The following is a 56,507-nucleotide window of genomic DNA, read 5'->3' as shown; positions in this document are numbered from 1 at the left end:
GGCAGCGTGAGCTGTGCATCGATACCGGAGACAGCGACGACACCGTGGTCTGGCACCCGGGCAACCGGCCATTGATGGGCGTGAGCGGGCGCGAGTGCCAGGGGTTCGTCTGCGTCGAGGTCGCCAGTGGCAGCGATGAGGGCCTCAGCCTGGCCCCGGGCGAGCGGGCACACCTGCGCTTGCAGGCGCACCGGCTCAGCTGAGGTCGTCGTCGGCGACCGGATAGCGGCTGGCGTTGAGGCTTTCCTTGATCTTGCGCAGGTGCGGCTGGAAGTCCACGCCGCGGCGCAGGGTCATGCCGGTGGCCAGCACATCGAGCACGGTGAGCTGGATGATCCGCGAGGTCATCGGCATGTAGATGTCGGTGTCTTCGGGCAGCGGCAGGAACAGGCTCAAGCTGCAGGCCTGGGCCAGCGGCGAGCCGGCGGCGGTGATGCCGAGTACCGAGGCGCCGTTCTCCCGTGCCAGGCGCGCCACCTCGACCAGCTCGCGGGTGCGCCCGGTGTAGGAGATGATCACGAACAGATCACCGGTATGCGCCACCGAGGCCAGCATGCGCTGCATCAGCACATCGGCATGGGCCGTCACCGCCAGGTTGAAGCGGAAGAACTTGTGCTGGGCGTCCAGGGCCACCGGGGCCGAGGCGCCGAGGCCGAAAAAGTGGATCTGCCGGGCCTGGATCATCATGTCCACGGCGCGGCTGACCTGTTGCGGGTCGAGCGCCTGGCAGGCGCTGTCCAGCGAGGCGATGGCGCTGCCGAAGATCTTCTGGGTATAGGCCGCCGGGTCGTCGTCGGCCTCCACCGCGCGGCTGACGTAGGCGGCGCCGCTGGCCAGGCTTTGCGCCAGTTGCAGCTTGAGCTCGGGGTAGCCGCTGACGCCGAACGAGCGGCAGAAGCGGTTGACGGTCGGTTCGCTGACCTTGGCGGCCTGGGCCAGGGCGGCGATGCTGAAGCGGGTGGCCTGTTGCGGGTTGAGCAGGATGACTTCGGCGACTTTGCGCTCGGCCTTGTTCAGCTCGTCGAGGCGGCCCTGGATCTGTTCCAGGAGGTTGCGCACGCGGTCCATGGTGGGTCCTTGGGTCGGGAAGCAAGCTTTTTGCGATGCTGTGTATCCTACTGTCGGTAAGATTGTCACACCACTTGTCTGTAATGGTTGTTACTAATGTTGTGGTTTTTACTACATTGACCCTTGAAAAGCAGGATTGAAAGCGGTATTCCTAGCTCAACTTTATAAAAGAACCAACATCATGGCAGCGATCAGTGTCGAACCTTGCACCTTTGCCCTTTTTGGCGCCCTCGGCGACCTGGCATTGCGCAAGCTGTTTCCTGCGCTCTACCAGCTCGACCGTGCCGACCTGCTGCACCCGGACACTCGTCTGTTGGCCTTGGCCCGCGAAGCCGGTAGCGCACAGGCGCACCTGGACAACATCGAGGCCCATTTGCGCCTGCATGTGCCGGAGGCGGAAATCGACGCTGCCTCCCTGGGCCGCTTCCTCGGGCGCCTGAGCTATCTGCACCTGGACTTCGTCGAGCCCGAGGGCTACCAGGCCCTGGCCGCACAGGCGCCGAGCGATCAGCCACTGATTGCCTATTTCGCCACGGCGGCGGCAGTCTATGGCGCCATATGCGAAAACCTCGACCGTGCAGGCCTGGCGCCGCGCACCCGGGTAGTGCTGGAGAAACCCATCGGCCACGACCTGGAATCTTCGCGCCGGGTCAACGATGCCGTGGCGCGCTTCTTCCCCGAGAACCGCGTGTACCGCATCGACCACTACCTGGGCAAGGAGACGGTGCAGAACCTGATCGCCCTGCGCTTCGCCAACAGCCTGTTCGAAACCCAGTGGAACCAGAACTCCATCTCCCACGTGGAGATCACCGTCGCCGAGAAGGTCGGCATCGAGGGCCGCTGGGGCTACTTCGACAAGGCCGGCCAGTTGCGCGACATGATCCAGAACCACCTGTTGCAGCTGCTGTGCCTGATCGCCATGGACCCGCCCAGCGATCTCTCGGCCGACAGTATCCGCGATGAGAAGGTCAAGGTGCTCAAGGCACTGGCGCCGATCACCGGCGAGGGTCTGAGCACCCATGTGGTGCGCGGCCAGTACATCGCCGGTTTCAGCGACGGCAAGCCGGTGCCGGGATACCTCGAAGAGGACAACGCCAACGCCCAGAGCGACACCGAGACCTTCGTCGCCCTGCGTGCCGATATCCGCAACTGGCGCTGGTCGGGCGTGCCGTTCTACCTGCGTACCGGCAAGCGCATGCCGCAGAAGCTGTCGCAGATCGTCATCCACTTCAAGGAAACCCCGCACTACATCTTCGCCCCGGAACAGCGTTTGCAGATCGGCAACAAGCTGATCATCCGCCTGCAACCGGACGAAGGCATCTCGCTGCGGGTGATGACCAAGGAGCAGGGCCTGGACAAGGGCATGCAACTGCGTAGCGGCCCGCTGCAGCTGAATTTTTCCGACACCTGGCGCAGCGCGCGGATTCCGGATGCCTACGAACGCTTGCTGCTGGAAGTGATGCGCGGCAACCAGAATCTGTTCGTGCGCAAGGACGAGATCGAGTACGCCTGGAAGTGGTGCGACCAGCTGATCGCTGGCTGGAAGCACACCGGCGACGCCCCCAAGCCCTATGCGGCCGGTTCCTGGGGGCCGATGAGCTCGATTGCACTGATTACCCGCGATGGGAGGGCCTGGTATGGCGATATCTGAACTGCAACTGCCTGCGACCGTGAAGGTCCATCAGCTTGCCGATCCGAAAACCTTGGCGGCGACCCAGGCCCATGATGTGGCCGAGCGCTTGCGCCAGGCGATCGCCAGCAAGGGGCAGGCCTGCCTGGTGCTGTCTGGCGGGCGTAGCCCGGTGCCGTTTCTCGAGAAGCTGGCCGGCGAGGTGCTGGACTGGGCCCGGGTCACCGTGAGCCTGGCCGACGAGCGTTGGGTGCCGGTGGCGCACGACGACAGCAACGCCGGCCTGCTGGCCCGCCACCTGTTCAAGGGGCCGGCGGCCAAGGCCCGTTTTATTGGGCTCTACCAATCCGCTGCCACCCTCGAAGCCGCTGCCGAGCAAGCTGAACAGGTTTTGGCCGACCTGCCGCCGATCGACGTGCTGGTGCTGGGCATGGGCGACGATGGCCATACCGCCTCGCTGTTCCCGGCCAGCCCCAACCTGCGCCAGGGCCTGGCCAAGGTCGGCGAACGCCGCTGCCTGCCGATGCTGGCGCCCAGCGTGCCGCACCAGCGCCTGAGCATGACCCGCGCACTGCTGGCCACTGCCGGCCTGACCCTGTTGTCGGTGCAGGGCGCGGGCAAGCTCGCCACCCTGCGCACCGCGCTGGCGGCAGAAGACCCAACCGAAATGCCGATTCGCGCCTTTCTTCACGACCCCCTGGACATCTACTGGTGCCCATGAGCCAAGGACCCATTGTCATGACCACCCTCGAACGCCCCCAGCCTTTGCTCTCGATGGCCGAGAAAGCCGAACGCATCGACGCGATCTGCAACAAGGCGCGCATCCTGCCGGTGATCACCATCGCCCGTGAGGAAGACATCCTGCCCCTGGCCGACGCGTTGGCCGCTGGCGGCATCCGCACCCTGGAAGTGACCCTGCGCTCGCAGCACGGCCTGAAGGCCATCCAGGTGCTGCGTGAACAGCGACCGGAGCTGTGCGTCGGTGCCGGTACCGTGCTCGACCGCGGCATGTTCGCGGCCGTCGAGGCGGCGGGCGCGCAGTTCGTCGTTACCCCGGGCATCACTCCGGACGTTCTCCAGGCGGGTGTGGAAAGCGACATTCCACTGCTGCCCGGTATCAGCACGCCATCGGAAATCATGCTGGGGTATGCCCTGGGCTACCGCCGCTTCAAATTGTTCCCAGCGGAAATCAGCGGCGGCGTGGCGGCTATCAAGGCGTTCGGCGGCCCGTTCGGCGACATTCGCTTTTGCCCCACCGGTGGGGTCAACCCGGCCAACGTGCGCAACTACATGGCCCTGCCCAATGTGATGTGCGTGGGCGGCACCTGGATGCTCGACAGCAGCTGGATCAAGAACGGCGACTGGGCGCGGATCGAGGCGTGCAGCGCCGAGGCGATGGCGTTGCTGGACTGACAGATTTCGTTGTGTGCTACACGGTTATGGGGCGCTTGGTCGGCGCCCCTTTTTTTCGCCTGTAGGAGCGGCCTTGTGTCGCGAAAGGGCCGCCAAGCGGCCCCAGCGATCTTTGCATGAACGCTGATATCCTGGGGGCCGCGTTGCGGCCCTTTCGCGACACAAGGCCGCTCCTACACGGGTATGCAGTGCCCTGCCACAGGCAAAAAAGCCCGCATCAAGGATGCGGGCTTTGCTTTTCTGCGATGGCTTACGCCGCCTTGGCCTGCTGCTGGCTCAGCGAGCGGTTCAGCGCGCTGAACAGTGCCTTGAAGCTGGCAGTGGTGATGTTCTCGTCGATACCCACGCCGTGCACCGGACGACCACCGGCCACGCGCAGCTCGATATAGGCCGCGGCCTTGGCGTTGGTGCCGGCACCGATGGCGTGTTCGTTATAGTCCATGATCTCGACGTTGACCGGCAAGCCGGCGACCAGCGCCTCCAGGGCGCCGTTGCCCTTGCCGTGCCAGTGCAGGGTGGTTTCGCCTTCACCGGAGACTTCCACTTGCACGTGGCTGCTGCCGTTCTCTTCCTGCAGGCGGTGGCTGACCAGTGCGTACGGCGCGTTGGCTTGCAGGTATTCCTTCTGCAACAGCTTGTAGATCTGCTCGGCGGTCATTTCCAGTCCGAGACGGTCGGTCTCACCCTGGACCACCTGGCTGAACTCGATCTGCATGCGGCGCGGCAGGCTGATGCCGTACTCCTGCTCGAGCAGGTAGGTGATGCCGCCCTTGCCCGACTGGCTGTTGACGCGGATCACCGCCTCGTAGCTGCGGCCGATGTCGGCCGGGTCGATCGGCAGGTATGGTACTTCCCACAGTTCGCCGTCCTGCTGCTTGGCGAAGCCCTTGCGAATGGCGTCCTGGTGCGAGCCGGAGAAGGCGGTGTGGACCAGGTCGCCGACGTACGGGTGACGTGGGTGCACCGGCAGCTGGTTGCACTCCTCGACGACCTTGCGCACGCCGTCGATATCGGAGAAGTCCAGTTGCGGGTCGATGCCCTGGGTGTAGAGGTTCAGCGCCAGGGTCACCAGGTCGACGTTGCCGGTACGCTCGCCATTGCCGAACAGGCAGCCTTCGGCACGGTCGGCGCCGGCCATCAGGCCCAGCTCGGTGGCGGCGACGCCGGTGCCACGGTCGTTGTGGGTGTGCAGGCTGATGATCACGCTGTCACGGCGGTTGATGTTGCGGCAGAACCACTCGATCTGGTCGGCGTAGACGTTCGGCGTGGCGACTTCGACGGTGGCCGGCAGGTTGAGGATGATCTTGTGCTCGGGGGTTGGATTCCACACCTCGATCACCGCGTCGCACACCTCCTTGGCGAATTCCAGTTCGGTGGCGCTGAAGGTTTCAGGCGAGTACTGGAACGTCCACTGGGTTTGCGGCTGCTGCGCGGCGTACTTGACGAACAATTTGGCGGCGTTGACCGCGATGTCCTTGACGCCCTGCTTGTCCTGGTTGAAGACGATGCGGCGGAACGACGGGCAGGTGGCGTTGTACAGGTGGACGATGGCCTTCTTGGCGCCGCGCAGGGATTCGAAGGTGCGGGCGATCAGGTCTTCACGGGCCTGGGTGAGCACCTGGATGGTGGTGTCGTCCGGAATGTGGCCGTCTTCGATCAGGGTGCGCACGAAGTCGAAGTCGGTCTGCGATGCGGACGGGAACGACGCTTCGATTTCCTTCACGCCTACTTGCACCAGGGTCTTCCAGAAACGCAGCTTCTTCTCGGCATCCATCGGCTCGATCAGCGACTGGTTGCCATCACGCAGGTCGGAACTGCACCAGATCGGCGCCTGGGTGATGGTCTTCGACGGCCAGGTACGGTCGGGCAGGTCGATGGTCGGGAAGGCGCGGTACTTCTTCGAGGGATCTTTGAGCATGGTCATGCAAGCATTCCTTTTATGTGCGGCCGTGATCGGGCCTGCCGAACGTGTACGAGATGAAAAGGCGAGGCGACGCGATTCACCCTGGTAGTCGGGCGCTGACCAGGCAGAGGCTGCGGTGTTGTTGGAGGAGGGTGCTGAAGATGTTCATGTGCTCAACCCTAACCAGTGGGTTGGGGGATGGCAAGCAGTGCGGAAAAATTGATAGAAATGCTTAAAAAAACGAGTTTACTGATTTTTTATGTCCATTGATTTTGGTTTGTTGATATTTTCTTGCTTTAAGTTTTTTCATTGCGCAAATCGCGGGGCCACCGTTGGCTGCGTGGGAGCGGGCCCCCGCGATTGCGATTTCAGGGCTGGAACGCGCCAATGAAGATCGCCGGGTCCACCCGCGCATCGTTGAGGCTGACGTTCCAGTGCATGTGCGGCCCGGTGGCCCGACCGGTCGAACCTACACGGCCCACCACCTCGCCACGGCGCAGCGCCTGGCCCGGCTTCACGTCGATCTTGGACATGTGGCAGAACATGCTGATGAAGCCTTGCCCATGGTCGACGAACACCGTGCGGCCATTGAAGAAGTAGTCGCCCACCAGGATCACCTTGCCATTGGCCGGGGTCTTGATCGGCGTGCCGGCGGGCACGGCGAAGTCCAGGCCGGCATGCGGGTTGCGCTCCTCGCCATTGAAGAAGCGGCGCACGCCGAACTTGCTCGACAGCGGGCCGTTGACCGGCTTGTCGAGGATCAGGTTGCTCGGAAGCACAGGGCTGAAACTGCGGTAGGCCTTGATCTGCTCGGCCAGTTCGCGGTCGATGCGCTTGAGGTCCTGCGGTTCAGGGTTGACCTGGCGTTTGTTCTTCAAGGTGATGTGCTGCTCGGGGTACTTCTTGCTGGCGACACTGAAGGCAATGCTGCGTCCGCCTTGGGTCAGCACGGCATTGCCGGGCTTTTGCGTCAGCGGGATGCCGACGATCGCCAGCCAGTTGCCCTGCTCGTTGACCACCAGCACCGGCTTGCCGTCGAAGCGCGCCGATGGAGCGCTGGCGGCCGGCCCCAGGTCGACCACCGCAACGCCGCCGGGCACCGGTTTGTTCAGGGTGCGGGTGATGTAGCTGGCCTGGGCAGCGGTGACTGGCAGCAGCAGGGCGAGGGCAAGCAAGGGCGCGAACAGGCGGGGCATGTGTCAGTCCAGTAGCGAGAGGGTGACCGGGGTCTGGTGGTTGTCCTCGACCCGCACCTTGAGCTCGCCTTCGTTGAGGCGAGCGGTCAGGCGTTGGCCGTTGTGGGTCTGCGCGGCGCTGCGGATGGCCTGGCCGCGTTCATCCAGGAGGATGCTGTAGCCGCGGGCGAGGGTGGCCAGGGGGCTGACCACCTGCAGCGTCTGCAGCTGCGCCTGGAAGCGTTGGCGGCGGTCCTTGAGCAGGTCTCGCATGGCCCGCGGCAGGCGCTCGGCAAGGCTGTCCAGGCGCTGCTTGAGCAGCTTCAGGTTACGCCCCGGATGCTGCGCGGCCAGGCGCATGTCGAGGCGGCCAAGGCGTTGCTGGCGGTGGTTCATGTCGAGCATGAAGGCGCGGCGCAGGCGCATGTCCAGGTCGTCCAGGCGCTGGGCCTGCTGGCGCAGGCGCTCGCCCGGGTGGCGCAGACGCCGGGCCAGGCCATCCACGCGCAGACGGTCGTGGGCCAGGCGGTTCTGCATGCGCAGCAGCAGGCGCCGTTGCAGGCCGTCAAGGCGCTGTTGCAGGCCGCTGCTGTCGGGGGCGAGCAGCTCGGCGGCGGCGGACGGCGTGGGTGCGCGCACATCGGCGACGAAATCGCTGATCGACACGTCGGTCTCATGGCCCACGGCGCTGACGATGGGCGTGACGCAGGCGGCCACGGCGCGGGCCACGGCCTCTTCGTTGAAGCACCAGAGGTCTTCCAGCGAACCGCCACCACGGGCCAGGATCAGCGCGTCGAAGCCTTGTCGGTCGGCCATCTGCAGGGCGCGGACGATTTGGTTGATCGCTTCGCGGCCCTGTACCGCGGTGGGAATCAGGTTCAACTCGACCTGCGGCGCACGGCGGCCGAACACGCTGATGATGTCGCGGATCACCGCGCCGGTGGGCGAGGTGATGATGCCGATGCGTTGCGGGTGCGCCGGTAGCGGCTTCTTGCGTTCGGTGCTGAACAGCCCCTCGGCGCCGAGCTTTTCCTTCAGCGCCTCGAACGCCAGGCGCAGGGCACCGTCGCCGGCCGGCTCGACCGTATCGAGGATCAGTTGGTAGTCGCCACGCCCTTCGAACAGCGAGACCTTGCCGCGCACCCGTACCGCCAGGCCGTCACGCAGGGCCTGGCGTACCCGGGCGGCGTTCTGCCGGAACAGCGCGCAACGGATCTGCGCGCCGCTGTCCTTGAGGGTGAAGTACATGTGGCCGGAGGCCGGGCGGGCGAGGTTGGAAATCTCGCCTTCCACCCAGACGCTGCGGAACACGTCCTCGAGCAGCACGCGGGCGCGGCCGTTGAGCTGGCTGACGGTGAGGACCTCGCGGTCCAGGCCGAGTCGTTCGAAAGGGTCTCTGATCATGGCGGGCATCATAAAGGAGCGAAGGCCTGGTTGTCTGTGCCGGCCTCTATCGCGGGCTTGACCCGCGATAAGGCCTTCAGCCTTGCATGATCGCCACGAACTGGCGCACCAGCTCGCCGGCATCGCGCCGGCAAGCCAGCGCCACGGTACTTTGGCACGCCTCGTCCAGCGGCACGAAACGCAGCGTCGGTGGGGCGATCTCGCGCATGCTCGCCGGCAACAACGCCACCCCGAACCCGGCCTGGATCAATTGCAGTTGCGTGGTCTTGCGCGATACCACCTGAGCTGCCTGCGGAAAAAAACCCGCATTCATGCACAGCGACGCCGACAGGTAGCTCAGGCCGCCGCGCTGGCGATGGGGGATGGAAATGAAGCGTTCCTCGCGCAGTTGGCCCAGCCGCACACTACTTGCCGTGGCCAGTGGGTGGCCCGCCGCTACTGCCAGCAGCAGGGGTTCGTCGAACAGCGCATGCAACTCCACGCCCTCATGCTGGCGTAGCACCGGCAGGCGCAGCAGGCCGATCTCCAGGCGGCCTTCGGCGATGTCCTCCAGTTGCGCCTCCGACGATTGCTGGGCGATCTCCAGGGAAACGCCGGGATTGTCCTCGAGGTAGCCGCCGAGGCGCTGCAGCAAATGGCCGGTCAGCGGCACGGTGCTGGAGTGGTTCAGGCGCAGGCTGCCGCGCAGGCCCTGGCCGATTTCCCGGGCCAGGCGCTCGGCCTTGTCCAGGTCGGCCAGCAGATGGCGGGCGCGCTCGAGAAAGGCCTGCCCAGCGACGGTCAGCCGTGGCAGGCGGGCAGTGCGTTCGAACAGGACGGTGCCCAGGTGAAGCTCAAGCTCCTTGATCTGCCGGCTGAGGGCCGACTGGGCAATGTACAGCCGCTCGGCGGCGGCGCTGAAACTACCGGTCTCGGCGATTTCGACGAAGTAGCGCAGCTGGCGGATCGAAGTCATGTCATGCCTTTTCAAGATGGCTCATGGCGAAAAGGCATATTAGTCGGCATGGCTCGTCACTGGCTAACCTTCAGTTGTCTTCAAGGGAACTGCCGCGATGCTTGCTCAACTGTCGTTATCCACGTTCGACTGGCTGCCCATCCTGCTGGGAGTGGGGGTGGCCTATATAGTCTTCGGCATTGCCGGCTTCGGCACCGCGCTGGTCGCCGGCCCCGTGCTGATCCACTTCATGCCGTTGTCACGGATCATTCCGCTGCTGGTACTGCTGGATTTCGTCGCTGCCTTCGGCAACCTGCTGCCGTCGCGACGCGATGTGGTGCGCGGCGAGTTGCTGCGCCTGCTGCCGTTCATGGCCGTGGGTTGCACCCTGGGCGTGGTGTTCCTGCTGCGGCTCAAGTCCGATGTGTTGCTGTTGCTGATGGGCATCTTCGTGACCGCCTATGCGGTCTATGGCCTGGCGGTCAAGGTCCGCCCGGCTAGTCTGTCGGGCGCCTGGGCGGTGCCCATGGGCACGGTGGGCGGATTGTTCGGCGCCTTGTTCGGCAGTGGTGGATTCCTCTACGCGATCTACCTCAGTGCCCGCCTGGAGGCCAAGGAACAGGTGCGCGCGACCCAGGTCGCGCTGATCAGCTGCAGCACGGTGGTACGCCTGTCGCTGTTCCTGATCGCCGGGGTGTATGCCGATACCAGCCTGCTGCTGCTTGCCGCCTGCCTGCTGCCGGTGATGTTCGTCGGCACCTGGCTGGGGCGACGGCTGACCTTGAAACTGTCCCGCGAGGCCTTCATCCGCCTGGTCACCTGGTTGGTGCTGGCTAGCGGCCTGGCGCTTATCGGTCGCTACCTGAGCGCCTGAGCAGGCGCTAGAATTGCGCCATTACCGCAGTTCGCAGGCCCGCCTCAAGCATGAATACCCAGAGCATCATCGTCCCCAAGCTGTCCACCGTGCCGGTGCACGAAGCCCGCGCCCGCGCCATTTTGCGTTGGCTGGTGCGTGAGAAGATCGTCGAGGAACAACTGAGCACCTGTGGCCGTACCGGCAACCGCATGGGCCATGCCCTGGCCGCAGGGGCGCGCAAGATCGCGCTGCACCCCGAGAAGCTGCCGCTTGGCGAGCAGGTCAACGGCCTGGAAGTGATGCTCAAGCGCTGCATCTACACCCCCACCGACGGTTTTCTCGAAGAAGCCGGTTGCCCGGAGTGCCGGCGCGAGGTCGGCGAGCCGCTGTTCGAGAGCCTGGAAGAGTGGATGCCTGGGGTGAGCGACAACTTCACTTGCCCGCTGTGCGGCTTCGAAGACGACATCAATGGTTTTCTGTACCTGCAGCCGTGTGCCTTTTCCAACCTGGGGTTCATCTTCAATAACTGGGGCGAGGCCGGGTTTACCCAGGCCTTCCTCGACAGCTTCGCCGACTGGCTGGATCAGCCAGTGGCGGTGGTGCAGGTAAAACTGCCGCAAGGCTGACCGAAGGCCCCTTTTTTGCATTGAGCGGCGCGCCATGGATGGGTATAATGGCGCGCTTCCATTTTTCCCTCCCGGGAGCCCCCGCGATGCTGCGTATCAGCCAAGAAGCCCTGACCTTCGACGATATCCTCCTTGTACCTGGCTACTCCGAGGTACTGCCCAATGAAGTCAGTCTCAAGACCCGTTTGACTCGTGGCATCGAGCTGAACATTCCCCTGGTTTCCGCCGCCATGGATACCGTGACCGAAGCGCGCCTGGCCATCGCCATGGCCCAGGAAGGCGGCATCGGCATCATCCACAAGAACATGACCATCGAGCAGCAGGCCGGCGAAGTACGCAAGGTCAAGAAGTTCGAGGCTGGCGTGGTCAAGGACCCGATCACCATCGAGGCCGACGCCACCGTGCGCGACCTGTTCGACCTGACCCGCCTGAACAACATCTCCGGTGTTCCTGTACTGGAGAACGGCGACCTGGTCGGCATCGTCACCTCCCGTGACGTGCGCTTCGAAACCCGCCTGGACGCCAAGGTCCGCGACGTGATGACCCCCAAAGAGCGTCTGGTCACCGTCCGCGAAGGCGCCGACAAGAACGAAGTCCGCGAGCTGCTGCACAAGCACCGCCTGGAAAAAGTCCTGATCGTCGACGACAAGTTCGCCCTCAAGGGCATGATGACCGTCAAGGACATCGAGAAGGCCAAGGCCTACCCGCTGGCCAGCAAGGACGACCAGGGTCGCCTGCGCGTCGGCGCCGCGGTCGGCACCGGCAAGGACACCGGCGAGCGCGTTGCCGCCCTGGTTGCCGCCGGCGTTGACGTGGTGGTGGTCGACACCGCCCACGGTCACTCCAAAGGCGTGATCGATCGCGTTCGCTGGGTGAAAGAGACCTACCCGCAAGTGCAGGTGATCGGCGGCAACATCGCCACCGGTGCCGCCGCCAAGGCCCTGGCCGAAGCGGGCGCCGACGCGGTCAAGGTCGGTATCGGCCCAGGCTCGATCTGCACCACCCGTATCGTCGCCGGTGTCGGCGTGCCGCAGATCAGCGCCATCGCCAACGTCGCCGCGGCATTGGAAGGCACTGGCGTGCCGCTGATCGCCGACGGCGGTATCCGTTTCTCCGGTGACCTGTCCAAGGCCATCGTCGCCGGTGCTTCCTGCGTGATGATGGGTTCGATGTTCGCCGGTACCGAAGAAGCGCCGGGCGAAGTCGAACTGTTCCAGGGCCGTTCCTACAAGGCCTACCGCGGCATGGGCTCGCTGGGCGCCATGGCGCAGGCGCAAGGCTCGTCCGACCGTTACTTCCAGGACTCCTCGGCCGGCGCCGAGAAGCTTGTTCCTGAGGGTATCGAAGGCCGCGTGCCGTACAAAGGCGCTCTGGCCGCGATCATCCACCAACTGATGGGCGGCCTGCGTTCGTCCATGGGCTACACCGGCAGCGCGACCATCGAAGAGATGCGTACCAAGCCGGAGTTCGTGCGTATCACCGGCGCTGGCATGGCCGAGTCCCATGTGCATGATGTACAGATCACCAAAGAAGCCCCTAACTACCGCGTAGGCTGAGGCTTCCAGCAATTACCGAACGGGGCTGTCATACACAGCCCCGCGTCGTTTCCGATTTCCACTGACGAGATTGAGTCATGGCCCTCGACATTCACGCTCACCGCATCCTGATCCTCGATTTCGGTTCCCAATACACCCAGCTGATCGCCCGCCGCGTGCGCGAGATCGGCGTGTACTGCGAACTGCACCCGTTCGACATGGACGATGAAGCGATCCGCGAATTCAACCCGCGCGGCATCATCCTGGCTGGCGGCCCCGAGTCGGTCCACGAAGCCAACAGCCCGCGCGCGCCGCAGGCGGTGTTCGACCTGAAGGTGCCCGTGCTGGGCATCTGCTACGGCATGCAGACCATGGCCGAACAGATGGGCGGCAAGGTCGAAGGTTCCGACCTGCGCGAGTTCGGTTACGCTCGTGTTGACGTGGTTGGCAAGAGCCGCCTGCTCGACGGCATCGAAGACCATGTCGACGACGACGGCGTGCTGGGCCTGGACGTGTGGATGAGCCACGGCGACAAGGTCACCCAGATGCCAGGCAACTTCCACGTGCTGGCCAGCACCCCGAGCTGCCCGATCGCCGGCATGTTCGACGACGCCCTGGGCTACTACGGCGTGCAGTTCCACCCGGAAGTGACCCACACCAAGCAGGGCGGTCGCATCCTGTCGCGTTTCGTCCAGGACATCTGCGGCTGTGAAGCCCTGTGGACCGCCTCGAACATCGTCGAGGACGCCATTGCCCAGGTACGCGCCCAGGTGGGTTCGGCCAACGTCCTGCTGGGTCTGTCCGGCGGTGTCGACAGCTCGGTGGTTGCCGCGCTGCTGCATCGCGCCATCGGCGACCAGCTGACCTGCGTGTTCGTCGACAACGGCCTGCTGCGCCTGCACGAAGGCGACCAGGTGATGGCCATGTTCAAGGAGAACATGGGCGTCAAGGTGATTCGCGCCGATGCCGAGAAGCAGTTCCTCGACAACCTGGCCGGCGAAGCGGACCCTGAGAAGAAGCGCAAGATCATCGGCCGCACCTTCATCGACGTGTTCGATGCCGAGGCCAGCAAGCTGGAAAACATCCAGTTCCTCGCCCAGGGCACCATCTACCCCGACGTGATCGAGTCGGCCGGCGCCAAGAGCGGCAAGGCCCACGTGATCAAGTCGCACCACAACGTCGGTGGCCTGCCGGAGGAAATGAACCTCAAGCTGGTCGAGCCACTGCGTGAGCTGTTCAAGGACGAAGTGCGCAAGATCGGCCTGGAGCTGGGTCTGCCGTACGACATGGTCTACCGCCACCCGTTCCCGGGCCCAGGCCTGGGCGTGCGCATCCTCGGTGAAGTGAAGAAGGAATACGCCGACATCCTGCGTCGCGCCGACCATATCTTCATCGAGGAGCTGCGCAAGGCCGACTGGTACCACAAGACCAGCCAGGCGTTCGTGGTGTTCCAGCCGGTCAAGTCGGTCGGCGTCGTCGGCGACGGCCGTCGCTACGCCTGGGTCGTGGCCCTGCGTGCCGTCGAGACAGTGGACTTCATGACCGCTCGTTGGGCGCACCTGCCGTACGAGCTGCTGGAAACCGTCAGCGGCCGCATCATCAACGAAATCGACGGTATTTCCCGCGTCACCTACGACGTGTCGAGCAAACCGCCGGCCACTATCGAGTGGGAATGATCGAGCGCTTGACCTCGGTCGCTGTTCGCTAAACGCAAAAGCCCGCCTTCAGGCGGGCTTTTGCGTTTTCATGAGCAATAGTCGCTGACCCTGCCGTCCCGGCGTGCACCAAGGGCCAGGGCCAGCAGCAGCGCCATGGCGAACACCGTCACGCTCAGCCACAACAGCGGCTGCAGCGCGAAGTTGTCCACGACTTGACCGCCAGCCCACGACCCCAGGGCAATGCCGACGTTGAACACGGCAATGAACAGGGCGCTGGCTACTTCCACCGCGTCTGGCGCCGACTGGATCATCCAGGTCATCAAGCCGACCGACACCCCGCCATAGGCCAGGCCCCAGGCCAGCAAGGCAATGCCGCCGCCGCCCGGCGCCTGGCCAATACCCAGGAACAGCAGCGGCACCAACAGCAGCCCCAGGGCGATGAGCGCCAAGGTCATGCCCGGGCGTGTGGGCGCCAGCAGGCCGGCCAGGAAGTTGCCGGCCATGCCGGCGATGCCATAGCCGAACAGCAAGGCGCCGATCCAGCGCACATCGAAGCCGGACATGGACAACAGCAGCGGGCGCACGAAGGTGAACGCCATGAAATGCCCGCTCACCAGCAACAGTGTCAGCAACAGCCCCGCTTGCAGGGCGCGGTTGCCGGATTGCGCGATGAAGTGGCGGGGGGTGATGGCACTGGCGACCGGCAAGGCTGGCAGTACCGCGGCCAACAGTGCCAGCGCCAATGCACTGAGCACCGCCATGCCAGCGAACGCCCAGCGCCAGCCGGCCAGCTCGCCAAGCAGCGCTCCAAGTGGTACGCCCAGCACCGAGGCGGCGGCGACGCCGCCAAAGATGATGGCCGTGGCCAGGCCCACCGCATGCCTGGGTGCCAGGCGGCTGGCCAGGCCGCCGGCGATCGCCCACACACCGCCGATGCAGAACCCGACCAGTACCCGCGCCGCCAGCAGCCAGCCAATGCCTGGCGCCAGGGCTGTGGCCAGGTTGGCGCTGACAAGCAGGCCAAGCAGGCCGAGCAGGATCCTGCGCCGATCCACATTGCCGGCGGCAATCACCACTACAGGGGCGAACAGCGCGGCTAGCAGCGACGGCAGGGTCAAGCTCAGGGCAACGGTGCCGGCGCTGGCGCCGAAGGTCTCGGAGATCGGGGTCAACAACCCCACCGGTAGCATTTCGGTGGTCACGACGGCGAAGGTCGCCAGGCCTACGGCGCCGATGGCGAGCCAGGCATGTCGGGTAGTGGGCGTCGGGTCGGCCAGGGTGGTGCTCATGATTCAGTCCCTTGTCACGGTAGCTGGAGTTGGGGAGAATACGTACAGCGCGTATGAATGGATCATATACATACGCTCTGAATGTAAGCAATCGGATAATTCGTAGGTAAAGGAGACGCTGGATGGTTCGACGCACGCGTGCCGAGATGGAAGCCACCCGTGCCACGTTGCTGGTCACGGCGCGCCGGGTGTTCAGCGAACACGGCTATGCCGCCACCTCGATGGATGACTTGACCGCACGGGCAGGCTTGACCCGTGGCGCGCTGTACCACCACTTTGGCGACAAGCAAGGCTTGCTCGAGGCGGTGGTGGCGCAGATCGACGACGAGGTGGACCAGCGCCTGAACAGCATCACCGACAGCGCCGACGATGCCTGGGATGGTTTTCGCCGGCGTTGCCGCGCTTATCTGGAGATGGCGTTGGAGCGGGATATCCAGCGTATCGTGCTGCGCGATGCCCGAGCGGTGCTCGGGGGGGCCTCGCAAGCGTCGCACCAGCACTGCCTGGCGACGATGCAGCGGGTGGTGCAGCGCTTGGTCGAGGAGGGCGTGATGGTCCAGGCCGAGCCACGGGCGCTGGCGGCGCTGATCTATGGCAGCCTGGCCGAAGCCGCGGTGTGGATCGCCCAAGGGGATGATGGCGATGCGCGCCTGGTGCAGAGCCTCGAGGCGCTGGACCTGCTGTTGCACGGCTTGCTGGCCGGTAAATGAATAGTCTGTCTCGACCGCGTGGGAGCCAGCCTTGCTGATGAAGCAGGTCATTGCGTCAGCGCCGATACGATTGTTCACAGATCCCTCGGCCATTTTTGCCCACACTCCAGGCAGACCCGCCTGGAGCACAGATAACGATGACTGAATGCAACCTTCCCAAAGGCTGGCGCGAAGCCCATGGCATCCTGGCGCTAGAGGCGCAAACCCTCGGCAAGTCGGGCGCAACCGTGCTGCGTGTCCGCCGGCAGGCTGGCGCTGATCTGTTCGTCAAGGCCGAGCCCGTCACCGCGCTGGCCGAACTGCCCGGCGAAATCAGCCGCCTGCGCTGGATGGCGCAGCAGGGCCAGCCTGTGCCGCACATCATCGATGTCGCTACCGAGCGTGGCTGGCATTGGCTGTTGATGAGTGCCGTGCCGGGGCGCTGCCTGGAGGCGACAGCCACGCAGGCGCCGCGGGCCACGGTGCTGCTGCTGGCCGAAGCGCTACACCAGTTGCACCGCTTGCCGGTCGGGCAGTGCCCGTTCGATCACGCGCTGGCGGCGCGGGTACGCCTGGCCCAGGCGCGGATGCTGGAGGGCCTGGTCGACGAGGACGACTTCGATCCGCTGCGCCTGGGGCGCAGCGCCGCCGATGTGTTCGCCGAAATGCTCGCCGCGCGGCCAAGAGAAGAAGACCGGGTGGTGACCCATGGCGATGCCTGCCTGGCGAACCTGATGGCCGCGGACGGGCGCTTCACCGGTTTCATCGATTGCGGCCGCCTGGGCGTCGCCGACCGCTGGCAGGACCTGGCGCTGGCCACCCGGGATATCGCCGCCGACCTGGGCGAGCAATGGGTGCAACCCTTCCTGGCGGCCTATGGTCTGCCGGAAGATCCCGGCAAGAACCGCTTCTATCGGTTGCTGGACGAGTTCTTCTGAACGCCGCCTGCGACAAGACTTCACTTAATCTTTCGCAAATGCAGGTGTATCGTATTCGCCCTTCATTGCCAGGCCTGCTGGCAGACTGATTGCGCAGAATGAGGTACCCGCACCGATGTCCTTCACCCGTCGACAAATGCTCAAGGGCCTGACCGGCCTCGTTGTGGTAGGCCTGGGCGCCGGCGGCGCGGCGCGCTACTGGCTGGGCAAGGTCGAGGATGACAACGCCGGGCACGACTACGAACTGATCGCCGCCCCCTTGGATGTCGAACTGGTGCCGGGCTTCAAGACCGAGGCCTGGGCCTTTGGCCCGTCGGCGCCGGGCACCGAGTTGCGAGTGCGCCAGGGTACCTGGTTGCGGGTGCGCTTCATCAACCAGCTGCCGGTGGAAACCACCATTCACTGGCATGGCATCCGCTTGCCGCTGGAAATGGACGGCGTGCCCTATGTCTCGCAACTGCCAGTCAAGCCCGGTGAGTTCTTCGACTACAAGTTCCGGGTGCCGGACGCCGGCAGCTACTGGTACCACCCGCACGTCAGCAGCTCCGAGGAATTGGGGCGCGGCCTGGTCGGCCCGCTGATCGTCGAGGAGCGCCAGCCCACCGGCTTCGCCCATGAGCGCACCCTCAGCCTGAAAACCTGGCATGTCGACGAGCAGGGCGCCTGGATGCCCTTCAGCGTGCCGCGTGAAGCCGCGCGCAACGGCACCGCCGGGCGTCTGATCACCATCAACGGCCAGGCCGAGGCGGTGACCGAGTTGCCAGCCGGCCAGGTGGTGCGGGTGCGTCTGCTGAACCTGGACAACACCTGGACCTACCGCCTAAACCTCAAGGGCAACTGCGAGGCGATGATCTACGCCCTAGACGGCAACCCGATCACCCCGCGCCCGTTGGACGAGGACTACTGGCTCGGCCCGGGCATGCGCATCTGTCTGGCGATCCGCATCCCCGAGGTCGGCGAGGAAATCTCCTTGCGCGATGGTTTCGTGCGCCTGGGCACCCTGCGTTCGGTGGCCAGCAGCGAGGCGCCGGGCGACTGGCCCAAGGCATTGCCGGCCAACCCCATCGCCGAGCCGGACCTGGAGAATGCCGAGAAGCTCAACTTCAATTTCGAATGGGCCGGCAAGGTCTCGGTGAACACCGAGAACGGCAAGCCGCCGAGCCTGTGGCAGATCAACGGCCAGGCCTGGGACATCACCGACAAGACCTGCGCCGACCGCCCCATCGCCACGCTGCGCAAGGGCAAGAGCTACATCTTCGAGCTGAAGAACATGACCCAGTACCAGCACCCAATCCACTTGCACGGCATGAGTTTCAAGGTAATCGCTTCCAATCGCCGCAAGATCGTCGAGCCGTGGTTCACCGATACTTACCTGCTGGGCAAGAACGAACGGGCACAGGTGGCGCTGGTGGCGGATAACCCAGGCACCTGGATGTTCCACTGCCATGTCATCGATCACATGGAAACCGGCCTGATGGCCGCGATCGCGGTGGTCTGATGCGCCCGCAGATCATCGATCGCAGCCGCGATCAGGAATTCATGCGCCTGGCCCTCGAACTGGCTGCCCAGGGCGCGGCCCTGGGCGAGGTGCCGGTGGGCGCGGTGCTGGTACAGCACGGCGAGGTGCTTGGCCAGGGCTTCAACCGGCCGATCCTCGACAGTGACCCCAGCGCCCATGCCGAGATGGTCGCGATTCGCGCGGCGGCCCAGTCCGCCAGCAACTACCGCTTGCCGGGCAGCACCCTGTACGTGACGCTGGAGCCGTGCAGCATGTGCGCGGGGCTGATCGTTCATTCGCGGGTGGCGCGGGTGGTGTATGGGGCGCTGGAGCCCAAGGCGGGCATCGTGCAAAGCCAGGGGCAGTTCTTCACCCAGGGTTTTCTCAACCATCGGGTGATGTACGAGGGCGGAGTGTTGGCCGAGGAATGCGGCGCGATCCTCAGCGAGTTCTTCAAGGCTCGGCGGGCGAAAGCCTAGCTGACACGATCCCTGTAGGAGCGGCCTTGTGTCGCGATAGGGCCGCAAAGCGGCCCCGGCGATCCATGCATCAATGCTGAAATCCTGGGGCCGCTACGCGTCCCTTTCGCGGCACAAGGCCGCTCCTACCCAGGGCGGGTAAGCATCACATCGGCGCCGCTTGCTCTGCTGGCTTGTCCTTGTTCACCGCAGGCACATGCAGGTTGCCCTCGGCCACCTGGCCTTCGAGCTGTGGCTGCGTGACCCAGGTGAGGATGTCGTAGTAGCGGCGGATGTTGGCCACGAAATGCACGGGCTCGCCGCCGCGGGCATAGCCGTACTTGGTCTTGCTGTACCACTGCTTCTGCGACAAGCGTGGCAGCATCTTCTTCACGTCCAGCCACTTGTTGGGGTTGAGCTTCTCGCGCCGGGCCAGGGTGCGGGCATCTTCCAGGTGGCCGCTGCCGACGTTGTAGGCCGCCAGGGCGAACCAGGTGCGGTCTGGTTCCTTGATGCTGTCGTCGAGCTGGTCCTTGACCAGCATGAAGTACTTGGCGCCGCCCTGGATGCTCTGCCGGGGGTCCAGGCGGTTGGACACGCCCATGGCCTGGGCGGTGCGCTGGGTAAGCATCATTAGCCCGCGCACGCCGGTCTTGGAGGTCACCTCCGGCTGCCACATCGATTCCTGGTAGCCGATGGCGGCCAGCAGTCGCCAGTCCACCTGTTCGACCTTGGAGCTGGTCTTGAAGTGCTTTTCGTACTTGGGCAGACGTTGCTGCAGGTGCTGGGCGAAGGTATAGGCGCCGACATAGCCGAGTACATCGACATGGCCGTAGTAGCGGTCCTTCAGGCGTTGCAAGGTGCCGTTCTTCTGCGATTTGTCGAGGAACTCGTTGACTTCGTTGAGCAGGCTGTTGTCTTCGCCGGCCGCCACCGCCCAGCGTTGGTCGCGGGTATCGCCCAGGTCGAAGGCCACGCGCACGTTGGGGAAGTACACCTGGTTCATGGCCAGTTCGTTGGAGTCGACCAGTGTAAGGTCGATCTGCCCCTCGTCGACCATGCGCAGCAGGTCGACCACCTCGACGGCGTCGGATTCTTCGTAGTCGAGCCTTGGGTACTGTTTTTTCAGTTCGGCCAGCTGGTCGGCGTGGCTGCTGCCCTTGAGCACCATGATCTTCTTGCCCACCAGGCCCTTGGCGTCGGTCGGGCGCGAGCGACCGTTACGGTAGATGACCTGCGGGGTCACTTCGAGGTAGGGGTGGGAGAACTTCGCCTGGCTGGCGCGGCGCTCGCTGCTGACCAGGCCGGCGGCGGCCAGCACGGGGCCGGAGGGCTTGCCCAGCTGGTCGAACAATTGGTCGAGGTTGTCGGCGGTCTCGATCTCGAGCTTCACCCCCAGATCGTCGGCGAAGCGCTTGACCAGTTCGTATTCGAAACCGGTTTCGCCGTTGCGGTCCTGGAAATAGGTGGCCGGGCTGTTGCGGGTAATCACGCGCAATACGCCATCCTCCTTGACGCGCTCGAGAGTGCTGGGTTTTTCAACACAGGCACCGAGCATCAGGAAGAGTCCGGTTGCGAAGAGCCATTTGGCGCAACGCTGGCGCAAAGCAGAGTGGGCGAACATAGGGTGCAGTATACGCAAAGGACTGCCGGCGCCATATCTCGACAATGGTTGGCAGGTCTGCTAGCGGGTTCTGTGCAGCAGCGGCTCGATTCCTTTGTAGGAGCGGCCTTGTGTCGCGATGGGCTGCGCCAGCGGCCCCCGAGGGTTTTCCCAGCTCAGCAGTGAATTTAGGGCTGCTGCGCAGCCCATCGCGACACAAGGCCGCTCCTACATGGACCGCGTGAAAGTTGGTGGTTTTTTTGACCCCGGAGTCCGGTTCCACCGCCCGGCAGCATTGGCGTAGAGCGGGTGCCGCAAGCCTGCGAATTAGGCTAGAATGCACGGCCTCTAAGCACACCCCTTCCTGAGGCTGTCCCGACGATGTTGATCCTGCGCGGCGCTCCTGCCCTTTCTGCCTTTCGCCACGGTAAATTACTCGAGCAACTGAGCCAGAAAGTCCCCGCTGTTACTGGTTTGTATGCCGAATTCGCCCACTTCGCCGACGTCGACGGCGAGCTGACCGCCGACCAGCAGCAGGTGCTGGGCCGTCTGCTCAAGTACGGCCCGAGCGTGCCGGTGCAAGAGCCGAGCGGCCGCCTGTTCCTGGTCGTGCCGCGCCTGGGCACCATCTCGCCCTGGGCATCCAAGGCCAGCGACATCGCCCACAACTGCGGCCTGCAGTCGATCCAGCGCCTGGAGCGCGGCATCGCCTACTACGTCGCCGGCAACATCAATGACGCCGACGCCCAGGCCATCGCCGCCGAGCTGCACGACCGCATGACCCAGCGCGTGCTGGGCAAGCTGGAAGACGCCGCCGACCTGTTCAGCCACGCCCAGCCCAAGCCGATGACCTCGGTCGACATCCTGGCCGGTGGCCGCGCCGCCCTGGCCCAGGCCAACATCGACCTGGGCCTGGCCCTGGCCGAAGACGAGATCGACTACCTGGTCGCCGCCTTCCAGGGCCTTGCGCGCAACCCGAACGACATCGAACTGATGATGTTCGCCCAGGCCAACTCCGAGCACTGCCGCCACAAGATCTTCAACGCCAGCTGGGACATCGACGGCCAGGCGCAAGAGAAGAGCCTGTTCGGCATGATCAAGAACACCTACCAGATGCACAACGAAGGCGTGCTGTCAGCCTACAAGGACAACGCCTCGGTGATCGTCGGTTCGGTGGCCGGGCGTTTCTTCCCGAACCCTGAGACCCGCCAGTACGGCGCGGTGCAGGAGCCGGTGCACATCCTGATGAAGGTCGAGACGCACAACCACCCGACCGCCATCGCCCCGTTCTCCGGCGCCTCCACCGGCTCCGGCGGCGAAATCCGCGACGAAGGCGCCACCGGCCGTGGCGCCAAGCCCAAGGCCGGCCTGACCGGTTTCACTGTGTCCAACCTGCGCATCCCCGGCTTCGAGCAGCCTTGGGAAAAGCCGTACGGCAAGCCCGAGCGCATTGTCGATGCCCTCGACATCATGATCGAAGGCCCGCTGGGTGGCGCCGCGTTCAACAACGAATTCGGTCGCCCGGCGCTGACCGGCTACTTCCGTACCTTCGAGCAGGGCATCAACACCCCGCACGGCGAGGAAGTGCGGGGCTACCACAAGCCGATCATGCTCGCCGGCGGCATGGGCAACATCCGTGAAGACCACGTGCAGAAGGGCGAGATCACTGTCGGCGCCAAGCTGATCGTGCTCGGCGGCCCAGCCATGCTGATCGGCCTGGGCGGCGGCGCGGCCTCGTCGGTAGCCACCGGCGCCAGCTCCGCCGACCTCGACTTCGCCTCGGTGCAGCGCGAGAACCCGGAAATGGAACGCCGTTGCCAGGAGGTCATCGACCGTTGCTGGCAGCTGGGTGACAAGAACCCCATCGCCTTCATCCACGACGTCGGCGCCGGCGGCATTTCCAACGCCTTCCCCGAGCTGGTCAACGACGGTGGCCGTGGCGGTCGCTTCGAACTGCGCAACGTGCCCAACGACGAGCCTGGCATGGCCCCGCACGAGATCTGGTCCAACGAGTCGCAGGAGCGCTACGTGCTGGCGGTCAGCGCCGAGGACTTCGAGCGCTTCAAGGCCATCTGCGAGCGCGAGCGCTGCCCGTTCGCTGTTGTGGGCGAGGCCACCGAAGAGAAGCACCTGACCGTCACCGACAGCCACTTCGACAACACCCCGGTGGACATGCCGCTGGACGTGCTGCTGGGCAAGCCGCCACGCATGCACCGCTCGGTCACCCGCGAAGCGGAGCTGGGCGATGAGTTCGATCCGAGCGCGCTGGACCTGAGCGACTCGGTCGAGCGCGTGCTGCGTCACCCGGCCGTGGCCAGCAAGAGCTTCCTGATCACCATCGGCGACCGCACCATCACCGGCCTCGTGGCCCGCGACCAGATGGTCGGCCCGTGGCAGGTTCCGGTGGCCGACTGCGCCGTCACCGCCACCAGCTTCGACGTCTACACCGGCGAAGCCATGGCCATGGGCGAGCGTACCCCGCTGGCCCTGCTCGACGCCCCGGCGTCCGGACGCATGGCAATCGGCGAAACCTTGACCAACCTGGCCGCCTCGCGCATCGAGAAGCTGTCCGACATCAAACTGTCGGCCAACTGGATGTCCGCCGCCGGCCACCCGGGCGAAGACGCCCGCCTGTACGACACCGTCAAGGCCGTCGGCATGGAGCTGTGCCCGGAGCTGGGTATCACCATCCCGGTCGGTAAAGACTCGATGTCGATGAAGACCCAGTGGAGCGAAGCCGGCGAGCAGAAGAGCGTCACCTCGCCGATGTCGCTGATCATCACTGGCTTCGCCCCGGTCACCGACATCCGCAAGACCCTGACCCCGCAGTTGCGCATGGACAAGGGCGAGACCGACCTGATCCTGATCGACCTGGGCCGTGGCAAGAACCGCATGGGCGCCTCGATCCTGGCGCAGACCCACGGCAAGCTGGCCGCCCAGGCGCCGGACGTCGACGACGCCGAAGACCTCAAGGCGTTCTTCGCCGTCATCCAGGGCCTGAACGAAGACGGCCACCTGCTGGCCTACCACGACCGTTCCGACGGTGGCCTGCTGACCACCGTGCTGGAAATGGCCTTTGCCGGCCACTGTGGCCTGGAGCTGGAACTGGGCAACCTGACCAGCAAGCGCGAGAAAGTCGCGGCCATCCTCTTCAACGAAGAGCTGGGCGCGGTGATCCAGGTCCGTCAGGACGCCACGCCGGATGTGCTGGCGCAGTTCAGCGCCGCAGGCCTGGGTGAGGATTGCGTCGCGGTGATCGGCCAGCCGATCAACAACGCTGAAGTGCTGATCAAGTTCGAAGGCGAAGAGCTGTTCAAGGGCGACCGTCGCCTGCTGCAGCGCCAGTGGGCCGAGACCAGCTACCAGGTCCAGCGCCTGCGCGACAACGCCGACTGCGCCGACCAGGAGTTCGACGCGCTGCTCGAGGAAGACAACCCAGGCCTGTCGGTCAAGCTCGGCTACGACGTCAACCAAGACATCGCCGCGCCGTACATCAAGAAAGGCGTGCGCCCGCAAGTGGCGATCCTGCGCGAGCAGGGCGTCAACGGCCAGGTCGAGATGGCCGCGGCCTTCGACCGTGCCGGCTTCGCCGCCGTCGACGTGCACATGAGCGACATCCTGTCTGGTCGTGTCGATTTTGAAGCGTTCAAGGGCCTGGTGGCCTGCGGTGGCTTCTCCTACGGCGACGTGCTCGGTGCCGGTGAGGGCTGGGCCAAGTCGGCGCTGTTCAACGTCCGTGCCCGCGATGCCTTCCAGGCCTTCTTCGAGCGTACCGACAGCTTCGCCCTGGGCGTGTGCAACGGTTGCCAGATGATGTCCAACCTGCACGAGCTGATCCCGGGCACCGAGTACTGGCCGCACTTCGTGCGCAACCGCTCGGAGCAGTTCGAGGCGCGCGTGGCCATGGTCGAGGTGCAGAAGTCCAACTCGATCTTCCTGCAGGGCATGGCCGGTTCGCGCATGCCGATCGCCATCGCCCATGGTGAAGGCCATGCCGAATTCGCCAGTGAAGAGGCACTGCTGGAAGCCGACTTGTCGGGTTGCGTGGCCCTGCGCTACGTCGACAACCACGGCAAGGTCACCGAGGCCTATCCGGCCAACCCGAACGGCTCGCCGCGCGGGATCACCGGCCTGACCAGCCGCGACGGCCGCGTGACCATCATGATGCCGCACCCGGAGCGTATGTTCCGCGCCGTGCAGAACTCCTGGCGCCCGGACGAGTGGCAGGAAGACGCGGCCCTGATGCGCATGTTCCGCAACGCGCGGGTCTGGGTTAATTAAGGCGTGTACAAGCTCGCCTTCTTTGTCCCCGACAGCCATATCGAAGTGGTCAAGACCGCTGTATTCGCCGCCGGTGGCGGGCGTATCGGTGACTATGACCACTGCGCCTGGCAGACCCTCGGCCAGGGCCAGTTCCGCCCGTTGCACGGCAGCCAGCCGTACCTCGGGCAGACCGGTCAGGTCGAGGTGGTCGAGGAATGGAAGGTAGAGTTGGTGGTGGCGGATGATCTGATCGCGCAAGTCGTTATCGCGCTCAAGCACAGCCATCCCTATGAAACCCCGGCCTACGAAGTCTGGCAGTTGCTGGACATTTGAGGGTCGCTGGTTCGGTTGTACGAGAAAGGTGGGCGGATGCCCACCTTTTTTATTGCTTAGGCAGTTGGGTTGCGTCAGAACAGAGGGAACGTATTGCGGAAACTTTCATTGAGCTTGATCGGTTGGAAGTCTGGGTTGCTGCTCAGATCCTTGACCCGTTGCTTGGACTGCTCCAGCTCGCGCGCGTGGTGCCGCTCGAAGTAGCTGGCTGATTTACCGTCTTCGATTGCCTGGGCATTGGTGGCGGCCCAGGCAGCAACGATATCGTCTTGCCATTCGCTGTCGTTGGGATGGATAAGGAAGTTCGAGGCCAGGTCCTGCAGCTCGATCCAGTCGATGGTTTCGACGTCATCCTTTTCCCAGATCGCCTGCATCTTCCGCCCGACCTCAAGCACCGCCCACTGGGCAAGCCGGGCTGCCAGGGCATGGAAGGGGTGATCGTCATGGTCCTTGGACAGTTGCGTATGGGTAGGGTCCACGCCAGGCTCGGTGTTGGGATCGCCCAGTGCTGTCTGGTGGTCATGGACCACTTCACCAACTTTCAGCAGTGCCCTCTGCAAGTAGGCATTCATTATTTGGCTGACCAACCTGCTTGGCTTGCCAATGGCCCAAAGCAGTCTCGAGCTGAACCTGACGAGTGGGTTGTCATGTATCCCATCGCGGATAAGCAGCACTGCGCGCATTGCAGTGTACCAGCGCAGGTCCTCCTGCTCTGACAGTACTAACAGCAGGGCTTTGTCGGCTCGCGAGCGGTAACCGGGTTGCCGTTTGTCTTTGGGGTCTTCCGTGGAGAACAGTATTTTGCCAAGCGGTTCGACAATGCTTGCGATGACATCCAGAGCGCTGAAAAGACCGGTGACAATCGGCAAGCTATGGCGGTACTCCTCATTCGTTGTGGTCCATGGCAGAACGTCATGGCCTTGTTTGATCAGGCTGAGTTCAACGAAGTTGGAATGGGCAAAATAGTCCTCCAGCACATGCAGGGCCTCGCCGAAGCAACGCATGCCATCTGGGGTCTTGCCATGCTCCGCCGCTTCGAACAGCTTATGACGCATATAGCTTTCGGCGGAATCGATATGGTGCTTTTTCGAGGTATTTGGGTTTACTTGGGTAGCTTCATCGCCGGGTCTCACCAGTCGCTCGAAGTCCTCATCGATCAGTTGTGGATCAACCGGGTTCTCGCTAAGGTTCGTGGGGTTGTCGATATGCTCGGACGGTCGGTACACGCCTAGCATTTCGTTGGTAACCCGGTAGGCTTCGCGACCTTCATCGGTATCTTGCAGGCTGATGAATTCCTCGTAGGCAAAGATATCGACGATTTTTGTGATGGCTTCCCGTGGTAATTGCCATGGGTGTTCGCGGTTGAAGTTTGCCGTGCGAATGATCTTCGGGTCGACTAACTGCGAGTGGTCTCGCAGCCAGTTGCCAAAATAGATCGCCTTGCATTCAAGTTCGGTGAAACCCACATCTTTTAGAACCAGTTCGATAGACTCGTGGCCGAAGGAGTTCTCTGAGCCATTGCCTGTGCCTGCGCCAAACCGAGGCTTGATGATGGGGGTGTCTGACTCCTGTGGCAGCAGACTTTCGAGGTCTGGGGCGGCACTGAGGTCCAGCACCAGGGGCGAGGTTTGCTCTGCGTTGGTGTAGTGGCCGAATTGAGTCCCTGTCTCAGGGGTACTGTCGAACAGGCTCAGCATTGCTGCATAGTTTTCGCCGACCTCTTCGGCTCCAAGCAACTCTGGCATTGGGTCCAGCGCAGAGAGCTCGGACTCGAACAAGGCATGCAGGTGCCGACCGAACGCGCCCAGCATTTCAATTAGCAGATTGGGGGCAGTGGTGGGATCTTCCAGGGCTTGCTCGATAGCGGTGACATCGACGCTGATGGTACGGGTGTCGCTGTCGTAGCTGGCAATGCGCTCGGCATTTTCATCGACGCGGTGATCCGGGTTTTCGACATCGTCCGCGAGCAGGGCATTGCGGAACTTGATGTAAAGCTCCGCAGGAACTTCATAGCCGAAGATCGGCGTGAACATCAGTACAAATTCCAATTCTTCGTACTTGCGTGCAATCGCGGTTAATTGCTCCAGCGCGAAGGTGCTGTTCAGTTCGCTCATGGTGGCGTCCTCATTAATGGTTGGACGACAACATTGCTGTTCGGTGAGCGGTAACAGAATATGGAAGAAGTACCTTACATCGGTGTCAGGCTGATCTCGCGGCGTAATCGTTTGTTTCTTGCGTGCGGTTGCAGTGTTTTCCTACGTGCTGGGCTAATGTCCTGTCTCGGAAATACGCGCTCTTTTGGCAAGTGGCTTGGCTGTTTGGTCAAGGCGCCACGACGAGCCATGGCAGGGCTATGGCAACGCCAGCCAGGCGCCCAAGATGCCGGCAAAAGTGAATAGCTTGTTTCCGAGACAGGGCACCAGGGGCAACACCTGGCTGGCGTGCCCCTGCTTCTTGTATCAACCGTGCAATGCCTGACTCAGTGACGCGGCCCGAGTACCCAGCAGCAAATGCCAAACACCATCGGCCTGTTGGCTGATGCCCTGGCAACCCAGGCTCATCAGTTGCGCCGAATTGACCTGGTCCTGGTCCTTGAGCTGAATACGTACCCGGCTTAGCGCCACGCACTGCGCTTTCACCAGGTTGTCGCGACCACCCAATGCCTGCAGCCAATCTTCGACGGCTACCGCTTGCGTGGCGGGAGCCGGCATGTCTGGGCTGAGCGGGGGGGCAATTGGCGCATGAGGTATCTCGGCACGTATTTCATCCGCTAGCGCATCGGCCATCGGCCCGACCACCACCTGCAGGCTGCCGCCGCTGCCGGGGCGGACCACGGCCAGGGCGCCTAGGCTCTTCAGCGTCGCGTCGTTGGCCAGGCTGCGGTCGGCGAGCACCAGGCGCAGGCGTGTGGTGCAGGCATCGATACCGTGCAGGTTGGCGCTGCCGCCGAGGGCGTCGATATAGCGTCGGGCGCGGCTGGCGTCGCCGGCCATGCTGGTCTGCGCGATGGGTTGCTCTTCACGGCCCGGAGTCTTCAGGTCGAAGCGGCGGATGCAGTAGTCGAACACGAAGTAGTAGACCACGGCATACAGCAGGCCTACAGGGAACACCAGCCAACCGTTGCTGGAACGCCCCCAGCCCAGGGCCATGTCGATGGCGCCTCCGGAGAAGGTGAAACCCAGGCGGATCCCGAGCAGGTCGCACAGCGCCATGGACAGTCCGGTCAGCAGCGCATGGATCAGGTACAGCAGCGGCGCGAGGAACATGAAGGCGAACTCGATCGGCTCGGTCACCCCGGTCAGCGCCGAGGTCAGCGCCATCGACAGCAGTACCCCGCCGATCAGCTTGCGCCGCGCCGGCAGGGCATGGCGGTACATGGCCAGGCACGCGGCGGGCAGGCCGAAGATCATCATTGGGAACATCCCAGCCATGAACTGGCCGGCATTGGGGTCGCCGGCGAAGTAGCGCGCCAGGTCACCCGTCACCACGCCACCGGTCGCGCCCTGGAAGCTGCCGAAGACGAACCACACCAGGTTGTTGAGGATATGGTGCAGGCCGGTGATGATCAGCAGGCGGTTGAGCACGCCGAAGAAGAACGCGCCGATGCTGCCGCTCTCCAGCATCAGTTGGCCGAGGCTGTTGATGCCGTCCTGGATCGGCGGCCAGACCAGGCCGAACAACAGCCCGAGGAACACCGCCGACACCCCGGTGGCAATCGGCACGAAGCGCCGGCCGCCGAAGAACGCCAGGTAGTCCGGCAGCTGGATGTCCTTGAAGCGGTTGTACAGGCCGCCACCGAGCAGGCCGCAGAGGATCCCGGCGAGCATGCCCATGTCGATCTTCGGGTCGATCACCTTCAGCGTCGCCACCAGCACCAGGTAGCCGATGGCCCCGGCCAGCCCAGCGGTGCCGTTGTTGTCGCGGGCGAAGCCCACGGCGATGCCGACGGCGAAGATCAGCGCCAGGTTGGCGAAGATCGCTTGCCCTGCGTCATGCACCAGGGCGATGTCGAGCAGGTCGGTGTCGCCCAGGCGCAGCAGCAGGCCGGCGATGGGCAGGATGGCGATGGGCAGCATCAATGCGCGGCCGAGCCGCTGCAGGCCCTGGATGAAGTGCTGGTACATGGTGCGCTCCGATTATTGTTGTAGGGCCGCGGCGGCGGCCGGTTGGGCGTGGGACTGGGCGGTGAAGTCGCGGCAGGCCTGGCGCACCGCGGCGGCGCTGGACAAGCCCAGCAGGCCCTGGCTGAAGCGGCGGCAGGCGGCGGCATCGAGCTGGCGCACCTGCGCCTTGATCTCGCCGATCTGCGGCGCGCTGACCGACAGCTCGGCCACCCCCAGCCCGACCAGCACCGGTGTGGCCAGCGGGTCGCAGGCCAGCGCACCACACACGCCAACCCAGCGCCCGTGCTTCGCCGCGCCCTGGCAGGTCAGCTCGATCAGGCGCAGCAGGGCGGGGTGCAAGGCATCCACCCGCGCAGCCAGCCCGGCGTGGTCGCGGTCCATGGCCAGGGTGTACTGGGACAGGTCGTTGGTGCCGATGGAGAAGAAGTCGGCATGTTCGGCCAGGCGCTCGGCAAGCAGCGCCGCGGCCGGCACCTCGATCATCACCCCCAGCTCGGCGCGTTGCCTGATGCCCAGCTCGCCGGCCAGCCGGTCTAGGCGCTGGCGGATGGCGACCAGCTCGTCGACTTCGGTCACCATCGGCAACATGATTCGGCAACGTTGTTGCGGGCTGACTTGCAGCAACGCGCGCAACTGCTGGTCGAGCAGTTCCGGGCGCACCTGGCCCAGGCGGATGCCGCGCAGGCCCAGCACCGGGTTGGCCTCGGCCGGCAGGGGCAGGTAGTCGAGCTGCTTGTCGCCGCCTACATCGATGGTACGGATGATCACCGGGCGTTCGGCCATGGCATCGAGCACGGCCTGGTAGGCGCTGCGCTGCTCGGTCTCGTCCGGCGCGGTGGGGCGGTCGATGAACAGGAACTCGCTGCGCAGCAGGCCGATGCCGTCGGCACCTTGGGCCAAGGCCTCGGCGGCCTCCTCGGCACTGGCGACGTTGGCGGCGACCTCGATCACTTGGCCATCGCGGGTGCGGGCGCTTTGTTGGGCGGCGGCCTGCTGGCGTTGGCGGGTTTCGCGGCGCTGTCGCACAAGACGCTGGACCTCGGCCAGGCGCTGCCCATCGGCCTCGGTTTCCAGGCGGCCCTGGTCGGCGTCCAGCACCAGTGGCGTGCCGGCGGGCAGCTCCAGCAGCGCTTCGCCCACGGCCACCAGGCACGGCAGGCCGCGGGCGCGGGCAAGGATGGCGACGTGCGAGGTGGCGCCGCCGGCGGCCATGCACAGCCCGGCGACCTCGTGGCGGGCCAGTAGCAGCAGGTCGGAGGGCGTCAGTTCATGGGCGACGACGATGGCCGAGGGGGGCAGGCGCAGTTGCCGGGTTTCACCCAGCAAGGCCCGCAGAACGCGCTGTTGCAGGTCGTACAGGTCGTTGGCGCGCTCGGCCAGCAACGGGTTGCCCAGGCTGCGCAGGATTTGGCACTGGGCATCGATGGCACGGCTCCAGGCATGGCTGGCGGCGACGCCGTTGGCGATATGCTGGCGGGCGTCGCCGAGCAGGGCCGGATCGTCGAGCAAGGCCAGGTGGGCCTCGAGGATCGCGGCCGCGTCCTCCTGGCCGCGCGGCAGGTGGCGCCAGTCGCGGTCGATGGCGTGGCGCACTTCGGCCAAGGCCGTGTTCAACGCCTGGTGCTGTGCGGCGGGGTCGTTGTCGCCGTTGTCGGGCGGCAGGCTGACCCCGTCCAGCCGGGCCAGCGGCCCTTGGGCCAGGCCGGGGGCGGCGCAGACACCGGTAAGCATGCCGGGCCCGGCAGTGGGCTTGGGCATGGCGGTGCTGGTCGGCGCGTGCGCGGCATGGCGCTCACCGACCGAAGCTGTCTGCACGGCGGCGATCAGCGCCAGTAGCGCGGCCTGGCTGTCTGGCCCGGTGCATATCAGTTCGACTTCGGCACCTTCGCCAACACCCAGCCCCATGACCGCCACCAGGCTGTCGAGGTCGGCCTCGCGCTCGGCGAAGCGCAGCACGGCATGGCTCTGGAAACCTTGCGCAGTCTGACGCAGCAAGGCAGCGGGGCGGGCGTGCAGGCCGCCGTGATGAGCGACCCGGGCGTGACCGCGCGCGCTTTCATCGCTGACCGGCCGGGCATTCGCTTCGCGAGCCGTGGCCTCGACCTCCAGCAGCGCCGCGCCGAGCTGCGCAGTGCCTGCCTCCAATTGCCTCAGGCCAAAGCCTGGGCCATTGCTGATCAGCATCACCGTAACCAGGCTGACACAGTGCTGCGCCACCAGGTCCATGTCGAAGCGCACCAGCGGCTGGCCTTGGCTGACCTGGTCGCCCAGCGCCACCAACGGCGAGAAACCACGGCCCTGCAGTTGCACGGTGTCGACACCGATATGCAGGAGGATTTCCGCACCGTTGGCTGCGCGCAGGGTCAGCGCGTGGCCGGTGCGGGCCAGTTGCACCACCTCGCCGGCACACGGGGCGTGCAGCACGTCGTTGAGCGGGTCGATGGCGACGCCGTCACCGAGGGTGGCGTTGCTGAACACCGGGTCCGGCACTTGTTCCAGCGGCACCAGCGGCCCTGCGAGCGGGGCATGGAGGATGATCTTGTTATTGTCGGGCATGCGCTGTTCCTCGCGGCTTCACTGCGTGCAGGTCACTTTGCTCAGGTGGCGCGGCTGGTCGGGGTCGAGGCCACGGGCCTCGGCCAGGGCCGCGGCCATGACGTAGAAGCTCTGGATCGCCAGCAGCGGGTCCAGGGCCGGGTGTTCGGCGCAGCTCAGGGTGAGGTCGCGCCCGGCGATATCGGCGGGTGCCGCCAGCAGCACATGGGCGCCGCGCTGGCGCATGTCGGCGGCCAGTTGCAGCAGGCCGGCCTGCTCGACGCCGCGCGGGGCGAACACCAGCAGCGGGTACTGGGCGTCGATCAGCGCCATGGGGCCGTGGCGCACCTCGGCGCTGCTGAAGGCCTCGGCCTGGATCACCGAGGTTTCCTTGAACTTGAGCGCCGCTTCCTGGGCGATGGCAAAGCCGGCGCCACGGCCGATCACCATCAGCCGTTCGGCGTCACGCAAGGTGTCGAGGGCCGGGCTCCAGTCCTGGGCGGCGGCCTCGCGCAATTGCGCGGGCAGGGCAAGGCCGGCTGCCAGCAGGGCGTGGTCCTGGCCCCAATGGGCGACCAGGCGAGCACTGGCGCTCAGGGTGGCGACGAAGCTCTTGGTCGCCGCCACCGACAGCTCGGGGCCGGCGCCCAGCGGCAGGTGGTGCTGGCAGGCCTGCTCCAGCGGCGAGCCCTCGGCATTGACCAGCGACACGGTGGTCGCGCCGCACTGGTTCAGGCGACGTAGGCTGTCGACCAGGTCCGGGCTTTGGCCCGACTGCGAGAAGCCCAGCGCCACCTGGCCGCGCACCCGCAGCGGCGCCTGCTGCAAGGTCACCACCGACATCGGCAGCGAGGCCACCGGCAGGCCGAGTTGCTGCATGGCGACATAGGCGAAGTAACTGGCGGCGTGGTCCGAGCTGCCCCGGGCCACGGTCAGCGCCACCTGCGGGTCGAGCCGGCGCAGCTGTTCGCTCAGGGTTTCCAGGCGCGGGTCCAGGGCCTGGTTCTGTCGTTCGACGACATCGGCGCAGCTGCGGGCTTCTTCGAGCATCCTTGAACTCATGCGGTTTCTCCTTCGACCATCACGGCGGTCAGGTTCAGTTGGCGATCGAGCAGCACCGCGTCGGCCCAGGCGCCCGGTTGCAGGCGGCCACGGTCGGCGATGCCGAGGTAATCGGCGGGGTAGCGGGACAGGCGCGCGGAGGCCTCGGCCAGGGGCAGGCCAATCTTCACCAGGTTACGCAGGGCCTGGTCCATGGTCAGGGTGCTGCCGGCCAGGGTGCCGTCGGGCAGGCGCACGCCGCCCAGGCACTTGGTCACGGTGTGGCTGCCCAGGCGGTATTCGCCGTCGGGCATGCCGGCGGCGGCGGTGGAGTCGGTGACGCAGTACAGGCACGGGATCGCGCGCAGGGCCACCTTGATCGCCCCGGGGTGCACATGCAGCAGGTCGGGGATCAGCTCGGCGTAGCGGGCGTGGGCCAGGGCCGCGCCGACGATGCCCGGCTCGCGGTGGTGCAGCGGACTCATGGCGTTGTACAGGTGGGTGAAGCTGCTGGCGCCGGCCTCCAGGGCCGCCACGCCTTCCTCGTAGCTGCCCAGGGTGTGGCCGATCTGCAGGCGGATGCCACGCTGGCTCAAGGCCTGGATCAGCGGCAGGTGCCCGGCGATTTCCGGGGCGATGGTGATGACCTTGATCGGCGCCAGTGCCAGGTATTCCTCGACTTCGTCGAGCAGCGCCTGGTGGGCGAAGTTCGGCTGAGCGCCGAGCTTGCCGGGGTTGATGTACGGGCCTTCCAGGTGCACGCCGAGAATGCGCGCGCCTTGGCGCGGTTGCTTGAGGTGCGCGCCCAGTTCGGCCAGTACGCGGGCCAGTTCCTCGCGTGGCGCGGTCATGGTGGTGGCCAGCAGCGAGGTGGTGCCGAAGCGCCTATGGGTGCGGGCGATGGTAGCGAAGGCCTCACCGCCCTGCATGATGTCGCTGCCGCCGCCGCCGTGCACATGCAGGTCGATGAAACCGGGCAACAGGTAGGGCAGGTCGTTGGCCAGCGGGTCGCACGGGGTGCCCTCGATGGCCTGTATGCGGCCGTTTTCGAGGTGCAGTTGGCCGCACACCCAGCCGTCGGGGGTGAGGATGTTGGCGATGTCCATGGGGGCTCCGGTCAGCGTCGCAGTTCGGCGACGAAGTCGTAGTAGTCGTTGCGGCAGTAGGTGTCGGTCAGTTCGATGGCGGTGTTGTCGTCGAGGTAGCCGATCCGGGTCATCAGCAGCATGGCGGTGCCGGGGGCGATGCCCACCTGTGCGGCCAGTTCGTCGCTGGCGTTGATCGCGCGGATGTGTTGCAGGGCGCGGACCACCGGGCGGCCGAGTTGGTCGAGGTGCTGGTACAGCGAATCGCCGATGGCCTGTGGGTCACCAAGCAGGCGGGCGGGCAGGGTGCTGACCTCCACCGCCATGACGATGTCGTCGGCCTTGCGCAGGCGCTTGAGGTGGGCCACCTGGTCAGTGGGCGACAGGCCGAGGCGGATCAGTTCGTCGCTGCTTGGCGTGCCGATGCTGCGCTCCAGCCACTGCGAGCTGGGCACGAAGCCTTTCATGCGCAGCATTTCGCTGAAGCTCGACAGGCGTGACAGGGGTTGTTCGAGGCGTGGGGTGATGAAGGTTCCGGAGCCCTGGATGCGCTGGATCAGGCCTTGTTCGAGCAGCACCTCAAGCGCCTTGCGCGCGGTGACCCGGGAGATGTCGAGGGTTTCGCTGAGGGTGCGCTCCGAGGGTAGCGCCTGGTCGGCGGTCCACTGGCCGGCGTGGATGGCCTGCTCCAGGTTGCGTGCCAGCTGCAGGTAGAGCGGGGTGGCGCTGGTGTCGTCGGGGCGCAGGGCCGATAGAGGACGCATGGGCGGTGTCCGGTATTGTTGTTTGGTAGAAAATTAATACCACTTTAATACCAGGTCAATACCACTGGTCTGATCAGGAATCTCATTTTTTGATTCAGGGCTGCGCAGCAGCCCTGGCAATCCATCGGTCTACCCAGCCCTGCGCACCACCCCGCACGCCAGCAACCCCACCTCGAACAGCAGCCACATCGGCACCGCCAGCATCGTCTGGGAAAATACATCCGGTGGCGTCAGGACCATCCCCACCACGAAGCAGCCGACAATCACATAGGGCCGGCTGCGGCGTAGCGTGGCCACGTCAGTGAGCCCTGCCCAGACCACGATGAAGGTCGCCACCGGGATCTCGAAGGCCAGGCCGAACGCCAAAAACAGCGCCAGGATGAAGTCCAGGTACAAACCGATATCGGTCATCATCGCCACCCCTTCCGGGGTCACGCTGGCGAAAAAGCCGAACATCATCGGAAACACCAAGAAGAATGCGAACGCCATGCCGCCGTAGAACAGCACGATGCTCGACAGCAGCAACGGCAAGGCGATGCGCCGTTCGCGGCGATACAGCCCCGGGGCGATGAAGCCCCAGGCCTGGTGCAGCAACAGCGGCATGGCAACGAACAGCGCGCACATCGCCGTCAGCTTGAACGGCGCCAGAAACGGCGAGGTGACGCTGGTGGCGATCATGCTGGCGCCTTCGGGGAGGTAACGGCGCAGCGGTTCGGAAATGTGCGTGTACAGCGTCTGGGCAAAGGAGAACAGCCCGCAGAACACCAGCACGATCACCAGCAGGCAGCGCACCAGGCGTTTGCGCAGGTCGCGCAGATGATCGGTCAGCGGCATGCGCGCCGCCTGGTCGAGAGCGAGGGGCATCAAGCGCTCTCCTTGGCATGGGCGACTGGCGTCGGGTCATTGGCCGGCGTCGCGTCGAGCTGGATACCTTGGCGCAGCTCCTGCTCCAGGCGCTGCAACGGCGCGGCATCCAGGGCGGGCATGTCGATCTCCCGTTCCACCTGCGCCTTCAACGCATTCAGTGCCCGACGGGCCTGGCCCAGCCCACGGCCCAGGCTACGCGCCGCCACCGGCAGGCGCTCGGGGCCGAGCACCAGCAGGGCGACGATGCCCACCAACAGCAGTTCGGTGAAGCCGATCTCGAACATCAGGCCTGACGATCCGTTTGCGTCTGCTGCGCCGGCTGATTGTTCAGCACCTGCGGCTGTTGCTCGACAGTGTTGTCGGCAGTGCCGCCCATGGACTTGCGAAAGCCCTGGATCGCCTCGCCCACATCAGCGCCCAGCCCCTTGAGACGCTTGGTGCCGAACAGCAGGAAGACGATCAACAGCACGATCACCAATTGCCAGATTCCGATGCCACCCATGTAAGACCACTCCTGTCAGGTCAAAGAAAAAGGAAGGCCAATCCTGCCCTGCGCAGATGACGGGCACATGACTGCCATGTGCCTGCAACAACCGGCGTGTTGACTGGCGCTTTCAGCGGCCACGGGAAGACAAGGATGGGGCGCAGGCGACAACGGGGCGCGGCACTGCTGATGGTGCTGGTGGTGCTGGCGATGCTGGCGGCGGGGCTGGCCTGGCTGGTGGAGGATGGCCGGCGCCAGGTGGACGCGGTGCGCCTGCTGCACCAGCGGGTGCAGGTGCGCGCCATGGAGCAGGCTGGCCTGGCCTATGCCTCCCAGGCCCTGCGTGATCCGGCCTGGCGCGCCAGCCCGCTGTTCTGGCAGGCCCTTCGCGGGCAGCCGCTGGCCTACGACTTTGGCGCCGGCGAGGCGCAGTTGCGGGTGATCGACCAGCACAGCTGCTTCAACGTCAACGCCCTGCTGGGGGAGGATGGCCCACGGGCCGAGCGCCAGTTGCGCCAGCTGTTGGGCGATGACATGGCTGCCGAACGGCTGGTCGATGTCCTTGCCGACTGGCTGGATGCCGACAGCGATGCTCGTCTGCAGGGCGCCGAGAGCGCCCAGTACCTGCGCCAGCAACCACCGCGACTGGCGGCCAACCAGCCTATGCTCGACACCAGTGAACTGAACCTGCTGCTGGAGCCGGACAGTGGTCGGCAAGGCCGCTATCGAATGCTTTGCGCGCTGCCATCGACCAGCGGCTGGCGGCTCAATGCCAATGCCTTGGGGCTGGAGCACTTGCCATTGCTGGAGGCGATGTACGAAGGACAGTTCTCCCGTTCGATACTCAGCCGCGTGATCAGTGGCCGCCCGGCTGCCGGGTATGTCGATGCCGCGGCCTTGCGCCAGGCGCTGGGGGCGGTGGATGACGAGACCTTCGCCCGGCTAAGCGAAGGGTTGTTGCTCAACAGCGGCCATTTCGTCCTGCAACTGTCGTTCGAGGAAGAGGGGCGCACGCTGCGCAGCCAGTTCCAGATCGAGGCACTGGGCGTGGTGCAATGGCATGCGCGGGTGCCGGCGCAGCAGGTACGGGTCAGAGGGCGGGAGCCGGTGGCCTGGTAGCAGACAATCGCAGGTTGTGCGCAATCTGTGTAGGAGCGGCCTTGCGTCGCGAAAGGGGCGCGCAGCGGCCCCAGATTCTGAGCCACCATCAAAATCGCCGGGGCTGCTGCGCAGCCCTTTCGCGACGCAAGGCCGCTCCTACAGTGACCGCGCTAGCTTTAGCAGTTGAGCAAGACAGTCGCTCCCACAAGGTGTACGCAAACCCTTGAGGGAGCGGCCCTGCGCTTGGGGCGAATCAGGCGGTGCCGATCTCCCCGTCATCATCACGCTGGATCACCACCGTCGAGGCCCGTGGCCGCACCGAGCTGCCGGCCGGCGTGACGTCGGTGGCCTTGTCGGTGCTCGGCCAGTTGTCCGGGTGCTGGATGTTGACGAACATGGTCTTGTTGTCCGGGGTGAAGGTAATGCCCGTTACCTCGCAACCATTGGGCCCGACGAAGAAGCGGCGCAGGTCCACCTGGTTGGTGGCGTTGACCGGGATCTGCTTGCCGTTGGCATCCACCAGGTCGGTGGGGATCACCGCCAGCAACTGGTCGTTGGTGTAGCTGGTCAAGGTGGCCTCGCCATTGTCGGTCTCGAACCACAACACACCGCGGCTATCGAAGCTCATGCCGTCGGGGCTGGCGAACTGGTTCAGTTCGGTCAGGCCCGAGCGGTTGATGTCTGGGGTGCCGGCGGCGTTGGCGCCGAACACGAAGATGTCCCAGGTGAAGGTCTTGTGATCGTCGCTGTCGTGCCAGCGGATGATGTGGCCGTGGCGGTTCGGCCCGCGTGGGTTGGCCGCATCGACCTTGGCCGCGGTGCGTGCGCTGTTGTTGGTCAGGGTCAGGTAGACGTCGCCGTTGAGCGGGTTGACGGCAGTCCACTCGGGGCGGTCCATCGGTGTGGCGCCCACGGCGTCGGCAGCGCCACGGGTGTTGAGGATGATGCCCGGCAGGTCGCCGAACTGCGCCCCCAGGGTGCTGCCGGCGGTGGTCGGGGTGGCCACGTCGAGCAGCAGCCACGCGCCGGTGCCGTTGGCATCGAAGCGGGCGACATACAGCTTGCCCTTGTCCAGGTACTTGGCGCCGGTGGCCAGGCGGTCGGCCGGGTTGGCGTCGGCCGGGTCCCACAGCGCGTCGGAGACGAACTTGTACAGGTACTCGTTGTTGGAGTCGTCGCCGGTGTACCAGACCAGCGGCTTGCCGGCCACCGGCAGGCCCGGGCAGCAGCCTTCGTGGCGGAAACGGCCCAGGGCGGTGCGCTTCACGGCCAGGGTGGCGGCGTTGTAGGGGTCGATCTCGACGATGTAGCCGTAGGTGCTGGCTTCGTTGCGGAAGTCGTCGGTGGCGCTGGCGCCGGTTGGGGTGATGTCGAAGCGGGCGAATTCGCCGGCCACTTCGCTGGCGTCACCGGCGGCAGTCTCCCACTTGTACTGGCCGCTGCTGCTGGATACGCCGATGCGCACCTGGTTGGCCGGGCGGGTGCCCTTGTTGACGAAAATGCCGGGCCAGTTCTCCTCGCAGGTCAGGTAGGTGCCCCATGGGGTGTAGCCGTTGCCGCAGTTGTTGTTGGTGCCGCGGCACTGGGTGCCGGTGGGCGAGAACTTGGTCTTGACGTGGTCGGTGCCGCGCATCGGGCCGGCAATATCCATCAGCGAGACGGTAGTGAAGCGGCGGTTGAGCGGGTCGTTGTCGACCACCTGCCAGCGCCCGGCGACCTTGCTGATGCGCACCACGCCGGCGCCGTGGGCGTTGATCTCCTTGCGCACCTCTTCGACCGGGCGTTTGCCGGCGACGGTGGTGGGCCCGCTCGGGTGCAGGGCGGCGGGGTCGATGTACTCGAAGTTGATCGCCAGCAGGCCGTCGCTGGAGCTGCCGTTGATGGGGAAGAAGTGCATGCCGTCATGGTGCATGCCCATGGCGTTGGCCTGGTCGGTGGAGCTGTTGCTGCCGTCGGCCTTCCAAGGGTTGGCGGTGGCGTTCAGCGGTGTGCCCCAAGGGGCTAGCACGTAGGCACTGTAGCCGGCGGCGACCACGCAGGCGTCGGTACGCGAGCCGGTGATCGAGTTGAAGCCCAGCTTGAGCTTGGGTTTCTCTGGCGTGGTGGGCGGTGCCGGATCATCGTGGTTGGAGCCACCGCCGCTGTCGAAGCAACCGCTCAGGCCGGCACCGGCGATCATGGCGATGGCGGCGCCGAGGCTGCCGCGAACCACGGCGCGACGGCTCAGGTAAGTGTCCATGACACTGGCCATCGGCAGGTTGCCGCTCGGGTTGCGGTCCAGGTTATCGCCGCTGTCTCGACTCATCAGGGTGTCCTTTTTTGGCTGAGTTGAAGGAAACCGCGACTGTAGACGGCAAGTATGATGATTGATTGTCAGATTTGTTAACGCGCGTTTAAAACTTGCGGCTATTACTAAAGGTTTAATCAAGTACCTTTTGGAATTACCGTCGGTTTTCTGCCATCAAACTGTCACGCAAGCGCCGCAATATCCGGGGCCCAACGAGAACAGGGATGGCGGAGTCGATGGCAAGCAGGCGCGAAGTGATCAGCTGGATGGGTGTCGGTGCCCTGGCACCGTTGCTCGGTGCCTGCTCGGCCTTGCCCATGCCCCGTGGCGCGGCTGACCGGGCGCTGGACTTGCTGTATGTCGCCGATACCCTCGACGCCCGCCAACCCGGCCAGGCCGTGGTGCCGGCTACACGGCTGGGGCCGGTCAGCCACCTGGGCCGGGCGCCCTGGATGAGTGGTCCGAACGCCAGCGCCGGACAGCCGGCGCTGGCGCCACTGCTCGATGCCAATCTGGCCGGGCAGGCCCGCACCGGCGGCTACGCGGTGTTGGCGGCGCTGCTCGAGCAACTGCGGCTCGAGGCGGGTCGCGAGCAGTGCCTGACCCTGGAGAACGGCCAATGCTGGAACGGCAGCGGCCTGGCCTACCTCACCCAAGGTGAAAGCGGTGTGCAGGGCAGCCAGTTGCTGGGCAGCGAGGTGCGGGTCAGCAGCGATGAGCGTGTGCTGTGGCCGCAGCGCAGTGCCGGGCTCTATCGCCAGTCTTCCTCTATTACCCTCGGTGCCGGCCTGGCCGATGCCCAGGCCAAGGCCCTGGGCGTCAAGGGGCTGCAGGTGTTCCAGCGTGGTGGTGTGCGCATTGCCGTGGTCGGCGTCACCGACCCTTATGCGCAGGATCAGAAAGCCTCCCTCAAACAGTGGTACCAATCCTTGCAACCGAGCTTCCAGCAAGCCCGGCGCGAGGCCGACCTGGTGGTGGCGCTGGCGGATGTCGGCACCGGCCCTGGGCTGTGGCTGGCCGAGCGCGTGCCGGAGGTGGATGTGCTGCTGTGTGCCCGTGGCCAGGACCTGTGGCCGGCGCCCGTGCAGGCCACTCAGGCCAGCGGTTGCCGAGTGCCGGTACTGTTCGCTGGCTGCCGGGCCAGCGGCGCGTTTCGCCTGCGCTGCCGCCAGGCAGGCGGCCAATGGCAGTTCGAGGCGCGGTTCTTCCCGGCCTTCGAGCACAGCCTCGCCCCCCAAGCCCAGGCCCGCGCCAACCAGGTGCGCGGCGAGTTGCAACGCCAGCGCAGCGGCCATGCCGCCTGGCTCGACCAGCCGCTGGCCCGTGCCCCCGAGGCGCTGTGGCGCCGCGATACCCGTGGCGGCAGCTGGGACCGCCTGCTGCACCAGGCCCTGGCCGACGACTCGAGCATGCCGGTGCTGCTGCCCGGTCTGCGTTACGACTACCCTCTGCAAGCCGGTGAAGCGATCACCCGCGAGCATCTGATCAGCCTGACTGGCGGCTATCCCGCCCCGGTGGTCGAGGCCCCGGCGCGCCAGGTCGAGCAGGTGCTGGAAAACGCCGCCGAGCAGCTGTTCGGCGATCCGTTGCTGCTGGACAACAGCCAGGACCTGCCGCGCTGGCAAAGCCAGGACTGGCAGGTGAGCTACAGCCCCAACGGCAAGCGCATCATCGGCCTGCAACCGGTCGAAGGGCTGTGCCGTACCTTCGGCCTGCATTTCGATGCCCAGGCCGGCGCGCCGCTGTGGCAGACGTTGGAAGCCTGGCTGAGCCGACAGACTCCGGGCTGGGCCTTGGCGCCTTTGCAACTGCCAGCCGTGCGCTACGTGCAGGGCCACCCCGGTTGGCATCCGCACCAGGTGGCCGCGTGACCTCGCGGCTGTTCAGCTTCGGTCTGCTGACCCTGGCCGGCTGGCTGGCGGCGCAGTGCGTGCTGTTGCTGAGCCGCCAGCCGCAGCCGGCCAGCGCGCCCCAGCAGGTACTGGCGCCGTTGCCCGGCTTGCTGGTCGAGCATTGGCAGGCGCCGCTGGACGACGGCCGCATCCCGCTCACCCGCCTGCCCCTGGCCTACCTGGGCGGGCTCAAGGCCCAGCCGCTGTCGGCCAGCGTGGTGGTACTGCGCCACGGCCAACAGGTGCGCACCCTCGGCCGTGGCCAGCGCCTGGCGCCGGGCATCGTGCTGCAGGACATCGACGCCGATGGCTTGATTTTCGACAACAACGGCCGGCGCGAGCGCCTGCCCTGGCCACCACGCCCCGCCGTGACCGGCTTAAAGCGCCAAGGATGAATGATGATCGCAAGGTACTGTCTGGTCGGGCTGCTGATGCTCGGCATGTCCCTGGCCCGGGCCGAAGAGCCGGAGGTGTTCGCCGACGACGGCACGCCGTTGTACGAGGTGAACTTCGTCGACACCGAGCTCGGTGAGTTCATCGACAGCGTGTCGCGCATCACCGGCACCACCTTCATCGTCGACCCCCGGGTACAGGGCAAGGTCACCGTGCGCACGGTGGATCGGCATGACGCCGACGCTATTTACGACATCTTCCTTGCACAGTTGCGAGCCCAGGGTTTTGCCGCGGTGGACCTGCCCAACGGTAGCGTGAAGATCGTCCCCGACCAAGCCGCGCGCCTGGAGCCGGTGCCGGTGGAAACCGCCGGCAAGAAGGCCGAAGGCAGCGACGGCGTGGCCACCCGTGTGTTCAATGTGCGCAACGCCGCCAGCGAACAGATGCTCGGTATCCTCAAGCCGCTGATCGACCCACGGGTCGGGGTGATCACCCCGTATCCGGCGGCCAACCTGCTGGTGGTCACTGACTGGCGCAGTAACCTGGAGCGCATCGACAGCCTGCTGCGCCAGCTCGACCAGGTCAGCGACGAGCCGTTGCAGGTGATGCCGCTCAAGCACGCCAGCGCTGCCGACACCGCTGGCCTGGTGACCCGCCTGCTGGCCCGCGAGCAGGGCAGCGATGCCGCCCAGGTGGTCGCCGATCCGCGCAGCAATGCCCTGCTGGTACGCGGTAGCGCCGACAGCCGGGAGCGGGTGCGGGCGCTGCTGGTGCAGCTCGACCGGCCCAGCGACAGTCTGCGCAGCAGCAACACCCAGGTCATCTATCTGCGCCACGCCAATGCCGCCGAGGTGGTCAAGGTGTTGCGCGGCCTGAGCCAGGCTGGCACGGTGCCGGCGGCGGAAGGCGAGGGCAAGGATGCGCCGGTGCCGGCGGCCAGCGACTCGGGTATCCGCCTGGAGTACGAGGAAGGCACCAACGCCGTGGTGATGGTTGGCCCCGACAGCGAGCTGGCCGCCTACCGCAGCATCGTCGAGCAGCTGGACATTCGCCGGGCGCAGGTGGTGGTCGAGGCGATCATCGCCGAGGTCTCCGACAGCAGCGCCCAGGAACTGGGCGTGCAGTGGCTGTTCGCCGACGAGAAATTCGGCGCTGGCATCGTCAACTTCGGCGGCAACGGGGTGAACATCGCCAGCATCGCCGGGGCCGCCAGCAGCGGCGACAACGAGAAACTCGGCAAGCTGCTGTCGGCCACCACTGGCGCCACCGCCGGTATCGGCCACTTCGGCGGCGGTTTCAACTTTGCCATGCTGGTCAACGCACTCAAGGGCAAGAGCGGCTTCAACCTGCTGTCCACGCCGACCCTGTTGACCCTGGACAACGCCGAGGCATCGATACTGGTCGGGCAGGAGGTGCCGTTCGTCACCGGCTCGGTCACCCAGAACAACGCCAATCCCTACCAGACCATCGAGCGCAAGGAAGTCGGGGTGAAGCTGCGCATCAAGCCGCAGATCAGCATCGACGACAGCGTGCGCCTGGACATCGTCCAGGAGGTGTCGTCGATCGCCGACTCCAGCGCCGCCAGCGACGTGATTACCAACAAGCGCGAGATCAAGACCAAGGTCATGGTCGAGGACAACGGCCTGGTGATCCTTGGCGGGCTGATCAGCGACGAGCTGGCCACCAGTAATCAGCGCGTGCCGCTGCTGGGCGATATTCCCTACCTGGGCCGGCTGTTCCGCTCCGACGCCAGCAAGAACACGAAGCAGAACCTGATGGTGTTCATCCGCCCGCGTATCCTGCGTGACGGCGAGAGCCTGGCCGGGATCAGCCAGCAGAAGTACCAGAGCCTGCAGCAGAACAGTCCGCTCAAGCTGCCTGCCTTGGCTGAAGGCCTGCCGCTTCTGCAGGTGTTTCCCGCCAGTCGGGCACGCCTTGAAGGCGGTGACTGGTGATGCTGCCATATCGCCTGGCACGGCAGAGCGGGGTGGCCATGGCACCGGCTGAAAACGGCTGGCAGCTGTGGCTGCGCGGCGACGCCGACAGTGACCAATTGCAGGAACTGCTGCGCGTGCATGGCCAGCCGGTAGGCATCGAGCAGCTCGACAGCGCGCGCTTCGACGAGCGCCTCGGCCAGCTTTACCAGGCCGGCGAGGCGGCGAACCAGGCCTTGATCGAAGGCATCGGCGAGCAGGTCGACCTGGACAGCCTGATGAGCGAGATGCCGCGCATCGAGGACCTGCTGGAAAGCGATGACGAAGCGCCGGTGATCCGCCTGATCAATGGCCTGTTCGGCCAGGCCCTGCGTTTGCGCGCCTCAGACATCCATATCGAAACCTTCGAGCAGAGCCTGGTGGTGCGCCTGCGCATCGACGGTCATCTGCGCGAGGTGCTGCGCCCGCCACGGGCGTTGTCGGCGATGCTGGTGTCGCGGATCAAGGTCATGGCGCGGCTGGATATCGCCGAGAAGCGCCAGCCCCAGGATGGCCGTATCACCCTGCGCGCCGCCGGGCGCGAGGTGGATGTGCGGGTCTCGACCTTGCCCGGCATCCATGGCGAGCGGGTGGTGATGCGCGTGCTCGACAAGCAGGCCAGCCTGCTGGCGCTGGACAACCTGGGCATGCCCGCCGCGGTGCTGCGTGGCGTGCGTTCATGCCTGGCACGGCTCAACGGCATCGTGCTGTCCACCGGCCCCACCGGTTCGGGCAAGACCACCACGCTGTACGCCAGCCTCAACAGCCTGAATGACGGCAGCCGCAATATCCTCACCGTCGAGGACCCGGTGGAGTACGCCATCGCCGGCATCGGTCAGACCGCCATCAACCCGCGTGCCGGGCTGACCTTTGCCAGTGGCTTGCGCGCCATCCTGCGCCAGGACCCGGACGTGATCATGCTCGGCGAGATCCGCGACCAGGAGACCGCGCAGATCGCCGTGCAGGCCAGCCTCACCGGGCATCTGGTGCTGTCGACCCTGCATACCAACAGTGCCGTCGGCGCGGTGACCCGCCTGCGCGACATGGGCATCGAGCCGTTCCTGATTGCCTCGTGCCTGCGTGGGGTGCTGGCCCAGCGCCTGGTGCGGCGCCTGTGCACCTGCGCGGTGGCGCAGCCGCTGCAAAGCGCCGAGCGTGAACTGTGGCCGGAGTTGGGCAGCCTGCGCGAAAGCTTTCACCCGGTTGGCTGCGAGCACTGCCAGGGCAGCGGCTATGTCGGCCGGCTGGGGCTGTACGAGTTCATCGAGCTGGATGCTGGCTTGGTTGCCTTGCTCTACGACGGCGAGAGCGAACTGGCCATGCAGGCCTACCTGGATGGCCGCCGGCAGAGCCTGGTGGCTGAGGCCCGCGACTGCCTGGCCCGTGGCGAGACCAGCCTGGCCGAAGTGCTGCGCGTGGTGCAGGGCTAGCCATGCCGACCTATCGCTACCAGGCCGTGGATCTTGCCGGCAAGACGCACAAGGCCAGCGTGCAGGCCGACAGCGAGCGCCATGCGCGGCAATTGCTGCGCGAGCAGGGGCTGTTCACCCGGCACTTGCAACGTCACGACAGCGCCCAGCCACGTCGTCAGCGCCCGACCCGCGGCCAACTGTGCGAGCTGACCCGCCAATTGGCGACCTTGGTTGGCGCTGGCATCCCCCTGGTCGATGCCCTTGCCACACTGGAGCGGCAACTGCGCCAGCCGGCCTTGCACGCGGTGCTGGTGGCCTTGCGCGGTTCCCTCGCCGAGGGCCTGGGGCTGGCGCGTAGCCTGGCGCGACAGGGCGCGCCGTTCACCGGTTTGTATTGCGCGCTGGTCGAGGCCGGCGAGCGGTCCGGGCGCCTTGGTCAGGTACTGAGCCGTCTGGCAGATCATCTCGAACAAATGCAGCGCCAGCGCCACAAGGCACGCACCGCGCTGATCTACCCGGCGGTGCTGATGGGCGTGTCGCTGGCCGTGGTGGTCGGCCTGATGACCTTCGTGGTGCCCAAGCTCACCGAGCAGTTCGCCCACTCCGGGCAGAGCCTGCCTTTGATCACGTCGCTACTGATCGGCTTGAGCCAGGGGCTGGTGCAGGCCGGCCCCTATCTGCTGGCACTGGCGATCCTGGCCACGCTGGTGGGCGGCTGGCTGCTGCGCAAGCCGCACTGGTGCCTGCGCCGCGACGACCTGCTGCTGCGCCTACCGCGTATCGGCGTGCTGCTGCAAGTGCTGGAGAGCGCGCGCCTGGCGCGCAGCCTGGCGATCCTCTGCGGCAGCGGCGTGGCCCTGCTCGAAGCCTTGCAGGTGGCTACCGAGACGGTCGGCAACCGGCGCATCCGCGCGGCCATGGAGCAGGTGCGCCAGCAGGTTCAGGGTGGCACCAGCCTGCAGCGGGCGCTGGACAACGCCGGGGAATTTCCGCCGCTGCTGGTGAACATGGTCGGCAGCGGCGAGGCCAGCGGTACCTTGGCCGACATGCTCGAACGGGTGGCCGACGACCAGGAACGCGGCTTCGCCCGCCAGGTGGACACCGCCATGGCGCTGTTCGAACCGCTGATGATCCTGGTGATGGGCGCCGTGGTGCTGTTCATCGTGCTGGCGGTGCTGCTGCCGATCATGCAGCTCAACCAGGGATTGCAACTGTGACTAGGAGAACATCGATGCTGCAACGAGCTAACCGTCAGCGGGGCTTCACGCTGATGGAAATCATGGTGGTGATCTTCATCATCGGCCTGCTGATCGCCGTGGTCGCGCCCAGCGTGCTGGGCAACCAGGACAAGGCCATGAAGCAGAAAGTCATGGCCGACCTCGCGACCCTGGAGCAGGCGCTGGACATGTACCGCCTGGACAACCTGCGTTTCCCCAGCACCGAGCAGGGCCTGGCGGCGCTGGCGAAGAAGCCGACCCAGGAACCGCTGCCACGCAGTTGGCGCAGTGACGGCTATATCCGCCGCCTGCCGGAAGATCCGTGGGGCACCCCGTACCAGTACCGCATGCCCGGCGAGCATGGTCGGGTCGATGTGTATTCGCTGGGCGCCGATGGCGTGCCGGGCGGCGAAGGGCTGGATGCCGATCTGGGCAACTGGGCGCTCTGAGTTGATCAAGCATGAGGCCCACTCCCTCCAGCGCGGTTTCAGCCTGCTCGAACTGCTGGTGGTGCTGGCCATCGCCGCCTTGATGACCAGCCTGGCCGTGGCCTGGCTCGACAGCGGCAGAAGCAGTGTCGACCAAGCACTCGATCGCCTGGCTGCCGCCACCGTGGCCCAGGCTGACCTGGCGCGCCATGCCGGGCAGTTGCGCGGGCTGCGCTGGAACGGCCAACGCCCCGAGTTCGTCCGTCGGCAAGGCGAGCACTGGCAGGTGGAAAGCGTGGCACTGGGTGATTGGCCCAAGGGCCTGCGGCCGGACTGGGCAGCCAGCCAGGCGCCAGCGCTGTTGTTCACCCCCGATGGCTGGTCACGCCCGGGCACTGTGCGCTGGCGCTGGGCCGAGGGCGGTCAGCGCTGGGACTGGGACCGCGGCGGGCAGTTGCGCGTGAGCGCGATGCCATGAAGCGCCGGCAACGCGGCTTCACCCTGTTGGAGGTGAGCGTGGCCCTGGGCATCGCCGCCGTCCTGGCGGTGATTACCAGCCAGGTCCTGCGCCAGCGCCTGGCGGTCCAGGAAACCGTGCAGCAGCATCGCCTGGGCCTGCTGTGCGCCCGTGAGCTGCAGGCACGCTTCGTGGTCGAGCAGTATTGGCCAGCGAGCAACCAGGACAACGGCGTGCTGGTGCAGGGCGGGCAGGCCTGTCATTGGCAGTTGCAGTTGCGCCGTACCAATGTGCGCGACCTGCGCCGTGGCGAACTGCTGTTGCATGCCGATCGTGACCAGCGCCTGCCGCTGGGGCAGTTCACTGTGTTCCTGGAGCGGCCATGAAACGGCGCCAGGCGGGCATGACCCTGATCGAACTGCTGGTGGCCCTGGCCCTCACGGCCTTGCTCGGGGTGATGCTGGCGGCGCTGGTCAACGGCTGGCTGAAGGTGCGCGAGCGGCTCGATGAGCAGGTTCGGGAAACCGGCGTGCTGGACTTCTGCCTGGCCCTGGAGCGGCGCTTCGACAGCCCGCTGCTGCGCCGTCTGTACGAGCAGCGCCTGCCGCTGGCGGTGCGCTGGTTCGACTGGCAGCCCGACCGCCAGCAACTGCTATGGGTGGCCGCCGCGGCCTGGCCGCAGGCCGAGGGCGGTTCGCGTCTGCAGCGCCAGCGCCTGCGTTTCGAGGCGCGTGAGCAACGCCTGCTACTGGAAACCTCGGCGGACCTGTATGCGGCATCGCTGCCCCATTGGGTGGCGCGTGAGCGCCTGGAACGGGTCAGCGCCATGGGCGTCCTCTATTACCAGTCCGGCCGTTGGCTGGCCTGGCCTTCCGATCAACCGACGCACCCCGGACGTGGCGTGCGCGTGGAGTTAGTCCGTGATGGAGCACCCTTTGCCTGCACTTTCGTTCTGCCTTGGGGACGTTCATGAAACTTGATTGGCGACGCCGTGTTCCGGCCCGGTCTTGGTTGCTGGTACGTCCCGGCGCGGTCTGGGATTGGTTGCTGGTCGAGCAGGGCGTTGCGGCGCGACAAGGCCGGGGCCAACCCCCGGTCGGGCTCGAGTCGCGCGTCGCCTTGATCGTGCCCGCCGAGCATTGCAGCCATTTCCAGCTTGCCGCGCCGCCGGGGCTCAAGCGTGAGGAGTGGCCTTTGCTGCTTGAAGAGCGGCTGGTTCAGGCCAGCGACGAGGTGGCGTGCGCGAGCATCGGTCGCCACGTCGGGCAGCTGCGCTTATGGGCAGTCAGCAACCTGTTGGTGGCCCAATGGCGTGGGCAATGCGAAGCGTGGGGTTTGGCGCTGGAGCGCTGCTGGGCTGAGTTTCAGTTGTTGCCCGACCCCGAGCAGGGCGAAGTCTGGCAGTGGCGGCGTGGGGAAACGGAGCTTTATCAAGGGCGCGATGAGCAGGGCAGGGCACATTGGCTGGCCTGGCCTCGGCAACTAGGCATGATGCCTGCGTTGGACGGCTTGCAAGGGACGAGACGCAGCGTGACGGGCAACTGGCCGCAGACCTTGGCCCGCCTCGATGGCTTGCCAGGCCTGTTCGAGGCTCGCCGCGTCCGTGCGCGCCCTCGCTGGTCTACTGCCCAGCAGCGCCTGGCAGTGGCCTGCCTGCTACTGGCCACCACCTGGAGTGGGCTGTGGTGCACCCAGCAGTGGCGTCAGGCCCAGCTGTACCGCGATCAGGTATTGGCGCTGACCGCTGAGCGAGCCACGCCAGGCCAGGCGGCCCAGGCCCTCAGGCGGCTGCGCGAGGCTCAGCAGGACGCTCAGGTGCGTCTGGCCCAGCTCGAGGGCTTGCAAGCCCATGTGCAGGGTTGGCTGGCCGATCACCCCGCTTGGCGATTGCGTGCGCTGGACTACGACGGCCAGCGTTGGCGGTTGTCCCTCGATGGGGAGGGCGAGGCGGCGCCCTGGCAGGCGATGGCCGAGGCGGTTGGCGCGCAGGTGCGGGTCGAGGACGATGCGCGCCAGGTGGTGTTCGAGCTGGGAGCAGCGTCATGAATCGGCAATGGTTGCAGCGCCAGCGGCTGTCGCTGGCGTGGGGGGTGGTGGCGCTGCTGGTGTTTGCTTTGGCGCTGCGCGAGGGCTTGGGCTACTGGCGCGACTTGCAACAGTGGCGGGTGCTCGCCGAGTCGGTGGCTGGGCTGCGCGCGTCGCCAAAGCTGAGCCTGGAGCGTCTGCGCCAGTCGGCCCAGGCCCGAGGCATCGGCCTGGACGAGGTGCAGCCCGAAGGTGAGGGCTGGCAGGTTCGTGGCAAGGTTACCCAGGCCCAGGCCCTGCAAGCTTGGCTGCAAGCCCTGCGTGAAGACGGCGCGCAGCCGCTGCAATGGGCGTTGGCGCGCGAAGCTGATGGCTTGCGTTTCGTTGTACAGGTGCGGCCATGACCCGGCGCGGCGCGGCCTGGCTGTGCCTGGTGTTCTGCCTGACTGTGCTGGCCGAGCTGCCGGTCAGTTGGCTGGGGCTGCCGGCGCAAGGCGTGGTCGGTAGCCTGTGGCAGGGGCAGGCGAGCCAGTGGGGAGCGGTCGGACCACTGAGGTGGGAACTGCAGCCATGGCGCATGCAGGCGCATATCGCGTTCAGCTTCCAGGGGCAGGGATGGCAGGCGCGTATCAGCGGCTGGCCCTGGCGCTGGCAGGGTAGCCTTGCGACGCTGGGTGGGCAAGCCAGCACGGCGCAGGGCTATCGTCTGGCCGGGCACTGGCAAGGGGCGTTGCAGGTACAGGGCGCGGGGCGGGTGTGCCAGGCGGCGAGTGGACGAATCACGGTGAATGACCTGGCCCTGGCCGAGCCCTGGTCGCTGGGCCTGGGCCAGGGCGCGATCGAAATGACCTGCCAGGGCGGGTGGCGATTGACAGGCAACCTGGGGCTGGCTGGGCAGCATGCGCTGGCGCTGGATGCCGACCTGCTGGCGCGGCGGGCGCGCTTGAACATCGAGGTGCAGCCTGACGCGGCGCTGACGCCGGTGTTGCGCAGTGTGCAGTGGCTGGGCGGGGACGCCGTGCGGGGGCAGCGGGAGGTTCGCTGGTGAGTCGTGCTCGAAGGCGTTATTGATTTATTCGAATCCATCAACTCGAAAGGTCTGGCACTGTCGCTGAGCTGTAAGAATTTTCATGCGATTGAGGCCTATTAATAACCGATTGGTTTGTTTAAAAAAGCCCTTTGTCTGCTTAGTCTGTGATGCTTCGTCTTCTTCGGATTGATGCAGGAAGACACAGGAACGATGATCGCCAAAAGCGCAGGTCAGGCGGTGTCATATCGAGCTGTGCTGGAGGCGGTTTTTCGTAAAGTCCTACCTGCTGCGCCCCTGGCATCCGCACCTGTGTTCGCTACAGCACTTGATACAGGAGCCCGGAACGACGCGCGTGGAACAACGGATTGGCGCGACTATCAACTGTCGGATTCTGCAACGTCATATGTCCTCTGGGAGAATGCAACGGTGAACATTGATGAATGAAAAATTATTTGTTGATGCATTTGAGCGCTGGCGTGAGGACTTCGTTTATTACGACGAATTGGACGAAGAGGCCGTCGTTATCAATGTGGGACTCGTGGCTGCCTTTCACATCACAAAAGCATATACGCCTGAAGGGCGGCAGCGGATTGTCCAGGCCGTGGATATTTTTTGCCGTCACCACGGTGCGCATCTGAAGTGGGGATACATAGGTGCCGATGACCTGCAGGTGCATGACTATTCAGCACAAAATTCGAAGGTGACGCTGGCCTACTTGGCGGGAGATGGATTCGCTGAGCCACTTGCCTTTCGCTGGGCCTCTGCGGAGGGTTTTGCAACAGTACCGGACTACATGATCGATGGCTATTCGCCTGCAGGTTGGATGGAGGACATCCACGGTAGCCTGACGACCTTGCGATTTTATCTTCCTGTAGAGGAAATCCTTGAGGGAAGAAAGGCGCGATTTGATGAGTTGCTCAATGAAATGTGCCGTTTGCTTGAGCCGTTGCATGCGGCGGCTGGCCTGGGCGTACAACATACCTACCAGTGGGAGGATTTTCAGCATATCGAGTTCGAGGTGGCGAACGCATATCAAGGGCTGGATATCGTTCGACCTCGGGGGCATCCAGGCTGGCGGGCGGGCTATAGCAATTTGAATTGGTATAGCTATCTCAATGGCGCGTGGATGAGCAAGTTAGGCACAAATGACGAGCTGTCGAAGGCGTTGAATGATACAAGAATTGGCGTCCACGCATTGCCTTCAGGCACGCTGATTCGGGCTGGCGATTGGCCGGTGCTGTGGAAAGTCGGAGTCGATGAGCGACCTGAGCACTATGTGAGAGTCAACGAAACTATCAAGTGCCTGCGAGTAGCGGATCTGGGGGCGTTGCACTATGGCTCCATTGCAGGGGAGGTGCGGATGAATCAGTTTTTGAGCAACGCCTGGCTCAGGCGCTTTGATTTGCCATCGGGAGCCGCACTCCCCGTGACCCCGCCTCAATACCGCTGGGTATCGCAAGCCGAGCGGGAGGAAACTGCCCGCAACAAGAAGCAGTTGGATGATTTCCTCGCTTCTATACCAGGTAAGCCTTAGCGACAAGTTGAACGAAAAGGCCCGCCATGTGTGAGCAGGGCAGGCCTTTGTTGTTATCGAATACCGTCGAGAGCGATCAGGGCCGAATCTCGATCATCGTCCCGTCCTTGACCATGCTCCATACCTCGCGCATGTCGTCGTTGCGCATGGCGATGCAGCCTTCGGTCCAGTCGAGGGTGTGGAAGTACCATTCCGGGTACTCCTCGTTGATCGGCGTGCCGTGGATCATGATCATGCTGCCAGCGGCGACCCCCTCGCTGCGCGCCTTGGCCGCATCGCTGATGTTCGGATAGGAAATGTGCATGGCCAGGTTGTAGCGGTCGCTGACCTTGCGCCAGTCCAGCCAGTACAGGCCCTCGGGGGTCTTCTTGTCGCCCTCGCGCTCCTTGGCGCCCTTGGGTTGCTTGCCCAGCGAGATGCGGTAGGTCTTGAGCGGCTCGCCACGGCTGATCAGTTGCAGGCGGCGCTCGGACTTGATCACCAGCACCTTGTCGATCAGGCGCTCCTGCGGCGCGGCAGTGGCGGCCGGCTGCACCGGCGACGGCTGCGCCGAAGGCGTCTTGCGGATGATGGTCTCGGTGAAGGCCGCTTGCGACACCGAGGCGACACTGAGGCAGAAGAGGGCGAGCAGCCAGCGCATGAAACCGTATCCCTGAAAACTTAGGTGGTGGACGACGCGACGTTCATCGGCGGCAGGTATTCATGGCCAATCGGGTAGTGCTGCCTGATGCGGTCGCGATAGTAGCATTCTAGTGTGCGTGTGACGGTGCGGAAAGCCAGCTCGGCCCATGGGATCTGCTGTTCCTCGAACAAGCGCACCTCCAGGCTCTCGACGCCTATGGCGAAGTCCAGGTCGCTCAGTTCGGCGCGGAAGAACACATGCACCTGGTTGATGTGCGGCAAATCGAACAGCTGGTACAGGTGCGTTTCAGCGACCCGGGCGCAGGCTTCCTCGACGGTTTCGCGACGGGCGGCCTGCTCCAGGGTCTCGCCGTTCTCCATGAAACCGGCGGGCAGGGTCCAGAAGCCTCGGCGCGGTTCGATGGCGCGCCGGCACAGCAGCACCTGGCTGCCCCAGGTGGGCAGTATCCCGGCGACGATATTGGGGTTCTGGTAATGGATGGTCCGGCAGTGATCGCAGACATACCGCAGACGGCTGTCGCCTTCGGGGATCCGCTGGGTGACCGGTTGGCCGCACGCGCTGCAGAATTTCATGCTTTATTCATTCCTGTGGGGTCGGGCTATCTTGGCGCGCCCGGCCCGGCCACCGCAAGCGCGCCCCGGTCGGGGCTTGGGTGCCTTGCGGCTTTGGTGCATCATGCAGGGCAGGCCTTGGAATCGAGAGTGCGTAATGCTGGACGAGCTTCTTCGCCGAATGAGCAACCATACCCCCGCGTCACTGGAGACGGATCACCGTTTCCCTGAAGCGGCGGTGCTGCTGCCCATTACCCGCAGCGAAGAGCCCGAGCTGGTCCTGACCTTACGTGCCAAGGGGTTGTCCACCCATGGTGGCGAAGTAGCCTTCCCCGGTGGCAGGCGCGACCCGGAAGATCCGGACCTGGTGTTCACCGCTCTGCGCGAAGCCGAGGAGGAAATCGGCCTGCCGCCAGGGTTGGTCGAGGTGATCGGGCCACTCAGCCCGCTGGTATCGTTGCATGGGCTGAAGGTGACACCGTTCGTCGGCTTGATCCCCGACTACGTCGAATACCGCGCCAACGATGCGGAAATCGCCGCCGTCTTCAGCGTGCCGCTGGCCTTTTTCCGCCAGGACCCACGCGACCACACCCACCGCATCGACTACCAGGGCCGCAGTTGGTATGTGCCCAGCTACCGTTACGGCGACTACAAGATCTGGGGGCTGTCGGCGATCATGATCGTCGAGCTGGTCAACCTGTTGTTCGATGCTGGCATCAGCCTGCACCAGCCCCCCGAGCGTTTCATCAAGTACTGAGCGGGGCCGACCCCGCCACTGGCCTTATACCGTGAGGAGCGATACATGAAATACCGCCTGGGCGACCTGCGCGTCGAGACCCACCCCAGCAGTTGGACGGCGCCCAACGCCACGCTGATCGGCAAGGTGCGCCTGCAGGCCCGTGCCAGCGTGTGGTTCGGCGCGGTACTGCGTGGTGACAACGAGCTGATCGACATCGGCGAGGACAGCAACGTCCAGGACGGTACGGTGATGCACACCGACATGGGCTCGCCGCTGAACATCGGCAAGGGCGTGACCATCGGCCATAACGCCATGCTGCATGGCTGCGACGTGGGCGACTACAGCCTGATTGGCATCAATGCGGTGATCCTCAACGGTGCGCGTATCGGCAAGCACTGCATCATTGGCGCCAACGCGCTGATCGCCGAGGGCAAGGAGATCCCCGATGGTTCGCTGGTGATGGGCTCGCCGGGCAAGGTGGTGCGTGAGCTTACCGAGCAGCAGAAACGCATGCTCGAGGCCAGCGCCGCGCACTATGTGCACAACGCCCAGCGCTACGCGGCTGAGCTGGTCGTCGACGATGAGTGACGAACGCCCCGTGGCCTCGCCCTGCGTCAGCATCTGCGCGCTGGACGAGCAGGATATCTGCACTGGTTGCCAGCGCACGGTGGACGAGATCACCCGCTGGGGCCGCATGGATAACACCGAGCGGCGTCTGGTGTTGCAGCGCTGTCACCAGCGCGCGGCGGCGGCGGGGCTGATCATCGGCCTGTAGTCTGCTCTCGCGAGGATTAACGCGTGGGAGCGGGCTTGCCCCGCGATAGGGGCAACGCTAATCTGTCCGGCTTGCCCAAGCCAAACAGTCATCATGTTCTATCTCATCGCCTACATCAGCAGCGTGGTGTTGATCAACTACGCCTTCTCCAGTGCGCCGCACCTGGACGTGATCTGGTCCGCCTGGGGCGGGTTGGTGTTCATCTTGCGCGACATGGTGCAGACCCGCTATGGCCATGGCGCGCTGTTGGCGATGCTGGTGGCGCTGGTGCTCTCCTACGCCACCTCGGAGCCAGCCATCGCCCTGGCCAGCGCCACGGCGTTCTTCGTTTCCGAGCTGATCGACTGGCTGGTGTTCAGCATCACCCGTCGCCCCCTGCGTGACCGTCTGTGGCTGAGCTCGGCGCTGAGCATCCCGGTGGACACCTTCATCTTCTTCGGCATGATCGGTGCCTTGACGCCTGCGGTGATCGGCACGGCGATGGCCTCGAAGTTCGCCGGGGTCACGGCGGTGTGGTTGATCATGGCCTGGCGGGCACGGCGCGCTGTGGCCACATCCTGATGTAGAATACCGGTCCATTTTTCAGCGGGCGGCAGCCAGCGTGGCGCGGCCCCGGACGCCTTCGAGGACCTGAAATGACCCGTATCGGAACCCCATTGTCGCCCACCGCGACCCGTGTACTGCTGTGCGGCTGCGGCGAGCTGGGCAAGGAAGTGGTGATCGAGTTGCAGCGCCTGGGCGTCGAGGTGATCGCCGTGGACCGCTATGCCAATGCCCCGGCCATGCAGGTCGCGCACCGCAGCCACGTGATCAACATGCTCGATGGGGTTGCCCTGCGTGCGGTGATCGAAGCGGAGAAGCCGCATTACATAGTCCCCGAGATCGAAGCCATCGCCACCGCCACCCTGGTCGAGCTGGAAAGCGAGGGTTTCAACGTGGTGCCCACTGCTCGCGCCACCCAGCTGACCATGAACCGCGAAGGCATCCGCCGCCTGGCCGCCGAAGAGCTTGACCTACCGACCTCGCCGTACCATTTTGCCGATACCTTCGAGGACTACAGCAAGGCGGTCGCCGACCTGGGCTACCCCTGCGTGGTCAAGCCGGTGATGAGTTCGTCGGGCAAGGGCCAGAGCCTGCTGCGCAGCGCCGATGACCTGCGCAATGCCTGGGACTATGCCCAGGAAGGCGGTCGTGCCGGCAAGGGCCGGGTGATCATCGAGGGCTTCATCGATTTCGAGTACGAAATCACCCTGCTCACCGTGCGCCATGTTGGCGGCACCACTTTCCTCGCCCCGGTCGGCCATCGCCAGGAGAAAGGCGACTACCAGGAGTCGTGGCAGCCCCAGGCCATGAGCCCGAAGGCATTGGCCGAGTCGCAGCGGGTGGCCCAGGCGGTCACCGACGCGCTGGGCGGTCGTGGCCTGTTTGGTGTGGAACTGTTCGTCAAGGGTGACCAGGTGTGGTTCAGCGAGGTCTCGCCGCGTCCGCACGACACCGGCCTGGTGACCTTGATCTCCCAGGACCTGTCGCAGTTCGCCCTGCATGCCCGAGCCATCCTCGGCCTGCCGATCCCGGTTGTGCGCCAGTTCGGTCCATCGGCCTCGGCGGTGATCCTGCCTGAAGGTCAGTCGCAGCAGACCAGCTTCGCCAACCTCGGTGCGGCGCTGAGCGAACCGGACACCGCCATTCGCCTGTTCGGCAAGCCAGAGATCAATGGCACCCGGCGCATGGGCGTGTGCCTGGCGCGTGACGAGTCGGTCGAGACCGCTCGTGCCAAGGCGACCCGCGCCTCGCAAGCGGTCAAGGTCGAGTTCTGATCTGAGATTGCTGGGGCCGCAAAGCGGCCCCAATTGCTTAGAGCTCGGTATTACGCGTCT

The 56,507-nt window shown here is 65.4% G+C and carries 52 protein-coding genes (1 of these 52 running past the window's edge); 33 read left to right on the top strand and 19 right to left on the bottom strand.

Features of this window, described 5'->3' with window-relative positions:
* Positions 1-203, top strand: the end of a protein-coding gene (locus E3U47_RS12140; protein ID WP_134691681.1) for a D-hexose-6-phosphate mutarotase. Its footprint begins 652 nt before the window's first position; only the last 203 of its 855 coding nucleotides appear in the window; its start codon lies off the left edge, out of view; its stop codon occupies positions 201-203.
* On the opposite strand, the gene hexR is transcribed toward E3U47_RS12140, so the two are convergent.
* Complete coding sequence (gene hexR, locus E3U47_RS12135) at positions 196-1,059, bottom strand: DNA-binding transcriptional regulator HexR (RefSeq protein WP_218568155.1); 864 nt, start codon at positions 1,057-1,059, stop codon at positions 196-198. The two genes, E3U47_RS12140 and hexR, sit on opposite strands and share 8 nt — an antisense overlap.
* Positions 1,060-1,249: 190 nt before the next feature.
* On the opposite strand from hexR, the gene zwf reads away from it, so the two are divergent.
* The 3 genes from zwf to E3U47_RS12120 are packed head-to-tail and all read left to right on the top strand — an operon-like array spanning position 1,250 to position 4,111.
* The gene (gene zwf, locus E3U47_RS12130; protein WP_134691679.1) at positions 1,250-2,719 is read left to right on the top strand and encodes a glucose-6-phosphate dehydrogenase; all 1,470 of its coding nucleotides are present in this window, start codon (positions 1,250-1,252) and stop codon (positions 2,717-2,719) included.
* The gene (gene pgl / locus E3U47_RS12125) at positions 2,706-3,419 is read left to right on the top strand and encodes a 6-phosphogluconolactonase (RefSeq protein ID WP_134691678.1); all 714 of its coding nucleotides are present in this window, start codon (positions 2,706-2,708) and stop codon (positions 3,417-3,419) included. The genes zwf and pgl overlap by 14 nt, the downstream gene beginning before the upstream one ends.
* 17 nt (positions 3,420-3,436) lie before the next feature.
* On the top strand, positions 3,437-4,111 hold the full coding sequence (locus tag E3U47_RS12120; RefSeq protein ID WP_134691677.1) for a bifunctional 4-hydroxy-2-oxoglutarate aldolase/2-dehydro-3-deoxy-phosphogluconate aldolase: 675 nt from the start codon (positions 3,437-3,439) through the stop codon (positions 4,109-4,111).
* A 250-nt stretch (positions 4,112-4,361) separates the two neighbouring features.
* Here E3U47_RS12120 and leuA read toward each other — a convergent pair whose 3' ends face one another.
* The 4 genes from leuA to E3U47_RS12100 all read right to left on the bottom strand — a co-directional run bounded on the left by leuA (position 4,362) and on the right by E3U47_RS12100 (position 9,548).
* Positions 4,362-6,035 (bottom strand): 2-isopropylmalate synthase, encoded by a 1,674-nt coding sequence (gene leuA, locus E3U47_RS12115; protein ID WP_134691676.1) that lies wholly within the window; start codon positions 6,033-6,035, stop codon positions 4,362-4,364.
* Between the two features lie 347 nt (positions 6,036-6,382).
* Positions 6,383-7,210, bottom strand: a complete 828-nt coding sequence (locus E3U47_RS12110) for a M23 family metallopeptidase (RefSeq protein ID WP_134691675.1) — start codon at positions 7,208-7,210, stop codon at positions 6,383-6,385.
* Positions 7,211-7,213: 3 nt separating this feature from the next.
* The gene (xseA, locus tag E3U47_RS12105; protein WP_134691674.1) at positions 7,214-8,593 is read right to left on the bottom strand and encodes an exodeoxyribonuclease VII large subunit; all 1,380 of its coding nucleotides are present in this window, start codon (positions 8,591-8,593) and stop codon (positions 7,214-7,216) included.
* Between the two features lie 76 nt (positions 8,594-8,669).
* Positions 8,670-9,548 (bottom strand): LysR family transcriptional regulator, encoded by an 879-nt coding sequence (locus E3U47_RS12100; protein ID WP_134691673.1) that lies wholly within the window; start codon positions 9,546-9,548, stop codon positions 8,670-8,672.
* 97 nt (positions 9,549-9,645) lie between these two features.
* Here E3U47_RS12100 and E3U47_RS12095 point away from each other — a divergent pair, with 97 nt between their 5' ends.
* The 4 genes from E3U47_RS12095 to guaA all read left to right on the top strand — a co-directional run bounded on the left by E3U47_RS12095 (position 9,646) and on the right by guaA (position 14,220).
* Positions 9,646-10,401 (top strand): sulfite exporter TauE/SafE family protein, encoded by a 756-nt coding sequence (locus tag E3U47_RS12095; protein WP_046854330.1) that lies wholly within the window; start codon positions 9,646-9,648, stop codon positions 10,399-10,401.
* Between the two features lie 50 nt (positions 10,402-10,451).
* Entirely contained in the window at positions 10,452-11,009 is a 558-nt protein-coding gene (locus tag E3U47_RS12090; RefSeq protein WP_134691672.1) for a sugar ABC transporter ATPase, read from the top strand.
* A gap of 86 nt (positions 11,010-11,095) precedes the next feature.
* A complete protein-coding gene (gene guaB / locus E3U47_RS12085; RefSeq protein WP_134691671.1) occupies positions 11,096-12,565 on the top strand; it encodes an IMP dehydrogenase in 1,470 nt (489 codons plus the stop codon).
* 77 nt (positions 12,566-12,642) lie between these two features.
* Positions 12,643-14,220: a glutamine-hydrolyzing GMP synthase gene (gene guaA, locus E3U47_RS12080; protein WP_134691670.1), complete on the top strand. Its 1,578-nt coding sequence runs from the start codon at positions 12,643-12,645 to the stop codon at positions 14,218-14,220.
* Positions 14,221-14,288: 68 nt separating this feature from the next.
* Here the strand turns inward: guaA and E3U47_RS12075 are convergent, their stop codons facing one another.
* Positions 14,289-15,491 (bottom strand): MFS transporter, encoded by a 1,203-nt coding sequence (locus E3U47_RS12075; protein ID WP_134691669.1) that lies wholly within the window; start codon positions 15,489-15,491, stop codon positions 14,289-14,291.
* Between the two features lie 122 nt (positions 15,492-15,613).
* On the opposite strand from E3U47_RS12075, the gene E3U47_RS12070 reads away from it, so the two are divergent.
* The 4 genes from E3U47_RS12070 to tadA all read left to right on the top strand — a co-directional run bounded on the left by E3U47_RS12070 (position 15,614) and on the right by tadA (position 19,095).
* On the top strand, positions 15,614-16,201 hold the full coding sequence (locus E3U47_RS12070; RefSeq protein WP_134691668.1) for a TetR/AcrR family transcriptional regulator: 588 nt from the start codon (positions 15,614-15,616) through the stop codon (positions 16,199-16,201).
* 137 nt (positions 16,202-16,338) lie between these two features.
* Positions 16,339-17,118 (top strand): APH(3') family aminoglycoside O-phosphotransferase, encoded by a 780-nt coding sequence (locus E3U47_RS12065; RefSeq protein WP_134691667.1) that lies wholly within the window; start codon positions 16,339-16,341, stop codon positions 17,116-17,118.
* A gap of 115 nt (positions 17,119-17,233) precedes the next feature.
* Positions 17,234-18,616: a multicopper oxidase family protein gene (locus E3U47_RS12060; RefSeq protein ID WP_134691666.1), complete on the top strand. Its 1,383-nt coding sequence runs from the start codon at positions 17,234-17,236 to the stop codon at positions 18,614-18,616.
* Positions 18,616-19,095 carry a tRNA adenosine(34) deaminase TadA gene (gene tadA, locus E3U47_RS12055; protein ID WP_134691665.1) on the top strand — a complete coding sequence of 160 codons (480 nt, stop codon included), beginning with the start codon at positions 18,616-18,618 and terminating at the stop codon, positions 19,093-19,095. Before E3U47_RS12060 ends, tadA begins: the two co-directional genes overlap by 1 nt.
* 145 nt (positions 19,096-19,240) lie before the next feature.
* Here tadA and mltF read toward each other — a convergent pair whose 3' ends face one another.
* Positions 19,241-20,698: a membrane-bound lytic murein transglycosylase MltF gene (mltF, locus tag E3U47_RS12050; RefSeq protein ID WP_134691722.1), complete on the bottom strand. Its 1,458-nt coding sequence runs from the start codon at positions 20,696-20,698 to the stop codon at positions 19,241-19,243.
* 360 nt (positions 20,699-21,058) lie between these two features.
* Between mltF and purL the strand changes: the two genes are divergently transcribed.
* Both purL and E3U47_RS12040 read left to right on the top strand, forming a co-directional pair.
* Positions 21,059-24,958, top strand: coding sequence for a phosphoribosylformylglycinamidine synthase (gene purL, locus E3U47_RS12045; protein WP_134691664.1), 3,900 nt, complete (start codon positions 21,059-21,061; stop codon positions 24,956-24,958).
* 3 nt (positions 24,959-24,961) lie between these two features.
* Positions 24,962-25,273, top strand: coding sequence for an NGG1p interacting factor NIF3 (locus E3U47_RS12040; RefSeq protein ID WP_134691663.1), 312 nt, complete (start codon positions 24,962-24,964; stop codon positions 25,271-25,273).
* Between the two features lie 74 nt (positions 25,274-25,347).
* Here E3U47_RS12040 and E3U47_RS12035 read toward each other — a convergent pair whose 3' ends face one another.
* The 9 genes from E3U47_RS12035 to tatA form a co-directional block, all read right to left on the bottom strand.
* Positions 25,348-27,387 (bottom strand): HET-C-related protein, encoded by a 2,040-nt coding sequence (locus tag E3U47_RS12035; RefSeq protein WP_134691662.1) that lies wholly within the window; start codon positions 27,385-27,387, stop codon positions 25,348-25,350.
* 345 nt (positions 27,388-27,732) lie between these two features.
* Positions 27,733-29,397 (bottom strand): N-acetylglucosamine-specific PTS transporter subunit IIBC, encoded by a 1,665-nt coding sequence (gene nagE, locus E3U47_RS12030; protein ID WP_134691661.1) that lies wholly within the window; start codon positions 29,395-29,397, stop codon positions 27,733-27,735.
* A gap of 12 nt (positions 29,398-29,409) precedes the next feature.
* Complete coding sequence (gene ptsP / locus E3U47_RS12025; protein ID WP_134691660.1) at positions 29,410-31,953, bottom strand: phosphoenolpyruvate--protein phosphotransferase; 2,544 nt, start codon at positions 31,951-31,953, stop codon at positions 29,410-29,412.
* A gap of 18 nt (positions 31,954-31,971) precedes the next feature.
* A complete protein-coding gene (locus E3U47_RS12020; protein WP_134691659.1) occupies positions 31,972-32,994 on the bottom strand; it encodes an SIS domain-containing protein in 1,023 nt (340 codons plus the stop codon).
* Positions 32,991-34,079, bottom strand: coding sequence for an N-acetylglucosamine-6-phosphate deacetylase (nagA, locus tag E3U47_RS12015; protein ID WP_134691658.1), 1,089 nt, complete (start codon positions 34,077-34,079; stop codon positions 32,991-32,993). The genes E3U47_RS12020 and nagA overlap by 4 nt, the downstream gene beginning before the upstream one ends.
* An 11-nt stretch (positions 34,080-34,090) precedes the next feature.
* A complete protein-coding gene (locus E3U47_RS12010) occupies positions 34,091-34,822 on the bottom strand; it encodes a GntR family transcriptional regulator (protein ID WP_134691657.1) in 732 nt (243 codons plus the stop codon).
* A 129-nt stretch (positions 34,823-34,951) separates the two neighbouring features.
* Positions 34,952-35,686, bottom strand: a complete 735-nt coding sequence (tatC, locus tag E3U47_RS12005; RefSeq protein ID WP_134691656.1) for a twin-arginine translocase subunit TatC — start codon at positions 35,684-35,686, stop codon at positions 34,952-34,954.
* Positions 35,686-35,973 carry a Sec-independent protein translocase protein TatB gene (gene tatB / locus E3U47_RS12000; protein WP_134691655.1) on the bottom strand — a complete coding sequence of 96 codons (288 nt, stop codon included), beginning with the start codon at positions 35,971-35,973 and terminating at the stop codon, positions 35,686-35,688. The genes tatC and tatB overlap by 1 nt, the downstream gene beginning before the upstream one ends.
* Positions 35,973-36,191 (bottom strand): twin-arginine translocase TatA/TatE family subunit, encoded by a 219-nt coding sequence (tatA, locus tag E3U47_RS11995; protein WP_134691654.1) that lies wholly within the window; start codon positions 36,189-36,191, stop codon positions 35,973-35,975. The genes tatB and tatA overlap by 1 nt, the downstream gene beginning before the upstream one ends.
* Before the next feature lie 135 nt (positions 36,192-36,326).
* On the opposite strand from tatA, the gene gspK reads away from it, so the two are divergent.
* Positions 36,327-37,292, top strand: a complete 966-nt coding sequence (gene gspK, locus E3U47_RS11990) for a type II secretion system minor pseudopilin GspK (RefSeq protein ID WP_134691653.1) — start codon at positions 36,327-36,329, stop codon at positions 37,290-37,292.
* Positions 37,293-37,527: 235 nt separating this feature from the next.
* On the opposite strand, the gene E3U47_RS11985 is transcribed toward gspK, so the two are convergent.
* Complete coding sequence (locus tag E3U47_RS11985) at positions 37,528-39,579, bottom strand: PhoX family phosphatase (RefSeq protein WP_134691652.1); 2,052 nt, start codon at positions 39,577-39,579, stop codon at positions 37,528-37,530.
* Positions 39,580-39,785: 206 nt separating this feature from the next.
* Between E3U47_RS11985 and E3U47_RS11980 the strand changes: the two genes are divergently transcribed.
* The 13 genes from E3U47_RS11980 (at position 39,786) to E3U47_RS11920 (ending at position 51,922) form a co-directional block, all read left to right on the top strand.
* Positions 39,786-41,432, top strand: a complete 1,647-nt coding sequence (locus E3U47_RS11980; RefSeq protein WP_134691651.1) for a lipoprotein UxpA — start codon at positions 39,786-39,788, stop codon at positions 41,430-41,432.
* Complete coding sequence (locus tag E3U47_RS11975; protein WP_134691650.1) at positions 41,429-41,848, top strand: pilus assembly protein PilZ; 420 nt, start codon at positions 41,429-41,431, stop codon at positions 41,846-41,848. The genes E3U47_RS11980 and E3U47_RS11975 overlap by 4 nt, the downstream gene beginning before the upstream one ends.
* Positions 41,849-41,851: 3 nt before the next feature.
* Complete coding sequence (gspD, locus tag E3U47_RS11970; protein ID WP_134691649.1) at positions 41,852-43,801, top strand: type II secretion system secretin GspD; 1,950 nt, start codon at positions 41,852-41,854, stop codon at positions 43,799-43,801.
* A complete protein-coding gene (locus E3U47_RS11965; RefSeq protein WP_134691721.1) occupies positions 43,801-45,249 on the top strand; it encodes a GspE/PulE family protein in 1,449 nt (482 codons plus the stop codon). The genes gspD and E3U47_RS11965 overlap by 1 nt, the downstream gene beginning before the upstream one ends.
* A 2-nt stretch (positions 45,250-45,251) precedes the next feature.
* Positions 45,252-46,448 carry a type II secretion system inner membrane protein GspF gene (gspF, locus tag E3U47_RS11960; protein ID WP_134691648.1) on the top strand — a complete coding sequence of 399 codons (1,197 nt, stop codon included), beginning with the start codon at positions 45,252-45,254 and terminating at the stop codon, positions 46,446-46,448.
* Positions 46,449-46,462: 14 nt separating this feature from the next.
* Positions 46,463-46,897 (top strand): type II secretion system major pseudopilin GspG, encoded by a 435-nt coding sequence (gspG, locus tag E3U47_RS11955; protein WP_134691647.1) that lies wholly within the window; start codon positions 46,463-46,465, stop codon positions 46,895-46,897.
* A 1-nt stretch (position 46,898) separates the two neighbouring features.
* The gene (gene gspH, locus E3U47_RS11950) at positions 46,899-47,354 is read left to right on the top strand and encodes a type II secretion system minor pseudopilin GspH (RefSeq protein WP_256660266.1); all 456 of its coding nucleotides are present in this window, start codon (positions 46,899-46,901) and stop codon (positions 47,352-47,354) included.
* Positions 47,351-47,719, top strand: a complete 369-nt coding sequence (locus E3U47_RS11945) for a type II secretion system protein (RefSeq protein ID WP_134691645.1) — start codon at positions 47,351-47,353, stop codon at positions 47,717-47,719. The genes gspH and E3U47_RS11945 overlap by 4 nt, the downstream gene beginning before the upstream one ends.
* Positions 47,716-48,306 carry a prepilin-type N-terminal cleavage/methylation domain-containing protein gene (locus E3U47_RS11940; protein WP_134691644.1) on the top strand — a complete coding sequence of 197 codons (591 nt, stop codon included), beginning with the start codon at positions 47,716-47,718 and terminating at the stop codon, positions 48,304-48,306. Before E3U47_RS11945 ends, E3U47_RS11940 begins: the two co-directional genes overlap by 4 nt.
* Positions 48,303-49,379, top strand: a complete 1,077-nt coding sequence (locus E3U47_RS11935; RefSeq protein WP_134691643.1) for a GspL/Epsl periplasmic domain-containing protein — start codon at positions 48,303-48,305, stop codon at positions 49,377-49,379. Before E3U47_RS11940 ends, E3U47_RS11935 begins: the two co-directional genes overlap by 4 nt.
* The gene (gspM, locus tag E3U47_RS11930; RefSeq protein WP_134691642.1) at positions 49,376-49,762 is read left to right on the top strand and encodes a type II secretion system protein GspM; all 387 of its coding nucleotides are present in this window, start codon (positions 49,376-49,378) and stop codon (positions 49,760-49,762) included. The genes E3U47_RS11935 and gspM overlap by 4 nt, the downstream gene beginning before the upstream one ends.
* Positions 49,759-50,406, top strand: coding sequence for a general secretion pathway protein GspN (locus tag E3U47_RS11925; RefSeq protein ID WP_134691641.1), 648 nt, complete (start codon positions 49,759-49,761; stop codon positions 50,404-50,406). The genes gspM and E3U47_RS11925 overlap by 4 nt, the downstream gene beginning before the upstream one ends.
* 418 nt (positions 50,407-50,824) lie before the next feature.
* Positions 50,825-51,922, top strand: coding sequence for a type VI immunity family protein (locus E3U47_RS11920; protein ID WP_134691640.1), 1,098 nt, complete (start codon positions 50,825-50,827; stop codon positions 51,920-51,922).
* 76 nt (positions 51,923-51,998) lie between these two features.
* Here the strand turns inward: E3U47_RS11920 and E3U47_RS11915 are convergent, their stop codons facing one another.
* Complete coding sequence (locus E3U47_RS11915) at positions 51,999-52,562, bottom strand: murein L,D-transpeptidase family protein (protein ID WP_134691639.1); 564 nt, start codon at positions 52,560-52,562, stop codon at positions 51,999-52,001.
* Between the two features lie 20 nt (positions 52,563-52,582).
* Positions 52,583-53,137 (bottom strand): NUDIX hydrolase, encoded by a 555-nt coding sequence (locus E3U47_RS11910; RefSeq protein ID WP_134691638.1) that lies wholly within the window; start codon positions 53,135-53,137, stop codon positions 52,583-52,585.
* A 136-nt stretch (positions 53,138-53,273) separates the two neighbouring features.
* On the opposite strand from E3U47_RS11910, the gene E3U47_RS11905 reads away from it, so the two are divergent.
* The 5 genes from E3U47_RS11905 to purT all read left to right on the top strand — a co-directional run bounded on the left by E3U47_RS11905 (position 53,274) and on the right by purT (position 56,447).
* A complete protein-coding gene (locus E3U47_RS11905; protein ID WP_134691637.1) occupies positions 53,274-53,873 on the top strand; it encodes a CoA pyrophosphatase in 600 nt (199 codons plus the stop codon).
* A 45-nt stretch (positions 53,874-53,918) separates the two neighbouring features.
* Positions 53,919-54,443 (top strand): gamma carbonic anhydrase family protein, encoded by a 525-nt coding sequence (locus E3U47_RS11900; RefSeq protein WP_134691636.1) that lies wholly within the window; start codon positions 53,919-53,921, stop codon positions 54,441-54,443.
* Complete coding sequence (locus tag E3U47_RS11895; protein ID WP_134691635.1) at positions 54,436-54,630, top strand: DUF1289 domain-containing protein; 195 nt, start codon at positions 54,436-54,438, stop codon at positions 54,628-54,630. The genes E3U47_RS11900 and E3U47_RS11895 overlap by 8 nt, the downstream gene beginning before the upstream one ends.
* Positions 54,631-54,723: 93 nt before the next feature.
* A complete protein-coding gene (locus E3U47_RS11890) occupies positions 54,724-55,191 on the top strand; it encodes a VUT family protein (RefSeq protein ID WP_134691634.1) in 468 nt (155 codons plus the stop codon).
* Positions 55,192-55,265: 74 nt separating this feature from the next.
* Positions 55,266-56,447 (top strand): formate-dependent phosphoribosylglycinamide formyltransferase, encoded by a 1,182-nt coding sequence (gene purT, locus E3U47_RS11885; RefSeq protein ID WP_134691633.1) that lies wholly within the window; start codon positions 55,266-55,268, stop codon positions 56,445-56,447.
* Positions 56,448-56,507: the final 60 nt, after the last annotated feature.

Source organism: Pseudomonas sp. RIT623 (genome assembly GCF_004519305.1).
In the GTDB taxonomy this organism is placed as follows: Bacteria; Pseudomonadota; Gammaproteobacteria; order Pseudomonadales; family Pseudomonadaceae; genus Aquipseudomonas.
Note: the sequence above shows the minus strand (reverse complement) of the source record. Positions and strands in the feature narration are given on the sequence as shown.

Coding starts and splice junctions, on each gene's coding strand:
- tadA (WP_134691665.1), top strand. CDS start 18,616: ATGCGCCCGCAGATCATCGATCGCAGCCGCGATCAGGAATTCATGCGC.
- E3U47_RS12100 (WP_134691673.1), bottom strand. CDS start 9,548: ATGACTTCGATCCGCCAGCTGCGCTACTTCGTCGAAATCGCCGAGACC.
- E3U47_RS11915 (WP_134691639.1), bottom strand. CDS start 52,562: ATGCGCTGGCTGCTCGCCCTCTTCTGCCTCAGTGTCGCCTCGGTGTCG.
- tatA (WP_134691654.1), bottom strand. CDS start 36,191: ATGGGTGGCATCGGAATCTGGCAATTGGTGATCGTGCTGTTGATCGTC.
- zwf (WP_134691679.1), top strand. CDS start 1,250: ATGGCAGCGATCAGTGTCGAACCTTGCACCTTTGCCCTTTTTGGCGCC.
- tatB (WP_134691655.1), bottom strand. CDS start 35,973: ATGTTCGAGATCGGCTTCACCGAACTGCTGTTGGTGGGCATCGTCGCC.
- E3U47_RS11910 (WP_134691638.1), bottom strand. CDS start 53,137: ATGAAATTCTGCAGCGCGTGCGGCCAACCGGTCACCCAGCGGATCCCC.
- E3U47_RS11900 (WP_134691636.1), top strand. CDS start 53,919: ATGAAATACCGCCTGGGCGACCTGCGCGTCGAGACCCACCCCAGCAGT.
- guaA (WP_134691670.1), top strand. CDS start 12,643: ATGGCCCTCGACATTCACGCTCACCGCATCCTGATCCTCGATTTCGGT.
- E3U47_RS12060 (WP_134691666.1), top strand. CDS start 17,234: ATGTCCTTCACCCGTCGACAAATGCTCAAGGGCCTGACCGGCCTCGTT.
- gspF (WP_134691648.1), top strand. CDS start 45,252: ATGCCGACCTATCGCTACCAGGCCGTGGATCTTGCCGGCAAGACGCAC.
- leuA (WP_134691676.1), bottom strand. CDS start 6,035: ATGACCATGCTCAAAGATCCCTCGAAGAAGTACCGCGCCTTCCCGACC.
- E3U47_RS11890 (WP_134691634.1), top strand. CDS start 54,724: ATGTTCTATCTCATCGCCTACATCAGCAGCGTGGTGTTGATCAACTAC.
- E3U47_RS12075 (WP_134691669.1), bottom strand. CDS start 15,491: ATGAGCACCACCCTGGCCGACCCGACGCCCACTACCCGACATGCCTGG.
- guaB (WP_134691671.1), top strand. CDS start 11,096: ATGCTGCGTATCAGCCAAGAAGCCCTGACCTTCGACGATATCCTCCTT.
- E3U47_RS11945 (WP_134691645.1), top strand. CDS start 47,351: ATGAAGCGCCGGCAACGCGGCTTCACCCTGTTGGAGGTGAGCGTGGCC.
- E3U47_RS11985 (WP_134691652.1), bottom strand. CDS start 39,579: ATGAGTCGAGACAGCGGCGATAACCTGGACCGCAACCCGAGCGGCAAC.
- nagA (WP_134691658.1), bottom strand. CDS start 34,079: ATGGACATCGCCAACATCCTCACCCCCGACGGCTGGGTGTGCGGCCAA.
- E3U47_RS12035 (WP_134691662.1), bottom strand. CDS start 27,387: ATGAGCGAACTGAACAGCACCTTCGCGCTGGAGCAATTAACCGCGATT.
- E3U47_RS12065 (WP_134691667.1), top strand. CDS start 16,339: ATGACTGAATGCAACCTTCCCAAAGGCTGGCGCGAAGCCCATGGCATC.
- ptsP (WP_134691660.1), bottom strand. CDS start 31,953: ATGCCCGACAATAACAAGATCATCCTCCATGCCCCGCTCGCAGGGCCG.
- E3U47_RS11935 (WP_134691643.1), top strand. CDS start 48,303: ATGAAACTTGATTGGCGACGCCGTGTTCCGGCCCGGTCTTGGTTGCTG.
- E3U47_RS12110 (WP_134691675.1), bottom strand. CDS start 7,210: ATGCCCCGCCTGTTCGCGCCCTTGCTTGCCCTCGCCCTGCTGCTGCCA.
- tatC (WP_134691656.1), bottom strand. CDS start 35,686: ATGCCCCTCGCTCTCGACCAGGCGGCGCGCATGCCGCTGACCGATCAT.
- E3U47_RS11920 (WP_134691640.1), top strand. CDS start 50,825: ATGAATGAAAAATTATTTGTTGATGCATTTGAGCGCTGGCGTGAGGAC.
- E3U47_RS12095 (WP_046854330.1), top strand. CDS start 9,646: ATGCTTGCTCAACTGTCGTTATCCACGTTCGACTGGCTGCCCATCCTG.
- purT (WP_134691633.1), top strand. CDS start 55,266: ATGACCCGTATCGGAACCCCATTGTCGCCCACCGCGACCCGTGTACTG.
- E3U47_RS11980 (WP_134691651.1), top strand. CDS start 39,786: ATGGCGGAGTCGATGGCAAGCAGGCGCGAAGTGATCAGCTGGATGGGT.
- E3U47_RS11895 (WP_134691635.1), top strand. CDS start 54,436: ATGAGTGACGAACGCCCCGTGGCCTCGCCCTGCGTCAGCATCTGCGCG.
- E3U47_RS11925 (WP_134691641.1), top strand. CDS start 49,759: ATGACCCGGCGCGGCGCGGCCTGGCTGTGCCTGGTGTTCTGCCTGACT.
- pgl (WP_134691678.1), top strand. CDS start 2,706: ATGGCGATATCTGAACTGCAACTGCCTGCGACCGTGAAGGTCCATCAG.
- nagE (WP_134691661.1), bottom strand. CDS start 29,397: ATGTACCAGCACTTCATCCAGGGCCTGCAGCGGCTCGGCCGCGCATTG.
- E3U47_RS11965 (WP_134691721.1), top strand. CDS start 43,801: ATGCTGCCATATCGCCTGGCACGGCAGAGCGGGGTGGCCATGGCACCG.
- mltF (WP_134691722.1), bottom strand. CDS start 20,698: ATGTTCGCCCACTCTGCTTTGCGCCAGCGTTGCGCCAAATGGCTCTTC.
- E3U47_RS12120 (WP_134691677.1), top strand. CDS start 3,437: ATGACCACCCTCGAACGCCCCCAGCCTTTGCTCTCGATGGCCGAGAAA.
- E3U47_RS11940 (WP_134691644.1), top strand. CDS start 47,716: ATGAAACGGCGCCAGGCGGGCATGACCCTGATCGAACTGCTGGTGGCC.
- gspM (WP_134691642.1), top strand. CDS start 49,376: ATGAATCGGCAATGGTTGCAGCGCCAGCGGCTGTCGCTGGCGTGGGGG.
- E3U47_RS12070 (WP_134691668.1), top strand. CDS start 15,614: ATGGTTCGACGCACGCGTGCCGAGATGGAAGCCACCCGTGCCACGTTG.
- gspK (WP_134691653.1), top strand. CDS start 36,327: ATGGGGCGCAGGCGACAACGGGGCGCGGCACTGCTGATGGTGCTGGTG.
- E3U47_RS12020 (WP_134691659.1), bottom strand. CDS start 32,994: ATGAGTTCAAGGATGCTCGAAGAAGCCCGCAGCTGCGCCGATGTCGTC.
- gspG (WP_134691647.1), top strand. CDS start 46,463: ATGCTGCAACGAGCTAACCGTCAGCGGGGCTTCACGCTGATGGAAATC.
- E3U47_RS12090 (WP_134691672.1), top strand. CDS start 10,452: ATGAATACCCAGAGCATCATCGTCCCCAAGCTGTCCACCGTGCCGGTG.
- purL (WP_134691664.1), top strand. CDS start 21,059: ATGTTGATCCTGCGCGGCGCTCCTGCCCTTTCTGCCTTTCGCCACGGT.
- E3U47_RS12010 (WP_134691657.1), bottom strand. CDS start 34,822: ATGCGTCCTCTATCGGCCCTGCGCCCCGACGACACCAGCGCCACCCCG.
- E3U47_RS11905 (WP_134691637.1), top strand. CDS start 53,274: ATGCTGGACGAGCTTCTTCGCCGAATGAGCAACCATACCCCCGCGTCA.
- gspD (WP_134691649.1), top strand. CDS start 41,852: ATGATCGCAAGGTACTGTCTGGTCGGGCTGCTGATGCTCGGCATGTCC.
- xseA (WP_134691674.1), bottom strand. CDS start 8,593: ATGATCAGAGACCCTTTCGAACGACTCGGCCTGGACCGCGAGGTCCTC.